Source organism: Tractidigestivibacter scatoligenes (assembly GCF_001494635.1).
Lineage (GTDB): Bacteria > Actinomycetota > Coriobacteriia > Coriobacteriales > Atopobiaceae > Tractidigestivibacter > Tractidigestivibacter scatoligenes.
Window position 1 is genome coordinate 288,007 of record NZ_LOJF01000010.1, and the last position, 57,671, is coordinate 345,677.

Sequence of the window (57,671 nt, forward strand, 5' to 3'; positions counted from 1 at the left end):
TGGCCAACGAGCTGCATATGGAGTTTGCTACGGCAAGCCTGCATAACAGCTTCTACTTCGTTGAAGCCAAGAACATCATCCATGACCGTCCGATGGTTGCGCAGAACATCGAAGACCTGATCAATGAGCTCCTGAAGAGCAACGAGCCTAAGAAGTGGTTCCGTGCCTACTTCAACCATGGCCTCATCAATTACATCTATGGACAGCCTCGTTTGCTTCCTTGTGATATGGCTTTCGATACCTTCTTCATCGACCCCTATGGGGATGTGATGCCCTGTAATGGCACAAAGGACAAGGAGGTCATGGGCAACCTCAACAAGCAGAGCTGGGATGAGCTCTGGAACTCCGAGCAGGCAGAAAAGGTACGCAACGTTGTACGCAATTGCGATAGGAACTGCTGGATGATAGGCAGCGTTTCTCCTGCCATGCACAAGTACATCTGGAAGCCAGCAGCATGGGTGCTTGCCCATAAGCTGCGTCCTGGCAAGAAGTACGACATGCATGAGCTCAAGATCGTACGTGACTATGAGGATGGAAAGGTCACCAAGGAAGAGCTAGACAAGCTTTCTACCTGCGATATGTTTGCCGTTGTAAACGATGGCCTCTCTGAAGCAAGCAAGGCCGAAGCGCATGTGTTTGAGACAAGCGAAGTTCTTGCGCACGCTGAGGAAGCTGTAAGACAAGCAAAGGCTCAGCAGTCATTGTCAGAAGGCCAGGGAGGTAAAGAAGATTGGTGATTGGTCATGGCTTTCGCCATAGGCATTTGGACAACCGCCCGTTTTATTAAGGTAGGTCAAGCAACATTGGACTGAACGGGCTCTTGCTAAGGTGTGGCACTACGAGGCATTGATGCTAGAGAGAAACGTGGCATAGCTTGGTCGGCCATATCCCCAGCCAATGCAGAACGTTGACTTCTGCTTCAACGACTGCTGGATTCTCACTTGAGAACCCGAATCCATTGACATGCTATCGCAACTGTCGGGGCCCGCTCTTCTGCACAATACCTATCATTTATCTGCGGCTTCATCCACTTTATTTCTGTCTCAGATCTTAGATGGGATACGTCATATGCCTACGTTTAGCGTCATTGTGCCTATATACAACGTTGAGAAATACCTTGATCGGTGTATCCAAAGCATCCTGGGACAGAGCTATCGCGACTACGAGCTTATCCTTGTGGATGATGGTTCCCCCGATGGCTGTCCAGAGATGTGCGACGCCTATGCATCTCAAGACCCACGCGTCAAAGTTGTGCATAAGACAAATGGCGGACTTTGCAGCGCTCGCAATGCGGGCCTTGCCATAGCAAGAGGAGAATACATAGTCCCTGTTGACTCCGATGATTGGCTTGTCGATGGTGCGCTCGAAGCCATCTGGGATAAAGCAATTTCTCCTTATGCGCCAGATGCTGTGATATTCAATGCTAAAAAAGTCTTTGTAGATCATGAAGAGAAAATTCCCTGCTATGCCGAACCTGGTTTCTACAATCGGGAGCGAATGCTCAGCGAGGTTCTCCCCTATATGATTTGGGACAAACGACAGCCTTTTTGCAGGGGAATATTCAATCCAGCTGCTTGGAATAAGATTTATAAGCGTTCCATCCTATTGAGTCACTACTGCACAGATGAGCGTATTCGGATGGGCGAGGACAATGCTTATATCTTTGAGTGCCTTTATTACTCGAACTCCCTCTGCATTCTTGATGACGTGCTCTACAACTACTATCAAGAGAATGCTAAATCAATTACGAGTAGCTATGATGCAGGACGTTTTCGTAATAACCGTCTCCTTGTTGACTACCTCGTTGCGCGCCTTGGAGGTAAGGAAGCCTGGCTGGATGATGAACTCAATGCATTCAAGGCGTACTGGCTCTTCATGGCAATCTTTCATGAAGCAAGGGCAGGTTCTGGCTTCCGCTCTGGCTGCAAGCATATCAAGCGAGAAATCGAGGCAAATCGCTCTGCTGATGATATCGACTGCTCGCGTTTGCCCAAAGCGGCGGCTCTCTATCTCGGACTAATAAGGTCGGGCTTTTTTTCTCTGGCCCTTGGAGCAGCAAAGCTTGCTGTAAAGATCAAAGGTTAGGATGAGCTACTTGGCCCCCGCGATTAGCATAATAGTCCCTGTCTACGAGGCGAAAAGTACCCTTGAGCGATGCGTGAATTCTCTCATTGATGAAGAATTCACAGGGCAATACGAGATCATCTTGGTGGATGATGGATCGCGAGACGGCTCAGGAGTTCTCTGCGATGCCTTAAGACAGAGGTACCCCTCTCTTGTACATGTAGTTCACCAAGAAAATGTAGGGGTCAGTGCTGCCCGCAATGCAGGAATTGACATTGCGGCTGGAACTTACCTTTCCTTTGTGGATTCCGATGACTATGTGACCAGTGATTTTGTTCGCATATGCGCTTCGATGACACGAAGTGATAGCGACATTATCTTTTTCGACTATGTTCGCGAACGGCCTGGTATTCGCCATATCGTGAAGCCGCCTGTCATACCGAACGATCTAGAATCCGCTAGGCTCTTAGCACTTACCTGCGAAAGCAATTCTCCTTGTACGAAACTCTACAAGAGGGCATTGTGCAAAGGGGTGAGGTTTCCTCTAGGCCAAAGCCTGGGGGAGGACTTGATATTCAATTTGCGTTTTCTTGCGGTCGCAAGTAGCGCTGCCTATATTCCCGATGCGATGTATGTTTATGTGGAGAACGATGGCAGCAGAACGGAAAGCGAAGCTTGCCTTCAGGACGTTCGAGAATACGAGCTTATGCTGCAGGGCTTGCTGGATTTCTGCTCTACATGTCGGCTGGGCAATCAAGGTAGAGACCTGGCACTCTCTTCCATGAGGCGAGTCATCGCAAACTACGCAGCCCGCCTTAGGAGGCAAGGTTTTGATAAGCTCAAGATCGCACGTGCGCTTGGCAGCATCGAGAGGATTCAGGATGTAATAGATGCGCCTACTGTTGGCTGGAAAGATGTTTTCAGAAGGGCTGTTCTATCACATAGACTCTATTCGCTTGCCAGCTTTGCATTGAAAGGCAAATGATGAAGGAAATCAGCCTCGCCAAGAGTGAAAAACTTACGCTTGCAGTCTTTTCAGTCCTGTTCGTCATAATGTACGCCAGCAGGGTTCTCGTGATTTCTCAGGTCATTGAATCATCCAATATAACGATTTTCATCCAGCTTGTTTATTTGGGATTCGTTAGTCTCTTATGGCTGATGGAGCTCAAATACGGGCATTATCAGCCTACGGCTTTCAGCCTGTTTGTCGTACTCATGGTCCTACATCTATTCTTATTTTGTTTTGTATTAGTAAATCCAGTCATGCCTTCCAATTTGAGCCTGGCCCAAACAAATGGACTATTTCTTCTAATTATTATATTTACTGCTTGGTTTGTGAGAAGCCGCAGCATTCCTCTGCGCCTTGCCTCGATGTGTTTCTATGTTTTAGGTGCTGTTCTTCTTTTGCAGATGTTGCTCCATCCAGCAGATATAAATCTCAGCGGCGTTGGTACTGTCTTCGATGCTGAAGGAAGGACTAGAAGCGTTTTTGGCTTTGGACATGCGAATACGCTTGGCGGAATGTGTGTTGCTCTTTTTATGATGTACCTCTATCGGTTGACTACCGCCGAAATACACAGAGGGGTTTTCGTAAGATGCTTAGACTACGTGCTTCTAACAGTTGCCGTGATCATGCTCTTGTGCAGCGCTTCGAGGAGTTCAATCATTGGACTTGTTCTATTGCTAGGTTCTTGGATGATAGGCAGTTTTTCGCTCAACGCGAACGGGGGAAAAGCTTCGCGTCGTATTGCGGTGCTGTTTATCGCTTTAATGCTGCTCTACAACGTACTTAGTTCGATTGATTCAACTAACCTGCAAACCGCAATCAACCAGTCGAACCGTATTTGGCTCTTCGAGTATGCTGTACCCTCGCTGTTCAATAGCGGAAGAGTTCTGATAGGACTTGGATATGTTTCCAATACCGCCTATGGAGAAGGACTTACTCCTTATCACACTCTGTGGCTTGATAACGGATATATTTATTATCTTGTTGCTACAGGAGTTATTGGCATCCTAATCATTATGGCGGCCCTCTTCGTTCTTTTCAGAAGCGCCCTCCAATATACAGATGGACGTGAGCATGTGTTTGTGCTTGCTGCTATGGTGACGTATCTGTTTATAGGCTTGTTTGAAGATATGATTTTGAACGGGAACCCTATGAATTATTTCTTGATACCAGTGCTGCTGTCTATGGTTCCGAGGCCGTTGACTGCCAGATAACGATTGAGGCTTGCCAACAGGAGAAGATGCGCTGATGTCTGAAGTACTATTATCTATAGTAATACCTGTATATAACACGCAAATGTATCTCGACAGGTGCATAAAGAGCATTCTCTTGCAGGACGGAAGCTCTTACGAGATAGTGCTGGTGGATGACGGGTCGGTTGATGGTTCATCAGAGCTCTGCGACGCTTACGGAAAAGAGTACAAAAATGTGAAGGTTGCCCACCAGGCTAACGCTGGAGTGTCTTCTGCTCGAAATCGTGGCCTGGCGCTTGCATCTGGCAAATATATCTGGTTCTGTGACAGTGACGATCGTTTGCTTCCGCATGCGCTTGAGATTGTTCTTAAAACTATAGCTGTATCCATGCCAGATATGATTGTTTTTCCCGTGGTGGAGGAAGACTCTGACGAAAGAGCGTTGGGTATTATCCCTGCTCCCACAAAAGCGGACTATGCTAAGAATGGACCTCTTGTTTCAGGCGACCTGCTGTATCTTTATGCACATGTGCTGAGCAGAAAAATTATTCGAGACGAGAGATTTGATAGTAGCCTCAGCCTGCTCGAGGATCGAGACTTCCTTTATCGCGTATGCTGCAACGTTAAGGGAAAAATAGCAATAATTGATAAGCCGCTGTATGCATATTTTATTTCCAGGGCGGATTCTGCAGTAAATTCGCAGGGTGTGTCTAAATATGTAGACGCTAATGAAGTACAGCTGCATATTCTCAAGGCGGAGCTTAGGCAATCGCGATGCTGTCCCGCATACGAGTTTTTTGTAACACATACGCTTGGAGTTCTAGCGCTTCTCTGCAAGCAGGGCAGATTCGGTGAATCCTTCGAACTGCTCAGGAATAGATTGCTTGCTTTCGATTACTTACATGATCATCTCCGAGGTAATTTGCGCAGGCGATATTTATTATGCAAGCATTTCCCATTCCTATACAGAGTCTCGTATATCATCAAGGGAAAGCTCTCAAAGACGAGAAGACTTGGATCGACAGTTATTGGTGATGCGAACCCAATACAAGAGGGTTCAAATACATGAATGATAAGGCGGTATGAAAGTGAGAGTAGGTATCATAACTTTCCATGCCTCGTATAATTTTGGATCGGCACTACAGGCTTATGCTCTGCAAACAGCTATTGAACGTTTGGGTCATCAATCTAAGATAATTGACTATCGTTCTTGGGATTTTGAACAGTACCGTTTGTTTCGTCCCGAGCACCCGCGCATCATGTATAAGACAATGAAGAAGTTGGTGCCGTATCTAGAGCGGAAGAATAGTTTTGAATCCTTCTGGCGGGAGCATTTCACTATGACCTCAAGAAGGTATTCGTTCAAAGATGAAGCTGCTTTAAATGAGTTGTCAAGTCAATTTGACTGCTTTGTTTGCGGGAGCGACCAAATTTGGAATCTCGACGCAACACGGGGCATTGTAAAGCCCTTCTTTCTGTCATTTGCGGGAGATGGGAGGAGGGTTGCATACGCTCCCAGTCTTGCTCACACATCTTTTCGGCCTGAGTATTTTGATAAGGAGGAGCTTTCCCGGCTTCTTGCGCCGTTTTATGCGATTTCGGTTAGAGAACAGGAGACAGTTAACCTGTTCCAGCCGCTTGTGAATAAGCGTATTGAAATATGCGCAGATCCTACGCTGCTTCTTGATGCAACCTCATATGAGCCGCTGCTCCAAGGGGCTCGGCAGAAGATGGAAGAACCATACTTATTCGTATATATGTTGAGAAGCTGCCCTGAACTCGTTGAGAGTGCCTCGCGCGTGGCTGAGTTATTGGGCGTGAAGGTGTTTTACGTTTCCGAAGAAGCGCTGGATATCGCAAATTCGGAGAATCTTTTCGGGGTAGGACCAGAAGAATTCCTCTGGCTCATCAAGAATGCAACTGGAGTGCTCACGAACTCTTTTCACGCAACGCTCTTCTCGGTTATATTCCATACGCCTTTTAGGACTTTTGCAAGTGACTTGAGCTCATCTCGCGTACGAGGCTTTCTTAAAGACTTAGACATTGATCAATGCCTTTCAACGAAAACCGACATTCGCCCTCTGACTATTGTTGATTGGAGCGAGTCTGATAAGAGCGTGATTGGCATGCGGGAAAGGTCTTGGAACTTTCTAAAGGAGGCGCTTGCTTAGTGGGGGAAAGCAAGAGACTGGTAAAAAACACTGGCATTATCGCAATCGGCGGTCTGGCGACAAAGCTCGTATCCTTCCTGCTTCTGCCGTTGTATACTACCGTTCTCTCCACTGCAGAGTATGGCATGGTGGATTACCTACAAACAATTGCGCTCTTCTGCGTGCCTATCATGTCGATACTTATGGACGAGGCACTTTTCCGATTTCTAATTGATTGCGATACGGTAGAACAGAGAGCAAGAGTCGTGACATCTTCCTGTGCCGTATTGCTGGCGGGGTGTGTGATTTTCGCACTTGGAGCAGGGATAGTATGGCTTCTCGTCCATCCTGCAAATATGGGCTGGATAGTGGTGCTGGTCCTGTCTGCCAGTTTCCTGCAGATGGCCTCTGCCTTTCTTAGGGGTTTTGGCGATACGGTTGGCTATGCCCTTATGAATTTTGCGGCTAGTGCTATCACCATTGTCCTGAACGTGGTCTTTATCGCGGTGTTCAGGTGGGGAGTTACGGGCATGCTGTCGGCTACATCCATCGCGCAGTTCGGATCGGCTCTTGTGTTCTTGATATGGAAGCGCCTGTGGCGCTATGTTGATCTCTCTGCACTGGATAAGAACGAAGTGCGGGAGCTCGTTCGATACTCGGTGCCGCTCATTCCTAATAAGGTCTCATGGACCATCATGAATATGCTCGATCGTCTGATTATCATGAATACCATTGGCGCAGACGCCGCTGGCGTCTATGCGGTAGCCTACAAATTCCCTAATGTAATGGATCAGGTGTATGGCTTCTTCTATCAGTCTTGGAAAGAGAGCTCAGCTCGTATTCTGGGCTCGAACGAGGATAACAATTCTTTTTACAATGCTGTCTACAGATCCTTGCGTCGCTTCATGATGGGCGTTGTCTTGGGCATGACTGCCTTGATGCCTTTCGTCTACGGTGTTTTGGTGAAAGGCGATTACAGGGACGGTCTGCTCTATGTGCCGATACTTCTCCTTGCAACCTTCTATAGCAATATGAGCGGATTCTACGGCGGCATATTCACCGCATATAAGGATACGGGAATCATGGGGACGACTACCATGCTATCGGCGGCAATTTGTGTGGCTCTGTGTTTCGCATTAATCCCGCCCCTGGGGCTCTATGGAGCTTCAATTGCCACAGTTGCCTCGACTTTCGTTGTGAATGAATATCGCAGGCTTAAAGTTGCCAAATATGCCACCCTCATCGAAGACGCGCGAGAGCAGGTGCTTACAACACTCTGTTGTATGGCTGTTTTTACCCTTTACTATATAAATGTATATACAGGCAATCTCGCAGCCCTACTGGGCTGCCTGGCCATAGCTTGCTCTTTCTTCACCGTTGCAAATCGCGCTGTTGTCGTTAAATTCATGGCGGTAGTCAGGGAGAAAATGGATTGGCATAAAAATGGTCGATAACGAGAAGGGCGGAAGTGTCCCCACGCTGTTCTCGGGGAAGAATGATTGCTGCGGCTGTCAGTCTTGCGCAGCTATCTGCCCTATGGATGCCATAGAGATGGTTTCAGACGAGAACGGCTTCATGTTTCCAGTGATTCATCAGGAGAGCTGTGTCGGTTGCAGAGCCTGTACGAGGGCATGCGGTCTCCATCAGCATGTTGGTCAGCAGACTGAAGGACCTTGGTATGCCGCTTCCGGCAATGGTGATGTATCTCAGTCGGCTTCTGCAGGAGTCTTCGTCTCTTTGGCACGCGAGATAATTGCTCAAGGAGGAACTGTTTTTGGGGCTGCATATCATCTGACGGATGATGGCCTACATGTTAGCCATATCGAGGCGACTGATGAGAATCGCCTTGCAGCCCTCCAAAATTCTAAATACGTGCAGAGCGCGGCTGGGCCCTGCTTCCCAAGGGTGAGACAGGAGCTTATTGAAGGAAAGACTGTTCTGTTCTGTGGGACGCCCTGCCAAGTTGCTGGGCTTAGGGCTTTTCTGGGGAAGGGAGGGCCATGGCCCAATCTCTACACGGCTGATCTTGTGTGCCATGGAGTGCCTAGTGAGCAGATGTTCCGCGACTGGGTGGAGAGCGAAGAGTCTCGGCTGAGACAAAAAATAGTAGATGTTCGCTTCCGATGCAAAAATAACGGTTGGGGACATTCCCTGCTGCTTCTGCAGCTACAGGGTGGCTCAGAAGAACTGATTCCAGCTGACCGTTCCGCATACTACGCTATGTTCTTAGGCTTGGAGACATTGCGGGATAGCTGCTATGTTTGTCCCTATGCGAGCGGATTTCGCGCTGGAGATCTCACACTCGGTGACTTCTGGGGCATTCAGAAGACTCGGCCTGAAGTGATGAATGATGAGGCTCACTTCAATATGAAGCGTGGAATTTCTTGTCTGCTCGTGAATAACGCTCATGGGCGCGAGGTCTTGGAAAAATTCGGCGCTAGGCTTAATCTGAGGGAAGTCAGTTTCAATGACATCGCATCAGGTAATGATCAGCTACGCCATCCAAGTACATTGCCATCGGATAGAAAAAGCTGCCTAAAAGCTTATCGTGATGGCGGTTGGAGCAAAGTCGAAAAGTGGTGGCGATGGCACCATGTTATACCAGATAATGTAAAAGAAAAAATTAAGAAATTGATACATCGAGTTCTTCTTGTTCCTGTGGTCAAGCACAGTAAGAATTCATTGAAAAGAAACGGTACATACTAAGGCTGCGGGTCAATGCACCCATGGATTTAATGGGGCAAATTTCGTAGTGCTGTCAAGGTACACTGATTAATCAGCGCGTGTATACATGGAGCTTCAAGTTACACAAGACACAAGCGTAGTATCCTAAGCAACTCATTTTCAAATCAGGCACTTCTGCATAGCTGTTTTTTCGTATTAAACCATTCACACACTATTTGCTAAATTCGATTTAGCAAAACTTCCATTAAGCTTATAGTTACATAAATTGCGGAAGGGGGCCATAATGCAATCTCTGTGCCGGTAATGTAGCAGGTATCATTTCTGTGGGAACCAAATTTCTGTGCCGCAGTTAGAGCGTCGAGGGCAGGCAGATAAATGCTGTCAAAGTGATTTTGTGGATTAAGGAGCCATCAGGTTATGAAGCACAGATGCTTAATGCGGTGTGGTATGGCCGTATTGCTTGCGGCATGTCTCACTGCAGCCCCGGGATTGTGTCCGACACCTGTACTAGCTGAGGACGCCAATACTGCTAGCGCCTCGCAAACGCAGGATATTTCAAAAGGTTCAGCTATTGACGGAACGGATTACTCGGTTACTTCGGTAAAGACATATGCCATTGCGCCAGATATAACCGAGCGGACGATCGTTACCAATAATGCTGCAGGCACCTCGCAGACTGTTGCCAATGTGATGGAGATCAACACCGCGAATGGCAATGCGAAGCTTGCCGCAAGCTACGGCAATGTCGATCCGGCTAAAGATGGCTGGAAGATGTCGACCCTTACGGATCAGACGCATCTGTACGAGAAGACTTACAACGAGAATGTTGTAGGCGGCATCAATGCATCGCTCTTCAACATCACGACGGGTGAGCCCATGGGCTATCTCCGCATGGGGGGTACGACATACAAGGATGATGCAAAGATTCCGTTCGTTGCCGTATTCAGCGATGGCTCTGTTGGAATTTATCCAGCAGGAACGACACTCGACCAGGCAGCCGCTGAGCAGAGCAAGAAAGTCGGCTCTACGGTCACAGTCACGGATGCGGCGGGTGGCTGGTGCATCCTCGTGGATGGCAAGACTGTTGCAACGCAGGGTTCCAATGGTGGATATTACTCTCGCAGCGCTATTGGTCTGAAGGCAGATGGCACGGTCGTTATGCTTCAGGCTGACGGCACCATGCCTCCGCGTTCCCTCGGGTACACTCTTGAGGAAATGGGCCGCATGATGCAGAGCCTGGGGTGCACCTATGCCCTGGAGCTCGATGAAGGCGGATCATCCGAGTTCGTGTCCCAGCGCGAAGGCGAGTCTGACATTGCAATGCGCAATACGCCCGCAGGCGGTGGCGAGCGAGTAATCTCTACCTCCCTTCTCGCGGTTTCAACGGCAGCGCCGTCTGGCGAATTTGACCATGCGGGCATTACCCCCAACGACAATATTTTCACACCCAATACGACAGTTGCTCTTACTGCAACAGGCATGGACTACTCTGGTGCAGCAGCCAAGAGCATACCCTCAGGTGTGTCATGGTCTCTGACGGATGACAGTAAGAGTCTTGGCGAACTAAAGGCCGGGGATGTTTCTGGAGACACCGCTTCTGCAACGTTCGTCTCTAACGGAACCTGTGGAACGGCGACCGTACAGCTTATGTATCAGGGCAAGGTTGTCGGGAAGACGAGCATCCGTATTCAGAATCCAGATACCCTCTCGTTCACTTCGGACGAAGTCAACCTTAACTATGAGGAGAAGAGCGACCTGGGTCTTACCGCACTCTATCAGCAAGAGCCGGTCATCCTCAAAGATGGAGATATCACTTGGGCCATCGATGACACGAAGGCGGGCTCTTTTGAGGGTAACACCTTTGTGACCACGAGTGATGTTACAGTGTCGACGAGCCCCAAAGTCACCGCCAAGTATGGAAGCCTCACGGCTACCACGACCGTGAATGTAGGCAAGCAGCCGACCATCGTTCTCGACGGTGGCGACGATGACGGCCATGATTACAGCACGATTGGCACAACGGTACACAGCTTTGATGGAATGAGTGCCAGTGCAGTGGCTACCTATAGCTATCCTAGCCGTGGCGGTATAGTTACCGGCTCGGTCGTGTCGGATACCGATTCGGACTTTGCAGACATCATTCGCTTCGGGCATAAGGCAGTGAAGCTCGACTTCGATTGGACCGGGATTACAGGTACAGATGGTGCCTGTCTTGGATTAGGTAGTAATATTGATGTTCCAGGAACCCCGACGGCGCTCGGTGCTTGGGTGTATATACCTGAAGGTGCCCCGGTTCCTTGGCTGCGTGCACAGATTGCAACGTCCAAAGATGGCTCGACTTATACGAATGCTTATATCAACTTTACTGATCAAAACTCGAACGGTAAAGATGCTAAAGCGGGATGGAATTATTTCGAAGCTGACATGACGCAGTATGCTGGCCAGAAGATTCGCGTCAACAGTGGCATGCTGTTCCGCGCTATGGTCACCCAGAGCGGCATCGGCTGGTATACGACCGATGGCACCAAGCTCTCCAAAGATCAGCTTAAGGGCTACATCTTGGTTGACAACATCTCCTTTGTCTATGGTGCCAATAATCAGGACGTGACGGCACCTACGGTGAAGTCTCTCCAGATTATCAATGATGACGGTACGAAGTCTGATTTGGCGGATGGGGCCGAGCTCAAGACGAATGCCCCTGCGTTCTATGCCACTTACGACGACAATGAGGATACGGACAAATTCGCAACTGGCGTTGAGTCTGCATACTTCTATCTTGATGGCACCTACTATGGAGCTGGCGACAAGGACAATCTGGGTTCGACGCTGAAGGGCGTCCAGATTCCCAATGGCGAGCACTCTCTTACGTTCTATCTCAAGGATGGATTTGGCAATATCACTCGAGAAACCCGTCATTTCACTGTCAATGGTTCCAATGCCGTTACGATAGACGGCAAGGAGACACAGCTCACTGGCGTTAGCTTTGCCACCGACGGCGAGCCGATTGTCGGCAAGGACTGGAAGCTGCATCTCACGACCAATAATATTTCCGACATTGTGGAGATGACAGCTACCGTGCAGCTGAGCCGTGGCTACAAGCCGACGGTCCAATTCTCCAGCGGAGTTACCGGAACTTATGAATACGCCGACGATACGGGTAAGCTCACTGTCAGCGTCACAAAGGTGGAGAATGCATCGGGCAGCGAGATTGCTACGATTACCGTTCCTGTCTCCGAGACCTCTGCTGAGGGCTCGGAAATCAGCGTCCAGGTAGTTTCGGGTACCTACAAGGTCAACTCCGTGACGTCTGATAGCAATTCCTACTGGATGGGCTTCAGCACGCCGTCTGAGACCCACAAGATTACTGCTGCCTACACGCTTTCTACTGAAGCCATGGTTGTCGGCCTTCCGACTACGATCACGGTGAAGAATTCCGATGGCAATGCTGCTGCCGATGTCGATGTGTATGCCGACGACTCAACTGACCTGGGCAAGACGGACTCCGATGGCCGCTTGACTACTTCGGTGCTCACAAAGGCCGAAGGCACGCATACGCTGTATGCAAAGGATTCTAAGGGCAACAGGTCTTACGCGTATTCCTGCACTGCATACAAGTCGACGGAAGACGACACCGGTAAGGAAGGCTTGCCTCAGTACGTTCACTTCAATGTATCCAAGGATTCGACCACGCAGAAGAACATTGCATGGTATAGCAGCCCGTCCGCTTCTGCCGCTACGGCGCAGGTGAAGGTCGCTGCATCTAAGGACATGTCTGACGCAACGGTTGTGGATGGAACTTCACAGCTTGGCTCCTATACGCAGAGCGGTGTTGTGAGCCGAATCAACTATGCAAACCTTACTGGCCTTGAAGCAGGCAAGACCTATTACTTCCAGGTTGGCGATGGCCAGAAATGGTCTGATGTCAGTTCGTTCACCACTGCTGTGCACAAGAACAGCGAGAAGATTTTCCTGACTGCAGATATTCAGGAAGACGACGCGCTTACCGGCTTCGGTCGCATCGCGTCTCACATCAAAGACGGCGGATATGATCTTGGAATCCAGCTGGGCGACGCTGTTGATAACGTTCGCTACTACAACCAGTGGACCGATGCACTCAAGCTATTTACGCTTGATGGCATTGCCGACAAGGACATGCTGCATGTCGTAGGAAACCATGAGGCGGATGACGACGGCAATGGCGCAGCTCTTGCAAAGGAGACCTTCAACCTTGCCGGCAATTGGTACTCTGTCGAATATGGCGATGTCTATATCGCCGTGCTCAACTATACGAGCAGCCAGGACCAGCTTGAACAGTTCAAGGATTGGCTGGTGCAGGACGCATCTGCATCCAACTGCAACTGGAAGATCCTGGTTACGCATATTCCGGTCTATTACACCAACCCGACTGGCGGCGGCGAGGAGTATCTTGCCGAGCTGCCTGATGCTGTCGAAAAGGCAGGCATCGACTTCTACTTTGCTGGCAACGACCACAGCTATGCGCGTACGGAGCCTCTGGCACAGGGCAAGGTGGATAAGGAAAATGGCGTTGTCTACTACATCTGCGGTTCTACGGGCGGTAAGTCCTACAGCGTCGTGAACAATCCTGATTTCCACTTCGATATTGCGACGCTTGACTTCAACAGTATCTATGTCTCCTTCGAGACCAATGGAGACAAGGCTACGGTTACGGCATACAACGTCGATACCAACGGCAACCAGAGTGTTCTGGATACCTATACCAAGTCAAAGACTTGTGCCAACGATGAGCACAACTATGTCTATGACAAGGACTCTAAGAAGCTGGTATGCACCAAGTGCGGCTACGAAACTGATCCTGTCGATGAAAAGTACAACGGTTTTGTCCAAGAGAAGCAGTCTGGCAAGACGATGTGCTTTGTGTCGGGTGAGTTGGTAAAGGGTTCTGTACGGTTTGGCAACAAGTTCTATTTCGCCGACGACGATGGCTATGCCTATGACGGTGACTATACGATTGACGGTACTGTCTGTACGTTCAAGGGCGGTTATTTCGAGTCCAGTCCTGATGGCGATGTCCTGGCAGCAGGACGTGCGGGAGATAAGGTTGATTTCATTCTTCGCAATGACGGCGTGATGAAACTTGTCGGCACTGGCGATATGTATACTTACTATCGTGAACCGGTAGTACCGTGGTCTACTTTTGAAAGCTCCATCAAGGAGCTCGACGTCGCGGCCGGCGTGACGAGCCTGTCCGACTGGGCGGTCTACCACTGCTCCAACCTCCAGAAGGTCGTCTTCGCCGAGGGCAGCAAGCTCACCTCCGTGGGCATGAACGCCTTCGACGGCTGCACCAGCCTCGCCTCGGTGGAGCTCCCCTCCGGCGTCACCAGCATCAGCTGGAATGCCTTCGCGCACTGCGGCTCGCTCACGGACCTCTATCTCCCAGACGGCGTCGCCTGGATCGGCGGCGGCTCCGGCTACGACTTCACCAAGGAGTCCACAGTGACCCTCTCCGTCGCCCGCGGCACGTATGCCGAGCAGTGGGCGAAGGACCACAACGTCAGGTACACCTCGCGAGAGCCCAAGGACATCGCATCCGGCACCTGCGGCGACGGCCTGACGTGGAAGCTCTCCGCCGACGGCGTCCTCTCGATTGACGGAGACGGCGCGATGGCGAACTATGCCGGCGCGGGCGACGTGCCCTGGTGGCAGTACCGGAGCTCCATCAAGGAGCTCGACGTCGCGGCCGGCGTGACGAGCCTGTCCGACTGGGCGGTCTACCACTGCTCCAACCTCCAGAAGGTCGTCTTCGCCGAGGGCAGCAAGCTCACCTCCGTGGGCATGAACGCCTTCGACGGCTGCACCAGCCTCGCCTCGGTGGAGCTCCCCTCCGGCGTCACCAGCATCAGCTGGAATGCCTTCGCGCACTGCGGCTCGCTCACGGACCTCTATCTCCCAGACGGCGTCGCCTGGATCGGCGGCGGCTCCGGCTACGACTTCACCAAGGAGTCCACAGTGACCCTCTCCGTCGCCCGCGGCACGTATGCCGAGCAGTGGGCGAAGGACCACAACGTCAGGTACACCTCGCGAGAGCCGCAGGCGATTGCGTCACTCGAGACTACGTCGAGCGCTCAAAGCACGGAGGAAAAGCTGAATGCTTCTGAGGACGTAGCGGCAGAGACCAGCAGCACGGATACGGTGGCAACGGATTCTGCTTCATCTGATGCAGGCACTGTTGAGGATGAGGGAAATGCATCTGCGGAGGAAGGTAACGCTGAGCAAGAATCTGCTGACTTGCGGGTAGATGCTAAACAGGGTAGCTGTGGAGAAGCGCTCACCTGGTCTCTCGATGACGATGGAACCTTGACAATCGATGGCGATGGCAAGATGACTGATTATTCCGAAAAGTCATCTGCTCCTTGGGACGAGCTGGCCCAGGACATTGTTTCCATTCACGTCGGCGCGAAGGTCGAGACGATTGGCGCATATGCATTCAGTGGCCTTGAGAAGGTCGAAAGCGTGACTTTCGATGACGAGAGTGAGCTTACCGAAATCAGGGACTTTGCATTCAGTGGATGCAAAGCGCTCAAGACTGTTGAACTTCCCAAGAAGCTCGAGAAGATTGGCCAGGGTGCTTTTGAAAAGTGCGAGAAGCTTGAGCTCGTTAAGCTTCAAGAGTCTGTTACTTCTATCGGAGAAGTACTTGTAGAGCAGGATACCGATCAGGCAGCAAACGAGCAGCAGCCTGTAGATGCCTTTGCAGACAGTCTATTGGTGAAGATTGAAGCTCCAGAAGACAGCTACGCGCTTCAATATGCGGAGGAGCACAAGCTCGTCTAGCGCATCAATCGACATGTAGGTACCTAACACGAATGGCGGCTCCTCTTGGAGCCGCCATCCATGTATGTCGCCTTTCTCAAGCTGCAGGCAGCAAATAGGCTCCACTTTATGCGCGAGCACGCGGCCATGCTTAACGATTATTACGTTAACTCCGGATGGGTTGTTGGGATCTTCTCCCCCTGCTGCGTTGTTGTGCCTGGGAGCACAGATGCGCTTCAAACAGACAGGACGCGGATGGGGTCATTCGAGAACTTTCGAGCCTGCGACGCTACTCACATACGATGAGCTTCTCGGTAGGGCAGATGACCTGCTGGGAATCCTTGCTTGCTACAGATGATTCCGGCGCTGCAGGTGCGCAGGACCGTGCAAATTCCGATGACGATTCTTTCATAGCTCAATGGATTGGTGGGTCCCTCATTGTGGCTGAAATCTGAAAGAGTGATATGCTGCCGATATACAACATTGGTTCATTATTTCCGCTATTTCTTTTCGCTCAAATAAGCCAATCGTAGGGAGGTCGCTAATATCAATGAAAGATGGGGAAAGCAAAAATAAAGCACCTCTCGATATGGCGTTTTCGGAGTATCGCAATCAGCTGTCTGATGCAATCCAGCGGTCACCCGATACGCAAGGCGAGCATCTGGATGGCTATTACAAAATATTGGAATACCTTGCCTCAAAGGGATCAATGCACCATCATTACCGGCATTACGTCTCGCGCAGTCGAGCAGAAAGTATTCTTGAACAGTCTGCCATCTATTTGACGGATGGTTCTAGCTGGAATGATATATTTGATTATCAGCATTTCAATCCAGCCTTTTCATCCTATAGGCATTTCGGCAGTTGTTTTTCTGCTTCTACTGATGAGAGCATTGCCATGTGGATGCTCTACGGTGGTCCCCATAGAGATGGCGTAATGTTTGACTTCACTCGTGAAATCCTGAATAAGGCAATAAACGAGACGCCCCATTATGAGGGCGGATACTTCGACGAAGGGCACTTCCAGAAGATCCGTGATATCCCACGCAACCTACTTGAACTGAGATTGGTTGATATTCTCTACTTTAGAGAACTAAATAATGGAGATGATGCCAATATCTCAGTTCGTAGAATAGGCGATAGCAAACGGGTGGACATTACTCGCCAAGAGCTCGAAAGCATCCCTCAGTTAACCAAACACGTCGCTTGGTCTTATGAAAAAGAAGTAAGATTGGTGGCTAGAATCAAGCGAAGCGATTATATTTATAATTCAAAAATAACTTGTATCAAAATACCACTGCAGCTTTCCCAATCTTTTGTAGAGACTCGCGTATTTGATTCCCCACTTTATTCTGGCCGGAGTAGCTATTCGGACAGTTGCTTACATGGGACAGTCAAATGGAATAATTAACAATAGTTATATTAATATACAATAGACCATAGTGACGGGAACAACAGCTGTCTAAGGAGCATGAGAAATCTATGCTCTTACGAGGTTGGTCTATTCTGTGATGACTGGCAAGGAGAAGCCTACAAGAATAGATGACCAAGCTCTCGCGGAATTCACGCGGAGGGGGATAGACTTGGAACATCCTGAACGTCCCTATAAGGATGACGAGGAAATCCACGAGGCATTTGAGCGAATGGTCCGCAAGGCCACCTCGTTCCAGCGCTGACGATAGTTGATGTTCCTCTTTCTCTCCGCGTGTATTCTTAAGATGCAAGTGCCGGTTTGACCACCGTGTAATGGACGGTAGTCGCGCCGATAATGTAGTGCCTGCGTCGCGGGATGAGGTTAAAAGTTCTCTCTGGTAGGAGTTTTCTCTCGCTGACTTTCTCGGCGAGCCAATCGTTGGTGCCGAGCGCACCCGCTGGGAATATTCTGTTCGACGCAGATTAAGCTCCCCACTACGTTCCGGAGTTTGGGCATTGCTAGTCGCTGGAACTAGCTCTTTGGCCTATTGTGTTATGAGATATGTTAATAATCCCCGCGCTTAGAGCCATCAAACAGCTGGTGAAGCATATGGATATCAATATTTCTGACATGAATACGATGGGTTCTCCAAATACAAGAAATACGGGCAATCGGGGTGAGGAGGAAGTCAGGCACTTCTTCAGTAGGAATGGTATGAGCGTAATTGATTATCCTCAAAGCCAGGATGTTGGTACTGATTTAATTGTGGATGTGCAACTCGAGGATTCTAACACGGGTAACACTCTTGATTTGGGATATCCTGTGCGAGTGCAGGTAAAAACTGGCACCTCATACTTTTCCTCACCAGGGTGTTCCCTCGATAACAACGGCAAAGAGGTAGATGGTTGGTGGTTCAGCTGTGATGGCAGACACCACAATTATTGGACAAGACACTTCGATAGTTTTCTTCTGATTCTGGTTAAGCTTAACGACGAATCGGATTATCACGAGGCACCAGAGATGTACTGGCAGTGGCTTGATGAGGAGGGCCGCTACTGTCCGACTCGGAAGCCTATAACTCCTGATGGTTTACAGAACGAATCATCACAAAACGACATGCACTATAAGATTTTCATTCCTAGCAGCCAAATTGTTGACGAAGGCCTGTGCGATATTCTCAAGGAAGCAGCATACAACCATTGGCTTAGCACGAGAGTGGCGTCTGCTGACATTTACAACTTTAATATTGAGGAAGTGCCTGCTTCTCAGCAAGCGCGTTACGCAATGCTATTGCCAGACCTTACGGCTCCACATGTAAATAAGGGCTATGACCATGCAATATCTTGGCCTGAAGCTCTTGCCCTTTGCGTTCTTCATCATCCGAGCAGATGGAGTAACGATTACTACAGCTTTGCAGACCAGTTCGAAGAAGTTCCTAATATCAAAGAGGCAAAATCTAGCAGTGATGCTGGTTGGCAATTTGCAGGCTGGTATTATGACTATCATTTTCTGAACGGCAATGAAAATCCGGATGGTTTTGAAGAACTATCAGGTCTTCCTGCAGAACTTCAAGCTGCGCGTGCTGTCATTGTATCTGCCAGAGCTTATCACGAAAAACAATTCCACCTTGCTATCCAAGTCATTGATGCCGCAATTGACGGCATCAAGGCTAAAGGCATTGATGACATCGACATGGCATGGCTGTTAATCCAGAAAGGCAATAGCTTATGTGAACTTGCCAAAATAGACGAAGCGACAAGTGCCTATGCTAAGAGCCAGCGACTTACAAGAGCTAGCAAAACAAATGAAACTGATTTAACGGCAAAGCTGCTTCACAGTGTAGCTACAGTCGCTATCTATTACCTTCAAACGCCGCCTAGAAGAGATGTAGGGGGTCTCATTTCCGCAAACGATAACGAACTTGCCAGGTTTTCACTGAGGAGAGAAGCCGCGAACTTCGATAAACTCATTGATGAGAGGTTTGATGCGTGGAGCCCTTCCGGTGACATTACCTTTGGGGCCTCAGGCACCCTATTGATTAATTGCCAGGTTAGTCTGGATGTCAGCCTTCTGTCAGGCAATGTGCCGTCGTACCGACAGTCTCTCTCACAGATGGCAATGATTGAACTGTCAGAACGGGGGGCTGAAGGAGATGCTGCTGTCGGATATCTCTCCGCACTGCTGCGGGCGGGCGACGCCAATCGACTCGGACAGGCACTCGAGAAAATAAAGCGCACTTATGACCCAAAGATAGTAACTGACTTTATAGAGAGACTGTCACCCGCCGATGTCACGCCAGTGACCTCTGCTGCTTATTTTAAGGCCATTGTTATCTGCGGGGAGTTTCTGAGTAAGTCTCGTTCGGATGAATGGTTCGCTTTCCTTATTGCCGCTCTTGAGGATCCAATAATTTTTGCAAAGCGATATACCCCTCCTGGCGTCTACCGTTTCTGGCCAACAGAAGCCATTAAGTGTATGTGTTCAATGCGCTACCAACTCAGCTCTAACGTGATGAATCGGATTGTTAACTCTATCATTTCGAGCAAAGTATCCCTCGAACCCGCCTCCAGCGAAATCCGTGGTCTGCTTCTTGCTCTCAATGATGATCCCGCTCGTACGAGAGAGCGCATAACAACTGCTGGTGAACCGATTCCCCAATGGCTAGAACCGATATTAAGCGAAGCTTTCACTGGTGTGACACAAGAAAAGCGTGAAGCAATTCATCGGGAGATTCTTAGCGGAAATCTGTCACATATAGAACAGATTGGATCTTTTGACAGTATTGAACCCGATGAGATAGTTGCAATCATCAATAAAGGCCTTGCTATCCTGAAAGAAATTTGTGTTCAGGCTAATGACGGGGTGTATACAGGAAGATCAATCGATTACGGCTATCTGACTACGTATCTCGTGACGCACTATCCTGAATACTCAAATTGCGATATTGATCGATGGTGGGACAGAATAATTGAGTTGCTTGAAAAACCACTAATCAATAATCGCGAGAAAGTGTCTGCAGCGAAGGTGATAATTTCAAATATTATGCGTGTGCCAGTGGAACAGGCAAGGAAGATTGATGCGCGTGGATCGATGATATTGAAGTCTGTTGATTGGGGGCTGCTTCCGTCCGATGGCGGAGATGAACGCATCGTGTTGCAAGCGATGCTGATAGCGGCATATGGTCGTGTAAGAGGGTTCGATGAAGCTATACGGATGGCGGCATGCGATTTGGAAGGCATTAATAGATACAATGTCTCTCTTCTGGAATACACGGCAAATCCTGGGCTTAGTTTACTTGCTGCTTGCTCTTCTGATGATTACGAAATCAGGTACAAAGCATTCGAAACTTTAGTGAGTGTTTGCTGCGAAGACGAGCGGAGGTTTAAGGAGTATTCAGACTTCTTTTCAAAAAGGTGTCTTAGCGGATGTAGCGACTATGCGAGGGGTTTAATTAATGCTCTCTACTGCCATCAAAACCATGATTCCGAGGCAAAGAAGCTTCTAGATAAACTCGCGAACAGTCACCCTTCAGCAATTGTGCGCCACCATGCGAATAACCTACTCTCAAGGTAATAGCCGTGCTGTACCTTTAGCATTATCACCAGCCAGTGGGCAGCAATCCAGGTAAGTGATAAGCCGTCTGCAATGTGTAACCCCCTCTCGAATGTGTATTCGAGAGGGGGTTACCTATGGGTTGCGCTAGACGCGTGGAGTTCTGGTTACTTCAAGGCTGCTAATGGTTGCGGATCACTCACCAACACAACCGTTTCAATGCTTTTCCCTGCGTTCTCAATTGCTTTGATGTCAAACGTTTCCAGCAGTTGGCCAGCCTTCACCCGTTGTCCTTGCGTTACCTCTACTGAGAAAGGTGCGCCCTTTAGCTCTACGGTGTCAATACCAATATGAATAATGACCTCGCTGCCCGAATCGGACGTTAGTCCAATGGCGTGCCCAGTCTCTGCAACAGCCGTAACAGTGCCATCAAAAGGTGCGACCACAGTTCCCTCTGAGGGAATGATGAGTATTCCCCTGCCCAACGTTCCCTTTGCAAATGCTAGGTCTGAGCACTCGGAAAGTGGCTTCACTTTCCCGGTGACGGGTTGAATAAAGTCGACGCTATCCCCACTGGTGCTGCTCGTTGCGGATGGCTCCTTCTCGTCTTCAAAGTCGTCCTCGTCAAAGCCAATGAGCCACGTTGCGATGAAGGCAACTGCGAATGTCAGACCCATTCCAATTATTGCAAGGACGAAATTGCTCGAGCCTGCAGGATCAATAAACTGGGGAAGGCTAACTAGCGAGACGGTTACAAGCTCGAATACCTTGACCTGGGCGAGACCGCAGTACAGGCCGCCAACGGCGCATGCAATGAAGGTTGCGATGAGGGGCTTCTTCAGCTTGAGAGTCAGGCCAAACATGCAAGGTTCGGTAATTCCGGCGGTAGCAATAGGAAGCACTGCGCTGCCAGCGAACGACTTGAGGTCGCGGCTCTTTGCCTTGAGAAAGATGGCCAGGGAAACGCCCAGTTGAGAGAAGTTGATAACAGCGAAACCAACCCAGAGGAAGGGGTCGAAGCCCATCGTCTGCATGTTAGAAAGTGCCGTGGGCATAAACACCCAGTGGCTGCCGGTAAGGATGAATAGCGGCATAAGAAAACTAACCATGAATACGCCAAGGACATAGTAGTTTTGATAAAGAGAGAGCATGGCGTCAGCGATGACCTCGCCAATTATCGAGCCGAGGGGGCCTGTGACCAAGAGGGTGAGCGGTGCCATGATAAGGAAGATGGGAAGCTGAGAGAGGAGCAAACCCCAATTGCGCACCCTAGTGCTCAAGATTCCCTTCTCAACCAAGGACTGGACCCAAACCGTTATAAGCATGGGCAGCAAGCTCGCGCTATAGGAAATTGCGTGCACGGGTAGTCCGAATAGGCTGATGGCTCCTCCGTCTGAAACCATTTGGGAAAAGGTGGGATGCATGAGAATGCCAGCAAGTATCATTGCTATGACGGTGTTGCAGCCAAAGTGCACAGATGCACTGTATGCCACGAGAAACGGCAAAAAGTAGAAGAACGAATCACCCATCATATTTAGCAATATGTATGTCTGACTGTCGGTAGCAAGCCATCCGCAGAGTACTGCGATGGAGAGAAATGCTTTGAACAGTCCGGTGACTACGAGGCCGGAGAGAATCGGCGTAATTGTCGCAGAGATTGCATTCAAAATTTGGCCGCCCCAATACTTGAAGCCATGTCTCTCCTCGTGTGGCGTTGGGCTTGGGTATACCGTTTTCCCATCAAGCTGAGCAGTGACGGCCTTGTATATGCTGTCGATTGACTGGCCAACGATGACTTGATAAGTGCCTCCGGATCGCGCGATTCCAGCTACCTCGGGCAGTTTTTTCAGGCCGTCGTCATCCGCGAGAGAAGGGTCAACTAGTTTGAAACGCAAGCGCGTGAAGCAATGAGAGACTTCGCTGATGTTTCCAGGTCCGCCAACGCCTTCAATGATGCTCTGAGCTGCTTTTTCGTAACTGCTCATGGGTTAACCTTTCGTGAGGGCGCGGCAATACGTCGCAGCCATGTTTGTCCTAGGCTTCCAGTCGGCCCGCGGTGCTCGTACTGGTTGGACTTGATTATGGTTCATATGTGAGATTATTCGTGATTCATTTGATGAAGCACTTTTTTGGCTTGATTTATCACGGCGACTAGCATAAACACAAGCCGTCTTATTACCAGTTGTAGTCCCATCCGATGTGCTGCGAGCTTCAGGACTCTTCGGTAGTGCTGGCTGAAGTGTTTGGACTCTTTATCTCCTCGTATGCAAGCCGTTCGGGTTCGTGTGCATGTTAGGCGTAATTTTCCTGGACGGCCTCACGGGGCGTCATTTGGGTTGAGCCAAGATGGGAGAACCAAAGAGGTGAAGGTAGGAGGATGAAAGCAGGTCGAAGAAGTATGAAATCCCATACTTTCCGTAGATGCCCAACGCGTCCCGTCCCTCCTGGTCTTCGGAGAGACACAATACGTGGTCGTAGGCATCCCAATTCAAAAGTTCCAGGTTGGCTGTAATGAGTATCTTGCTCGCATTTGCTTGGCGTATAAGGTAATCAAAGCTGCGTGCAAATACGCCAGACGCCGAGACCACCACCAGCAAAGACGCACTCTGGATTGGTTTTCTGGTTAGCATGCTCTCATAGTCGCTGGTAACAACTTCGGTTAGCTTTCCGGCGAAGAACAACTCCTGCTGGAAGCGATTGAGGACACCGCTAGTATTACCGGCGCATGCCAAGGTGACATGCGCATGCTCATGAAGCTCCCGGGCCAATTCTTCAATTACATCGTCATTCACAGTTTGCTTCATCTGCATAAACATGCGCTGGATTCCCGAATCGAGCGCATTCCTATACGAGCTGAGGTCCTGCTCCAAATCACGGGCATTTAAGTCGCTTGGGAACAGCGCACTGGATATCCCGTCTTTGAGATCGGAGAAGCTGGTGAATCCCATGCGATTGCAGAATCGTCGTACTGCAGAGCGAGTTACGAAAGCGTTGTCCATTATCTCGGTGATTGAGATATGCTGGATATTTGCCAAACGCGGCATCAAGTAGAGAGCAATCGCATAGTCGCTATTATGTTGCCCGGAGTTGAGGACAAGGCAAAACGTATTTAACAAGCCGAAGCCGTTGACGTTCACCAGTCCTCCAGGTATTTGCTCTGCAAACAATGACAATCCCAGAGTAGGACATCCCCTGAACAGGTCAAGCGTCTGCGCGGCGAGCGGCGTCTCGTGAAATGAAATCCCGGTACCATGCCCAGCTTTTCTTTGGAATGCGGATGAGGTCGTGGTCAAAATCAACCCTGACTAGACCGTAGCGCTTCTTATACCCATTAACCCAGCTATAGAGATCCATAGCGCTCCAAATGTAGTAGCCACGTACATTCGACCCCTCGTTACGGGCTTCGGAAAGGCTCTTCAGGAAAGCGCCTATTATTTCGATGCGATCATCGTCCTCAACGTAGCCACTATCGTCTGGCGTTTCCAGGGAACCGTGCCCGTTTTCCGTGAGCACGATAGGATTCCCATAACGTTCCTTGATATCCATCAATGAGTCATGCATGATTCGGGGAAGTATCTCTCGACCCCACTGGTTATGAGGGACGGATGGGTCAACAAGCGTCTCATATAAGGGCGCAACGGCTTGCCCCTCCATCGTTGCTCCCCCTCCCACCGAGTCGACTTTCGCGCTCGTGGGAGAGTTGTTCCAGTCGGTCACATAGCGACGTGCATATACATTTAGGTTCAGGTAGTCGCCTTTCCCAGCTGCAAACGCTTCTGCCTCGTCGGGTACACGATAGAGAAACGTTCCCAGCTTCTCGAGCATCTCGTCGAGCTCCGGCGGAAGCCTGCCTTCCAGTGCCGGGCACAGTATCATGCGATTGTTGAAGAAGTCTGCTGCCGTATAGACCTCGGCGGGGTTATTCGTCCCAGTTGCCACTTCGATGAGACTGTCATTGTGTACCACACCAATGGCTCCGGGCAGATTCATCTCGTGGTAAATGGCCACTGCCTTAGCGCTCGCGAGCATCTCGTTATACTGCCATTGCAGGTAGCTATGGACATCAGCCTTGCGGCAGGGTGGGTACACCCCGGCGATATTGGCGTTGTAGCTGTAAAACTGTGGCTCGTCGAGAGTCGACCAGAGCCTTACGCGGTCACCGAATCTCTCGAAACATATGCGAGCGTAGTCCCCGAAGGCATCCGCAATGCTGGTGTTGCCCCATCCACCCTTCAGAGCGATTGGGTAGGGGAGGTCGTAGTGGAGGAGAACGACGTTTGGTTCGATATTGCGTTCGAGACAACCATCGATGACCCGATCATAGAACGACAGCCCCTCCTCGTTGGCTCGTCCCGTGCCGCCTGGCAAGATTCGGCTCCAGCTGAGTGAGAGACGAAGAGCATTCTGCCCTCCCTCGGCTATGAGATCGAGATCCTCCTCGAACCGATGATAAAAATCGCTTGCAACGCGAGCGTCCACACCGTTAACGTTCATCCAATCGATTGCGTTGAAATAGTCCCATTCGCTGAGCCCCTTTCCACCCTCATTCCACGCTCCCTCGCATTGATATGCAGCAATGGCTGATCCCCAGAGGAACGGCATCTCGTCAAAAGGTGATGGGACGGCGTGCATGGCAGTCTCGTTTCTGCTGAAGCGGTTATTTCTGATGAGTATATGAGTGCCTTCGCTGTGTCGGCGATTCGTTTGGTGAACCGTTTTGATGGGCGTGTTAACTGTGGCAACTGGGGTCTCGGCTTTTGAGTGGGCAGCCGTTTGCGCTCTTATGATGCGTGGCAAGCACGGGGGGAGAGAGTTGGCGTTTACGAGATGTCCTGGATCACAGGACACAACCGCCAGACAAGCCCAAGGTGCCCAAGTGTTGATGGCACTTCTCGCCCGGATCACAGTCCCTAGCAAGGCGCGTAAGACTCTAACGGGATTCTCATCTAGTCTCCCCTGTGGTATTGCGATGAGCATGAATTGCAATTTGTGCGTGATGCAGGAACTCAATGCGGTGATGGTGTCGAAGACCAAGGAGAGGCGTCAATGACCGGCGGCAGAATTACAAGACCAGAAGAAGAAACCTGCCTGGGGGAGCATTGCCAACGCCATCGGTGACGACGCCGTCGGTGGAAATGATGATTCGGCTGCCCTCATTTAATTGCGGTCCGTTGAAAAGGACGCGCCCCAATTAATCACTTGGGGCATGGTCGCCAATCGCGCCAGCCTCCAATGCGCTGACCAAGGCAAAATGGTCTATCAGGGAGGGTATCACCCCATGGCGGGTCACGCTGTACCCTGCGGCGTAGCTTGCCACGCGGATTGCGCGGTCAAGGTCATCCGCATGGAGAAGGGACGCCACGAGCGCGCTGGCAAACGCATCGCACGCACCAGCGTCGTCTATGGTGGGGAAAGCGAATGCCGGATAGCTCCGCTCCCCCTCGCGCGTGCAGAGGAAGCACCCGCTGCTCCCGCGAGTGACGATGACCGCCTTCGGACCCTGCTCCAGAAGCGCCCTCGCCTTCGCGGCAATCGTCCCATCGCCGGGGCATATGCGCTCAAGCTCGTGCTCGTTGGGGACCAGGTAGTCCACAAGCGCCAGCAGGCTAGTTGGGAGCTCGTCGCAAGAGGACGGCTTGAGGACCGTCTGCGCGCCCATCTCATGGGCGACCCGGCAGGCCTCGGCCGCTGTATCCAAGGGTATCTCGGTCTGCACAAGGCAGAATCGGGTGCCCTCGAACAGCGAGGACCTGTCACGGATGTCCTTTGGGGCAAGCAGCGCGTTGGCACCTGCGACAAGCGAGATCATCGTATTGCCGCTCGAGTCGGCAAAGATCAGTGCTTTGCCGGTTTCCGCATCCTCAACACGATGCACCCCGGAGCTCTCGATGCCCCAACCGTCAAACTCCCGGAAGAGGACGTCGGCTTCGTAGTCCGAGCCGACGTTTCCCACCACCGCGGTGCGATATCCCAGCTTGGCCACGCCAACTGCCGTGTTCGCCGCCTTTCCGCCGGCGTATTGCTGCGTGGCGAGCGTGCTGACGGTTGCCCCCACGTGGGGGAGGGACGGGACGAGCATGTAGGTGTCAGAGTTGAGGCTGCCCACCACGACGACCTTGTCGGCCCTGCGGATTGGGGGAGAGGCAACGGTGGTCGTGTTCTCCAATTCGTATCGCGGTGAGAACGCCACCTGGCCTTTGCCGCCCTCGATTTGGGAGACGAGCCTTTTGCACAGAAATACCCCAAAGTCCGAGTTCCGGACGAGATACGTCGAGATCTGGACGCCCCACATGACGTCGTTGGCGTCCTGGTCCTCGTTGTGGAGAGAGACGAGGGAGACATCGATGGGGATGTGGTAGTGGAGCTTGCCCATGAGCTGGGAGAAGCGAATCGCATCGCGAAAATGCGACGAGACCACGCCCGTCACCCTGCCGTCTGCAATCGCCCTGGCAACCCTCTGGTCAACGTCCTCAAAGACAAGGTCTCCCATGTAGGGGAGGCTGTTGTCCTCGAGGCAGGCCTTGTATCCAGCAAGGAACTCCTTCGCGCGGCGAGTCTTGGAGAGGAGGCAGCCGATGCCCGTGTGGCCGCGCGACACGAGCTCGCCGGTCATCTGGTATGCGATCTCGTAGTATGGCTGGACCAGGGTACCGTCTCCGCCATTGACGCCAATGAGCAGATGCGGAATCCCCGATTTGCTGAGCTTGGCCTTGAGCTGCTGGCTGGTCTCGGCGACGGGCTCCCAGATGATGCCTGCGCAGCCGCTGGAGAGTATGGTCTTGAGGTTGTGCGCCTCCGTCTGGGAGTTGGAGTAGCTGTCAAGCACCAGCGGGGTGTAGCCCTCGCGCTGAGCCGTACGGATGATCCCGTCGAGCATGGAGTCGTACGATACCGGCTCCCGCAGTATCACGGCAAGGGTCCTCTTGGCGCTCTGCTTGGAGATGATCGACGAGTAGGGGACGTAGTGGTATTTCTCCACTATCGCATTGACCTTCTCGCGGGTCTCGCTGCTGATGCTCGCATCCTTGTGATTGACGACCTTCGAGACCGTTGCGGGCGACACTCCAGCCAGCCGGGCAATATCCTTGATATCCACTGTTCGGCCCCCCTCTCGGGACGTGCATATACATACGCCTGTCACAGACGTGACGGCTATCCGACGAATAGATACCGCTGGCGGGATGGTGCGGGAGCTTCTTGCCGCCGCAATATTAACATCGCCTCAACGTAAGGGAAATCATTTTACGAAAGTATTTTCCTAATCCACTATGGGAGGAGTCGACCATGAGGGCATGGGAATACGAGCGACACACGCGTGACATCCAGATTCCGCGCCGGCTGCCCAGCGATGACGAGGCCCTCTGGGAGAACCAGGCGGAGAACGTGGACAAGCCACTTAACGATGCGGTCAAGATCTACTGGGGTTCCGAGACGCCAGGCTCTCTCGCCCGCGAGGTGCTTGCGGTGGCAGCCATTCAGGCGACGGAGAACCAGGGAAGAGTCGTGCCGGATGCCGACAAGCTCCTCATGGATGGCTTCACGGCGATGTCGAGTGATGACATTGTGGAGGTCCACCGGGCAACTCATGCGCTCTTTGAGGCCTGTCACAACGCCCAAATCGACGAGAGCTCCGATTACTGGAACTACAAGCTCTACGAGAGCTACGAGGAGTATGCCTCCGCGGTCGACTTCCCGGACGCCGTGCCGGTCGACATGGGCGACGACCTCTTCGACCGCGTCCATGCCGGATGGATGGCCCAAGTCATCGGAGGGGCGTACGGCACGTGCCTCGAGGGCTACACCACCGATGGCATCATGAAGGCCTATGGGCTGGTGGACAAGTACGTCCGCAAGCCCAACACGTACAACGACGACGTGACCTACGAGCTGGCGCTTCTGGTTGCGTACGAGAACAACGGCGCCAACACCACCAGCCATGACATCGCGTACGAATGGATGAGCCGCATCGGCTTTGGCTGGTCTGCCGAGGACATGGCCCTGAGGAACCTGCGCTGCGGCATCATGCCGCCAGAGAGCGGGAGGTTCAACAACCCCTTCTGCGAGTGGATCGGCGCCCAGATGAGGGGTGTCATCTGCGGCCAGATTTGGCCGGGCAACCCGAGAAAGGCTGCCGAGGCAGCGTTCCACGATGCCGAGATCTCGCACTGGCACAACGGCATTCTTGGCGAGGTCTTCAACGCGGTGCTATGCTCCATGGCGTTTTACGAGTCCGATATGCGCGTCCTCGTGCGCAAGGCCGCAGAGCTCATTCCGGCTGACAGCCAGTACAGAAGCGTGCTGGACTTTGCCCTCGGGCAGTGCGAGAAGCATGACAACTGGCTCGACGCCTGGCGCCCCTGCGAGAAGCGACTCGAGCGCTACAACTGGGTCCACGCCTATCCCAACGCGGCAATCGAGGTCATCGCCCTCTGGTTTGGCGGAGACGACTTCACCCACATGCTCGAGATCTGCGGGGGCTGCGGGCAGGACGTGGACTGCGTGGCGGCACAGGTGATGACCGTATGGGCTACCGCGCGCGGCTATGAGGCAATCCCCGAGCGCTGGATCGAGCCGCTGGGCGATCGCCTCGACACCTACATGCGCGGCATGAAGGTCTTGAGTGTACGCCAGGTCTCACAGCGAACTTGCGATGTGGCAAGACGGCTTTGTTGCTCTTCCCGATAACTCTTTTGGCAATGACCCGGCTTGCGAGCTGGGTGGACATCGCAATGAAAAGGGAGAGAGGATGGCAAGGATGAGCGGAAACATGAACAGGCGTCAGTTTCTCGCAACGAGTGGGATTGCGCTTGCAGGCCTTGGATTAAGCGCCTGCGGAGGAAGTTCGACCAGTGGCAACAGCTCTTCTGATTCCGGCTCCTCTAGCGACAAGAAGCGCATCGTCTACGTCATTAACGGCACTCTCGGCGACAAGTCGTTCTTCGACTCCGGTCACGAAGGCATGGAGAAGATCGCGGACCAGTACGGTGATCAGTACGAGACCGACACCCGAGAGATGGGCTATGACACTTCCGTCTGGGAGTCCACCGCGCTCGACATCGCGTCAGAGGGCTGGGACATCATGATCATGGGTACCTTCGACATGGTCGAGTATGCGGACGAGATTGCCACCCAGTATCCCGATACCAAGATTTGGTTCTTCGACGAATCCTGGGATTTCAATACCTATCCCCATGACAACATCTATGGCATGCTCTTCGCCCAGAACCAGGGCTCTTATCTTGTTGGCATGGCGGCCGCATACGCCACAAAGACCAAGAAGGTTGCCTTCATGGGCGGCATGCAGAATAAAGTTCTGCAAGACTTCTTTGTTGGATATAAGCAGGGCGTTGCAGCGGTCGATCCCTCCGTCGAGGTCGTCGACGACTGGACTCAGAGTTTTAGCGACTCCACGATTGGCCACGACCATGCGCGTGCCCTCTATCAGCAGGGCTACGACATCGTCTTTTCCTGCTGCAGCAGCTGCGGCTTGGGTGCCTTTGATGCTGCGGTCGAGATGGGCGATGGGTACTATGTCATCGGCGTTGACGGAAACCAAGGCGAGTACTGGGCGTCCCAGGGCGACACCGCCAAGGCGGCGCATACGTTGACGTCCATGCAAAAGAACGTAAACAACACGTTCCTCGACGCGGCCGGCGAGGAGCTCAAGGGAACGCTGCCGTATGGCACCGTCGTGACATACGGACTGGACAAGGGCGGCGTCAGCTACTCGGTCACGGATACAACCAAGGAAGTCCTCACCGAGGAGCAGCTCGCCGCCATCGACCAGGCGCAGCAGGACATCATTGACGGGAAGATTCAAGTCGACACAACCTTCTAGCCTTGAATTGCCACCCCATCCCCGCCGTCTCTCCCAGGCGGGACGGGGTGGCGCCTTTCGGATACCGATGCCAAATGGAGGAGGTAGACCACATTGTCCGATGATGACTTCCTCAAGTTGGAACACATTACCAAGGTGTACGACAACGGAATAATGGCTAACGACGACGTGAACTTCTCGACCCGAAAGGGCGAGATTCACGCCATATGCGGCGAGAATGGTGCCGGAAAGTCCACGCTCATGAAGCAACTTTACGGCGTCGAACAGCCCAACGAGGGGCGCATCATCATTAAAGGGCAAGAGGTGAAGCTCACCTCTCCGCAGGTAGCTATTGCCAACGGCATCGGCATGGTCTTCCAGCACTTCATGCTCGTCCCCTCCCTGAGCGTCGCCGAGAACATCACGCTTGGGATAGAGCCCACAACCGGCCTTAAGTTCGACACGAAGAAGGCCGCGGAGATAACCAAGAGCGTCAGCGACAAATACGGCTTCGACATCGATCCCGCTGCAAGGATTCGCGACCTCACCGTTGGTGTGAAGCAGAAGGTCGAGATCCTGAAGGCGCTCGTCAGGGGTGCCGAGATACTCATCCTCGACGAGCCCACGGCCGTTCTCACGCCACAGGAGACCTCCGAGCTCTTCGTCCAGCTAAGGGCGCTTCGCGAGGCGGGCCACACGATCATCTTCATCTCGCACAAACTTGGCGAGGTCAAATCGCTCTGCGACCGAGTTACCGTCATTCGCCGAGGCCACACGGTTGGGACCTACAACGTGAAGGACGTGAGCGAGTCGGACATTTCCCGACTCATGGTTGGCGTGAACGTGGAGTCCAAGGTGCCCAAGGGGAAGGCAAACCCTGGTCCGGCCTATCTCGTCGCGAAGGACCTCGAACTCTTCGACCTTAACGGCAAGAGGGTCGTGAACGACATCTCCTTCACCGTCCGCTCGGGCGAGATCGTGGGAATAGCGGGCGTGGAGGGGAACGGGCAGGAACCTCTGGTAAATGCCATCACCGGCTTTTCGGGTGGCGGGTCGGGCACGCTCTCTATGGGCGGCTTTGACATTCGCAGCATGAGCATTCACGAGCTGCGCGAGAAGGGCTTGGCCTACATTCCCGAGGACCGCATGAGCACAGGGGCTTCCGGCACCCTCTCTATTTGCGAGAACATGATTGCGGACAAGGTCGACTGGAAGCGATACAACAAAGGCCTTCTCCTCAACCAGCCCGTCATAAAGGAAGACACGGACAAGTGGATTAAGGACTACGACGTCCTTTGCGATGGCGGCAACCAGAAGGTTGGGATGCTCTCCGGAGGCAACATCCAGAAGGTGCTTGTCGCACGCGAGCTAACCGGACTTGCCAAACTCATCGTGTGCGATCAGCCCACGCGCGGGATCGACGTGGGGGCCACGGACTCCATTCGCCGCAGGCTCGTCAACATGCGGGACTCCGGCAGCGCAATCCTTCTCATCAGCGCGGACCTGGGCGAGATCCTGAACCTCTCCGATCGCCTGATTGTTCTCTTTGAAGGCGAGATAGTCGCGTACTTCCCAGACGTGAGCAAGGTCACCGAGGAGGAGCTCGGTTACTACATGCTTGGGGTTAAGAGGATGTCGGCAGGGCAGATAGAAGGTGCTTACAGTGTCCAATAAATCAAGCAAAGGCATTGCCGAGCGACTTCGCAGCATAAGCGTTCAGACCCGTCACGAGATCCTGCGCATGGCAGTGGCGATTGCCATCGGGCTGGGCATAGCCGTCGTGCTCATCGTCCTCACGGCGAAGGATCCCGAAAGCGCACTCACGTACTTCGTAGGCGCACCCTTCATGAGCCTCTCCTACTTCTCGCATATGATTGAGGTGATAATCCCGCTTCTCATGAGTGGAGCGGCGGTATGCATCATGTTCTCCGCCAACCAGTTCAACCTGGGGCTCGAGGGAACTATCTACCTGGGCGGGCTTGTCGCAGCGCTTTCGGGCATCTACCTCGTGCCCAACCTGCCTGTGCTCGGCCCTATCTTCTCGATCCTTCTGGGCGGGCTTGTCGGCTTCTTCATCATTGCGATTCCCGCGCTCTTGCAGTACAAGTTTAAGGCGAACATCGTCGTCTCCACGCTGATGATGAACTACATCTGCCTTTACGTGGGACTGTACTTCCTGTTCGACGTGTTCAAGGACCCGGCTTCGAGCCAGCACACGTACCCGATAGGGAGCGATGCGGGACTCGCCGTCCTTATCCCCGGCACGAAGATCCATGCGGGGCTCTTCTTGGCGGTCGCGGTTGTCATCTTTGCGTACGTCCTTCTGTATAAGACCAAGCTAGGGCTCTCCATAAGGACTGTTGGACAGAATCCAAAATTTGCCAAGTATGTTGGCCTCAGCGTTTCTGGGCTCGCGCTCGTCTCGCAATTCATCGGCGGCGTCATCGGGGGAATGACCGGTGCCGTGCAGATGCTCGGCCTCTACCAGCGCTTTGAGTGGACGTCGCTCACCGGCTACGGCTGGGATGGTGTCACCATGGCAATCTTTGCCCATAACAACCCAAAGTACCTGCCCTTTGCTGCGATCTTCCTCGCGTACTTCAGGACGGGCGCATGGGTCATGTCGTTCAAGGCGGGGGTGCAGATCGACCTGGTCTCTGTTTTCGAGGGCGTGATGGTGCTCTTCATCATGGCCGAGAAGTTCCTGTCGGGTACGTATCGCAAGATGATCTTCGCGGATGCCGACCGCAAGCGCAAAGAGCGCAACGCCGCAAAGGGAGGCGAGGCCGCATGAGTGACTTTGCTGCAACCTTGGGGGGCATCTTCTCCAACCCCAACTTCTACTTCACGGTGCTGAGCACGACCGTTCCCATCCTGCTTGCCACCTTGGGCTGCGCGATTGCCGAGAACGCAGGAAGCACGAATATGGCCGAGGAGGGAATCATGATCCTCGCCGCCTTCTTCGGGGTGATTGGGGCAGCCTACACCGGAAGCGTATGGATTGGCCTGCTGGTCGCCGTCGTGGTGGGTGCCGTCATGGGGCTCATGATTGCCTACTTTGCGCTCTATCTCAAAGTGGACATCATCCTAGTCGGCATCGCCGTAAACCTCATTGGCTCTGGCCTCTCCGCGTTCCTCATGTACGTGATCACTGGCGATCGCTCGGCGACCACGTCCCTGCATAGCGGAACGCTTCCCACAATCTCCATCCCGGGGCTTTCCGACATTCCCTTCATCGGGACGATCATCTCCAACCAGAGCGTCCTCGCGTGGATTGCCTACCTGGCCATTCCCGTGATGTCGTTCCTGCTCTACAAGACCAAGCTCGGCCTGCGCATTCGCAGCGTTGGCGAGAACCCCGATGCAGCGTCCTCCGTTGGTGTAAGCGTCAACAGGACCAAGATGGCTGCCCTTGTGATTTCTGGCATTCTCGGTGGCCTTGCCGGCGCATACCTCTCAATGTCGTATCTTCCGTACTTCTCCAAGGGCATGTCCGGCGGCCGAGGCTACATCGCGCTGGCGGCGACGGCGATGGCAAACAACACCCCGGTTGGCTCGTTTGGAACGTCGCTCCTCTTTGGGTTCTTCTATGCGCTGTCCACGTACTCCAGCACGCTCGGCATCCCGGACCAGCTGGTCACGACCCTGCCGTACGTGGCGACGCTCGTGGGGCTCGTGATCTTTGCCATCAACGTGCAGCGCAAGGAAAGGAAGATGCTCCACGAGTCTGGCGGGGGCCATAGCTCGAAAGCGCAGCAGGTGGCCGATGCTTCAGAGGCGTAGTGCGATATAGCGCAAGAACGACAATAGCTCGATACCTATATGAAAAGGACTCGGTCATGTCAAAGAAGAAGGTCATTCTGGATTGCGATCCTGGGCACGATGACGCATTTGCAATCATGCTCTCGGTGCAGAATCTCGATGTTCTCGGGATTACATGTGTAGGTGGCAATACTCCATTGCCGAACGTTACGCGGAACGCTCTTACAGTTCTTGAAGCTATTAGGCACGCTGACGAAGTTCCCGTCTTTTCCGGGTGCAGCCATCCAATGGTTGCCGATCTTGTAACAGCCCCCATGTTTCATGGTAAGAGTGGTCTGGATGGACACCACCGACCTGAGCCAGTGCATCAAGCGCAGAAAAAGCATGCAGTCGATTTCATCGCAGAGACCGTAATGACGACTGATGACGTTACGATTTTGGCGACTGGACCGCTTACGAACGTTGCAGAGGCCCTTAACCGTGAGCCACGGATGGTCGAGAGAGTCAGAGAGATTTGCATCATGGGTGGGTCAGTTACATTTGGAAACTGGACCCCTGCTGCGGAATTCAACATCTTCGTGGATCCGGAGGCTGCTGCGCGCGTGTTTAACAGCGGGATTCACGTCAAGATGTGCGGACTCAATCTGACTCGCCAGTCTGGCTTTACCGATGAAACCGTGAGACGGTTCCGCGGGATGGGGACTGAGGTAGGCGAGTTTGCTGCAGATTTGACTGAGTTCTTCATGCAGGCTGGAAGAAAAATCGACGATCCAACGGTTGCGTGTATGCATGATGCTTGCGCTGCCGCGTGGGTGATAGACCCCTCGCTTATTACGAGCGCCCCCATGCACATAGACGTAGAGCTCTCTGGTAGGTTTACTAGAGGGATGACGGTTTGCGACTACCGGCATCTATGTGGCCCGAATCCCATCTACGACGTAGCCAGAGAGCCACAGATCGGTTTCAAGGGTGCAGAGCCAAATGCCGAGGCGGCACTTGAACTTGACTACGATAGGTACATGCAGCTAATTTACAGCACGCTGCGTAGCTATGGCTAATCCACGTTGCTCTGAACAAACTAACCCATCTCACAAAGCGGGGCTCTGAAACATGAGAATCCTCAACTTTGGTTCACTGAACATCGACTATGTGTATGACGTCGATCACTTTGTGCGAGCGGGGGAGACCCTGGCCTCTCGTGCGCTTCATCGGTATCCCGGTGGCAAGGGCCTCAATCAGTCAATAGCCCTTGCGAGGGCGGGAGTCTCTGTCACCCATGCGGGGAAGGTGGGGCCAGACGGAGAATTCCTCGTCGGTCTGCTCGCCAAAAATGGGGTCGATACGAGTCTTATTGCCATAAGCGATGACGAGCGTACTGGCAACGCGATTATCCAGCGCGATCCCGCCGGCAACAACTGCATTCTTTTATATGGTGGTACCAACAAGACAATCGATGACGAATTGAGCGAGAGCGTTTTTTCCCGTGCTGGAAAGTGTGATTGGCTTCTTCTGCAAAACGAGATAAGCAATCTTGAGCATATCGTTGCTCTCGGTAAGCAGTACGGGATGCAGATTGCCCTTAATCCATCGCCGGCAGGCGGAATCCAAGATTCCCTCAATCTAGATTTGATTGATTTCCTAATTCTCAATGAAACCGAAGCATCTGTCTTTACCGGACTGCCTGTGAACGCTAGCCAAAAGGATTTGGCGTGGGGACTCATCGAAAAGTTTCCAAAGACGAAAATCATACTAACATTGGGTACGCAAGGTTCTGTGTATTTGGAGGCCGGCACTGAGCCAGTGTTTCAGAAAGCATATTCAGTGGATGCCGTTGATACTACGGCTGCTGGAGACACATATACTGGCTTTTTGCTGGCTGGTATTATTGCTGGGGATGGGATTCGGACATCGATGATGCGTGCCGCTGCCGCTTCGGCAATTGCGGTTACGCGTCCTGGAGCAGCGGTTTCGATTCCAAAGAAGAGTGAGGTAGAGGAATTTTTTCAGTCTGTGAATTGAGGACTGCCTCACATTATTGCCGCGTGTAGGCCAGGAGGTAATTGCTAACATGGCCCCCAAGCTCGCGCATAAGCGCAGCTTATCTGTGTCGCGCCCTCGTCGCACAATCGGTGCCACGGGAAGGCTTCACGGAAGGGGGCGGTGCGGCATGGCGAGCCTGAGCGCGAGGATGGTCGAGGCCGCGGACGGCGGGGACGGGGACCTCCTGTCCTGGGTCGCGAGGTACGGGGACGAGGGGTCGTGCGAGGAGGCGCTCATGCGCCTGCGCTTCCCTGGCGGCTGGGCGTGCCCGAGGTGCGGCAACCGCAGGTGCAGCCCTGTGGCGGGCAGACCGAGGAAGCGTCAGTGCACGCGCTGCAGGCTGCAGTTCTCCGTGACCTCCGGGACCCCGATGCAGGGGTTGCGGCTGCCGCTGCCGACGTAGTTCCTGGCGTTCCGGCTCGTCGCCGGCTCGAAGAGGGGCGTCTAGGCGGCCGAGCTCGCGCGCGCCCTGGGGACGAGCGAGACCACCGCGCGCTACGTGGTGCTCAGGCTCCGCGGCGCGATGTCGGCCGGATTGGGGCGCCTTTGGCCGGGTCTCGGGCGAGGTCGAGGTCGGCGACTCCTTCGTGGGCGCCGCCACCGCGGGGACGGTGGGCAGGGGACCACCAGGCAGGCGCCGGTCTGCGTCGTGTCGCGCGGCTGACGGTCGGGCCCGGGCATGTGCGCGGTGAGGGCCGTCCCCGACGCCGTGGGAGGGGCCTACTCGCGCCTCGCCGAGGAGCACGTGAGCTGGTTCCACAACACGAGCACGGCCGTACCGGTTCGGATGAACCTGGCTACCGGGCCACTATACGGCTGTTATTGAGAGCAAAGGCTGGTACGTTACCCTCGCGGGCTAGTTCCATTGATACGTGTTGCATCCTTGCCGTTGACCTCATTGACATGCCCTGCTCGTAGAGTCGCATCACCAGGCTTCGCCGTATCTTTCATGTAATGCTCTGCTACGTTCCTCTTGGGTGCTTGACGATTCCGATGCTACGGGCAGGAGACGTGATACGGGCGCTACAAATAGTGCGAAACAGGCGGCTGCGAAGGTGATGTGCAAGCTGTGAAGCGAGTGCTACTTAGGGTGCGTAATGCTCAAGGTGCCAACTTGACTGTGGCTTGTTGTCCCGTCTGGCATAGCGGCGTCGTGTTGGCAGGAATATATGGGACTACGGTTTTATCGAGATGTTCCAAGTACAAACTGGTTTGAATGTTGATAAATCTCTGGTCAGAGAATTACTACTGATAGCATGGTATATAGGGGATTGTACGAAAACAGCTTACAACGGGAACTCTGTCTTTAAGATGGGGGCGCTAGCACGAAAGGCATTTGAATAGCATCCGCAGCCTTGCGAGCAATGCCAATCGCTAGCCCGCGGGAGTTTCGAGGCTGGCATTATTCCCAAGTTGCCAAAGTGCAAAGGCCCCTATGGTATATCCGTCATTGATGTCACCGGTGCCAATGAGATGGGCAAGCTCTGTGGCATCAATCTCGATAACTTCTGCGATACCCTCTTGGCGTGTCTCGCAGAAGGATTCGATGCATACCGAATACACCTCTGTTACACGTGACGTAAGACCTGAATCAGGAGCAATCTTCCCAATAAAATGCGGCTCTTTGGAGGGAACGGCGTGGAGCTCTTCAGATAGCTCACGGAGTACGTTCTTGCGCCCGTCTGCTCCGGGTTCGGCAAAACCACGCGGAAAGCTGAGCTGATAGCTTCTCAACGCATGACGATACTGTTTGAGCAATACGAACTTTCCCTTATGAATAGTTGCTATGACAACACCATTGCCTGCCGTGGGGAGCATGCGCTCATATGGGAAGAATGCCCGCGACGTCCCATCCCCGGAATCAGGAGAAACGATTGGATCTGACAAGAGAGTGTTGAACGGGCTCTCATAGATGAGGCCAAACTCCTCGAGGGTGATTTCTTCTTGGCGGATTATTTTTTCTATGACCTTGGGATTTCCTACATTGGCGATAGGATAGATATCCGATTCAGAGAAATCGGAGCTCTTTGAACGCGCCATTGCGAGATAGCGGCTGAGGGCGCTTGGCACGATATAGCGTATGGGAGCAGTCCTGGCCGGAGACTCCCTAAAACTCGATCGCGGATTCGAGGGTCTGGTGCGCATTTGCCATCCAAGCGTCTGGATGGCATCTCTGAGAAGCCCAAATATCTTCCCTAGCGCCTCCGAAAGTGAAGGGAACCCGCTGTAGACCTTCTGAATCAATACGGAAACCCCCTCCGACAGAAGCAGGAAAAGGATGGTCTCGATGGCCCTAAATACTGGGGTCGCAACGTTGAGCTGAAGGTCCAGCGCATCCTGAAGCCAACCGGACGCAAACTCGAGTAGAACGGTGATCAGCAGGCACGCAACGGATACTGCGATGCTCCTTCCGATGAAGGAGAGGATCTTTCTCTTCTGTGTAAGCTCCTGGCGCTCGATGTCCTCTGCATAGCATGGGACATACTGCAACGTCGGCGTGTCGGTGGCTCTGCTGTCCTCATAGCTGCAAAGCCTAACGGCTTTGGAGAAATCAGGAATCAGATCCACTTTCCCGAATCGCTCATAACGATTGGTCTCACAAGACGGGAATCTATTCTCGACGTCTCTGCCAGCGTCCCAGTAGTCATCTAACTGTCTGAAGAAATCGACTTTGAAGCTGTCTCCTCGTGCGGTGCCGCCGGGGCGCAGCTCCTCGACGTCGTAGCGCTTCGATGTGTTGCAGATGCTAATCTCACAGGCGTAATTGAAGCAGAGATCAACGATTGCCTCTGCGTACTTGCATTCCAGACAATTGGCTTGCTCCTTTTTCGCTTCCTCGCGCAGCTGCTGCAGGTAGACGGAGCGGTTGTTCTGTGTGGGCTGGCTCTCGTGTATCTCTCTGAGCAGGGACGTTGCCCCTTTCCACAGAGAGTCGCTCTGACGTCTAAATGACAGTACCTTGGCAAGTATGTCCGAAAGTCGAAGCCCCACTAGCTCTTCCTGTGCGCGGGGAGGGACAAAGCTGCCGTGTAGCGTGCTAAGTCTGAGCACTGTCTCGATAAGGCTGGAGAGACTGTCAAGAATGGCATGCATCTCTGGGAGGGTGAGCGGGCTGGGAGATGCTTTCTGTCCCTCTACTTCGACGAAGAGGTCACGGATGTCGGTCTCGGTCCTTGTCGCCCCGGGTTTTCCGGCATGACGGTACTCGTCGATTTCAGAAAGGTCGGAATAGGTGAGGCCCCTTCGAATAAGGGCAAGCAGCCTCCGCTGAGAGGACTTAACTGGAAGAGCCGAGTAGATGAAGTGCTTATCTGGAGCGATGGATTCGAGTAGATACTGGGATATGGTTCGAATGTTCCCATACTGGGCAAGACGGATGTGACCTTGCTCGAAAAGCGTAACGAAGCTTTCGAAATAGTCGGGATGTCCGTCGTTGGAGTGGGATGTGGAATCATGAGCTAAGAGGCTGAAGAACGCGCGAGAATCTACGAGCTGGTTGTAAGTCAGAACAACCGTATTTCCGAGGTGCACTATCTCCTCATAAAGCCTCTTTTGGCCCGCGATGATTTCCTCGTCAGTTTTACGTACAGAGTCAAGTTCGAAGAGATATACCATCTTTGATTGAGGGAGCGCGGTGTGCGATGACGGCATAGTATCGTTCCTTCGCAATAATTGTGCAGCCAAATAACGACAGCTTGCGGGGCAATCGGATTGTCCGCAGGGGGGCTTCCAAACAAGTCACCGCGGGTTTCCCAGCTGGTAATTACACTTTACTACAGCCCAACAGCAAAGAGATTTCCTTGAAGGTGGTTGGGGCGACCAGACCGAGCTGGCTGATGATGCCGGCTGATTCGTAAGGTTTGGCCAGTGACAGAGCTTCGGATTGTGGCGGAAGGTGACATCGTGCTCGATTGGAGAAGCGGGGGACTGGTGTATGGCTGAGGAATTCGAGCCACACAACATCATCGTGACCGGTGGTTGCGGGTTCATTGGGTCGAACTTCGTGCGCTGGGTGGTCGCACACCACCCTGAGTGCCATGTGACGGTGCTCGATAAGCTTACCTACGCTGGCAATCCGGCGAACATTGCGGGGCTACCTGAGTCGCAAGTCGAACTGGTTGTGGGTGACGTCTGCGACGAGGGCCTACTGAACATGGTGGTGCCTGGCCATGACGCCATAGTGCACTACGCAGCGGAATCTCACAATGATAATTCCATCGCTGATCCCGAGCCATTCGTGCGAACCAACGTTGTGGGCACCTATCGTTTACTCGAGGCTTGTCGCAAATACGACGTGCGACTTCACCATGTCTCAACCGATGAGGTCTACGGCGACTTAGCGCTTGACGAGGCGAGACGTTTTGAGCCGGACGATCCGTATAGACCCTCAAGCCCGTATTCCTCGACCAAGGCGTCCTCGGACATGTTCGTCCGCTCGTGGGTGAGGACCTATGGTGTACGCGCTACGATCTCCAATTGCTCGAACAATTACGGGCCCTACCAGCACGTTGAAAAGTTCATTCCGAGGCAGATAACTAATGTGCTATGCGGTATTCGTCCGAAGTTGTATGGGGACGGCAGGAACGTACGCGACTGGATTCACGTCGAGGACCATTCCCGCGCGGTGTGGGATATTTTGACAAGGGGTCGAGTGGGCGAGACCTACCTCATAGGCGCTGGCGACGAACGTTCGAACATAGAGATCCTTCGCGAGATACTTCGCCAGATGGGTTGGCCGGAGGATGACTTCGAGTTGGTACGCGACCGCCCGGGGCACGACCGCCGCTACGCAATCGACCCTACAAAACTTGAGCGCGAGTTGGACTGGATGCCAGCTCACACAGACTTCGCCGAAGGCCTGAGCCAGACCATCACATGGTACCGAGAGAATGAGGACTGGTGGCGTCCAGCCAAGGAAGTCACAGAGATGAAGCATGCGGAACGGGGCGGTAGCGGTCTCTGCGGTTGAATAATGGGTTAACTGATTGGTGTTGGACGGCTTGCGCTACCTCGAAGCCTCAAAGGGGACGCAAAAGCCAGGAAGTGAGTAGGGACGGGTGCCGCAAGGGGGGACGCCGGGATGTGAGCGGTTCTTGGGCCTCACGTCGCTAATAGCCAACAGGGAAGGCGTGGGCGTGGTTCCTCGCCGGTGAACTCTAACCTAGTCTCACGACCCTTCGCGCAAGAAAATAACACTCACATGTCGACATCTGTGGGCCGTTTAGGGATTGCTTGCTGCGCTTAGGGATAGGCCAACTTCAACGAGAGGCGATAATGAGGGATGACAGCTCTGATGGTTCACTCGTATGGTTTGGGGGAATCTAACTTACTTGAGCCTCGGTGCGTGGACGTGCCCACTGCCATCACAATAAAGAGCCAGCGGGCAACGTTTATCATTCATCTCCAATGCCCGTCGCCATCTTGACGCCGGTGTTATGCTATCGCCAATCTCGAATCCCCGAGCAGGGGTAAAGTCCCTCTCAAAGGAGCCACCATGGACGTCCTTTCACGCGTTGATGCCGCTTGGCAGGATTACCGCACAGACCCGGCCGCGCTTGAGCAGGCGCTTCTTTCCCTGCGCGACGAGGTCGCGCTCTCCTGCGGCACGGCCTCCCCGGAGTTCGTGACGCTCTGCAACGAGCTTGGCTCCTTCTATCGCTCCCGTGGAAACTACCAGAGCGGCGAGGCGTCGTTTATGGCCGCGCTTGCAGGCATCGAGGCGTTGGCCGGCCGCAGCGATGCCTATGCCACCTGCCTGGACAACCTCGCGGAGCTCTACCGTCTTGACGGCCGACTGGACGAGTGCGCCGCCGCCCTTGCCGAGGCGTCCACACTCTTCTCCAGCCGCCACTCGCTCGAATATGCCGCCTGCCTCAACTACCAGGGACACCTCTGCATGGCGCAGCACGATCCCGCCGGCGCCCTTGCGCGCTATCAAGCCGCCTTGGGCATCGTGCGCGAGAACGGCTCGCCAGCCTTCGAGCTCTCCACGGCCTATGCCAACGTGGCGAGCGCCCTCATGGACGAGGGCGAGCTTGCTGAGGCGGCTCGCTGCCTTGATGCTGCCTGCGATCTCTACCGCGATGGGTCGCTTCGCCGTGGCCCCCACTTTGCCTCGCTGCTCAATTCTCTGGCCACGCTGCGCGACCACATGGGAGACGTTGCCGCTGCGCGCTCGTCCTATGGCGAGGTGCTCGACATTCTGGAGTCGGGCCTTCCCGTGAACCCGGACGACGCTCGCACCGCCTTGGACAACGCGGCCTCGTTCTTCTCGCGCATCTCAGATGGCCAGGGTTCCGCACGCGCCGAGGCCCTGCGCAGGTCCCTCAGGCAGTAACGGGAGCCATGAGGTCTGCCGCGCGAAGCGCGTCATCGCCTATGCGGGAGTTCACCTCGACGGCCTGGGCGAGAAGGAAGCTCTCGTCGCTCTGGGAGAGGCCCTCTGCGTGCAGCGCCTCCACCAGTATGTGGCTTGCGCGCTCAACCTGGCCTTCGGCCTGCTCGACGTTGCCCGCGCGCCACGCGACAAGTGCCGCATCGAGCGCTTCTCGCACGGCAAGCCCCACGGGGCCCAAGGCGCCAAGCCCTCGCGGCGCCCACTTGTAGAACGGTGCGTAGCGGCGCGAGAGCGCGTAGACCGCATGCGTTGTGGCCTCCGAGAAGCGCGCAAGGCACGAGAGCGCGGCGAGGTCCTCCCCGCGGCGCGCCTGACGTCCAAAGTTGTACTGCCCTGCCTGGGCAGCTATGAGGCAGTCGTGAGCTATGAGCTTAAGGCGCAGGTCATTGGGGTAGTAGGCCAGCAGACGTTTCCGCACGCGCGTGAAGCGGCCACTTGTGTCGAGAAAGACCTCGCCGTTGGTTGCCATGGCAAGTGAGCGCTCGGGGATGCGCCGCCACTCGTCGATGCTCGTCGGCAGGCCCGGCGAACCCAGGAGCCACGCGTAGAAGCCGTCCACGGGGAATACGCCTACGCGCCTCTCGCCCATGCGCTCCGAGCTGGCGTCGCGCGGTGGAAAGCCGGCAAAGCCGCGCGTGGCAATCGCACGGTAGCGCTCCTCGAGCGCCGTGCCCGACGCGCGCCAGTCCTCCGGGTCGAGCCACACGCAGTAGCCCGGTCCCCAGTCGTGGTCACGCGAGATCTCGTCGTCAAAGCCCAGGCACTCGGAACCCGCGCCCGCAAGGCCTGCTGCCATGTGATTGCGCAGGTCCTCATAGCCACCGGAGAGAAGCTCGTCTATCGTTGCTTCGAAGAACGCCCGCGACAGGGAGAGCCCCGTCGCGGGCGCATCTGTGTCTTCTCGCATTGCGGCAGCCCTAATCGCAGCAGCCGCAGCAGCCAAAGGAGACCTCGAACTCGGGGTCAAGGCCCTGGCCAGACATGGTGCCCTTCGCGATGGCCTCGTCGGCTGCGGCCAGGCTGGGGTAGCCGTAGGCGCGCACCTCTTCGTTGGCCACGCGCTCTTGCAGGTTTACGCCCTTCTCCACAAGCGAGCGGTAGTGGTCGAGAAGTGCGCGCAGCGTGCGCTCGGAGTACGTGGAGAGCTCGCCTCTGGAGTAGGTCTCGATCGAGGTGACCTCGGGCGTGTCCTCGCTGCTGCGAATGGGGCGGCCCCTGCCCGTGAAGTGCGGATACGCCGCTGCCAGCTGGTCTGCCCAGTCAAGCTCGATCTTTACGATCTGATCGACGAGCGCGCGCTTCTCGGCTGGGATCTCTGGCACGGAGTCGCGGAGCGCCTCGAACTCCTCCGGGTGGGTCGATGCCATCATGTAGGCGTACTTCTCGGCAACGGGGTTCCTGCCTGCCTGGATGGTATCTGCGAGGTCGTCTGCATAGGAGTCAAGCGCCTCGTCAGGCCAGGCGTCAAACTGCGCGCGACGCATTGCCGAGAAGGTATTGGGCATGTCCTGGCAGTCCGCCCTGCCTCCAACGTTTTGCACCGCTTGGAACAGCTCCCATTCGGCAAGCACGATGTTGCCAATGATCTCGTCCCGCTCTGCCTTCTCGTACGCCATGTTTGCTCCCCTCGTCCCGCGCGAGTTTCCTGACACCTCACCAATAGCAGCTGGGACAGGCGGTTGGGAATCTTAATCGGGGAGAGGCCCCGTTCGCGGGGCGAAGGGAATGAGACAAAGGGACTGTCCCTTTGTCTCATTCAAGGGAAGCCCCCTCGCCAAGCTCGCTGCGGTCTCCTGTGACGGAAATCGCGCCTCGGGCGAGAAAATGACGCCGGAAGGCACGTTATCGAGGCAATCGCGTACAAAATGGCCCCTCGGGCGGCGGGATGACGCCGGAGCGAGGGTTTGAGACGGGGCTGGAGGTGCGGCCACCCCTGCGGCTCAAGTTGAGCGCTGACTGCCGCGAGCTGCTGGAAGGATGAGGCAAAGGAACCTCTCGTCTCGTTCGCTGGGCTAGGGAGCTAAGGCTCCCGCTAGCGGGTCTGGCGATGGAGTCTCCGCGGCGTCTGCTCTGAATTTCGTTGTTGGCGTAGACATTGACTACAGTTATTTATATAAATCGGATATTTAATAAATTAAGATGCCATTGAAAGACTCTAAATTATACTAATTGGCATATTGTATAGATTGGTGGTGAATTATGGCCTATAAATCGCTGAAAAAGCTCTTCTATATGGACTCCTCAAGGGACAGGTTTGCTAACAATAGGCGCCTTGCCGCCGAGAGGCTCAATGCCGAGTCCACGTTTCGCACGGGAATGATGACCAAGGAGGGCGAGCTCTTCCTTGCCGTTCCGCACGAGCTTTCTGTTCTCAGCGAGCAGACCCTTCGCAAGGAACGGGTGCTGCAAGGCCTCCAGGTCTCTATTCCCAGGATTGCCCGCGGGGCCCTTGTGCGCAGCCTAGTTGTCGACGAGGTCGTTTGCACCAACAGCCTCGAGGGAATCCACAGCACGCGGAGGCAGATCAGCGAGCTTCTGGAGTCGGCCCCGTCAACCAACAGCGAAAGCGACAAGCGATTTCGCGAGCTTGCCACGCTCTACCTGGGCCTTTCGCGCGGACAAGCGGATTGTCCAAAGTCGCTTCAGGACATTCGGGTCATCTACGACCAGGTCATGGCAGGAGAAGACCTGGGTCAGAACGCGCCGGACGGCAAGCTCTTTAGACGGCATGCCGTCGAGGTGATAGGGGAGGGTGGGAAAACCCTTCATGAGGGAGCGCAGACGGAAGGCGAGATTAACGGCGAGCTCGGCAGCATGCTTGCTCTCGTCTCGTCACCGAATGTTCCTGAGCTCTACTCGGCGCTTATTTCGCACTACATCTTCGAGTACATCCACCCCTTCTACGACGGCAACGGGCGTACCGGCCGCTATCTGTTGGCGCTCTATCTGAGCAGGCCCCTCTCAACGATCACCGCCCTCTCGCTCTCCCGAGAAATTGCGGAGAACCGGGCGCCGTATTACAAGGCCTTCCAAGAGGCTGAACACCCCATGAACCACGGGGAGCTTACGCCGTTCGTTCTGCAGATGCTCCAGTACGTCTCTGCCGCGCAGGACCGGGTGATTGATAACCTTGTCGACAAGAGCCTTCTCTTGGAGAAGAGTGAGACGGCACTAGCGGCCGCTGAGAAGACCCTGGGCCTTTCCAAGGGCGAGCACAACCTGCTGTACTTACTCGTCCAGCACGACCTGTTTGCAGCGTTCCCGGATGTTCGGTTGGACGACGCCGAGGGGTTCATGGGCATGGGGCGACAGTCCGTGCGTAAGTACCTTGGCCTCCTGGTTGAGAGGGGACTTGCCAGCCAGGTTGGCGGACGCCCCCTGCGATTCGAGTTGAGCGCTGCCGGTCGCGATCTGCTGGAAGGGGAGTGAGACAAAGGGACTGTCCCTTTGTCTCATTCCAGCTCGCGGGTGCCGGTCCAGAGCTGCCAGTACTCGCCGCGCTGTGCAAGCAGCTCCTCGTGCGTGCCGCGCTCCACAATGCGCCCGTGCTCAAGCACCATGATCGCGTTGGCGTTGCGCACGGTGGAGAGCCGGTGCGCAATCACAAAGACCGTGCGGCCGCGCATGAGGGCATCCATCCCGCGCGCGATGAGCGCCTCGGTGCGCGTGTCCACGCTTGAGGTGGCCTCGTCCAGGATGAGCACCGGCGGGTCGCTCACGGCCGCGCGGGCAATGGCGATGAGCTGACGCTGCCCCTGGCTGAGGTTCGCGCCGTCTGCCGTGACCAGTGTGTCGTAGCCGTGCGGCAGGCGCGAGATGAACGAGTCCGCGTTGGCCACGCGCGCGGCGTGGCGCACCTCCTCGTCGGTGGCGTCGAGCTTGCCAAAGCGGATGTTGTCGGCAATGCTCCCGCGGAAGAGGTGCGTGTCTTGCAGCACGATGCCCAGAGACGAGCGAAGCGACGCCTTCTTGATGTCGCGCACGTCGATGCCGTCGTAGGTTATCTTGCCCGAGCGCACGTCGTAAAAGCGATTGATGAGATTCGTGATGGTGGTCTTGCCCGCGCCCGTGGAGCCTACAAAGGCAATCTTCTGCCCCGGCTTGGCAAAGAGCGAGAGGTTCTCAAGCACCGTCTGGCCCTCGTCGTAGCCAAAGGTGACGTCCTCAAAGCGCACGTCGCCAGCGAGAGGAACCGTGGTGCCGTCCTCGCGGCGCCACTGCCAGCCCGCGGCGCCGGCCGCCATGCGGCGGGTGGAGCTGGCGGCGACGTTCGCTGCTGCGGGAGCGCCGTCGTCCTCCGCCACCTCGCCCTCCGCGCCCACGCGCTCCAGCGTGACCGTGCCCTCGTCCTTCTCGGCAGGCTCCTCCATCACCGAGAAGACCCGCTCCGCACCGGCAAGCGCCGTGAGCATGAAGTTGCCCAGCTGCGTGAGCTGGTTGATGGGCATGGCCGCCTGACGGACAAACACCAGGTAGCTGGCAAGGCTGCCCACGCCCATGTGGCCACCTATGGCAAGCGCTGCGCCCACCACGGCAACCACGGCGTAGTTGGTGTACGAGATGGCCACCGTCGCCGGCACCATCGTCGAGGCGTAGGCCTGGGCGCCGGTGCCGCTTGCCCGCAGGTCCTCGTTGAGCGCCCGGAAGCCCTCGAGGTTCTCGCCCTCGTGGTTGAAGACCTTCACGACTTTCTGGCCTGCGATCATCTCCTCCACGTAGCCGTCAAGCGCGCCCAGGGTGCGCTGCTGCTGCGAGAAGAGCCGCTTGGAGCGCCTGCCCGAGAAGCGCACGTAGGCCACGATAATCGCGTCGCAGGCCAGCGTGATGAGCGTGAGCCGCCAGTCGAGAACCACCAGAAGCACGATGGTCCCCACGGTCTGGATGGCCGCCTGCACCATGTTGGCAAAGCCGTTGTTGAGCGCCTCGGAGATGGTGTCAACGTCGTTGGTGAAGTAGCTCATCACGTCGCCGTTGCGCGTGCGGTCGAACCACGAGAGCGGCAGCGTCTCGATGTGGCCGAGAAGGTCGCGGCGGATGTCGAAGACAACGCGCTGAGCTGCGCGGACCATGGTCTGCGTGTAGCCCACGCTTGCGGCCACGCCCGCCGCGTAGATGGCGGCAGTGAGGGCGACAAGGTGCACGAAGCGCGTCCAGTCGCCGGCGCCCACGGCGTCGACCACGGGCTTGATCATGTACGTTCCGGCGAGGTTTGCCCCGCCGGTCACGCAGACCAGCACGGCTACTGCCAAGAGCTGCCAGCGGGCGTGTCCTAGGTACGAGAGAAACCTTCTCAGCGTGTGGCGCAGGTCCTTGGGACCTGCGGGGGCTCCTCCTCTACCGGGCATCGGTGGCCTCCTTTCGGGTGGTTGCGGGCGCGGCGGGGTCGGCGGGCGCGGCCGTCCGAGCTGCAGCGGTGCCCGCGCTCGTCTCGGCGGTGCCACCCACCTGCGACTCGTAGAGCTCGCGATAGATGTCGTCCGTCTGCAGCAGCTCCTCGTGCGTGCCCGTGGCGTGCACGCGCCCGTCCTCGAGCACCACGATCTGGTCGGCGTCCATGACCGAGGCCACGCGCTGCGCAATCACGACCTTGGTGACGTCCGTGAGCCGGGCGAGGTTCTCGCGTATGCGGGCGTCAGTCGCCATATCGCACGCTGAGGTCGAGTCGTCGAAGACCAGCACGCGCGGGTGCTTGAGCAGCGTGCGGGCAATGCAGAGGCGTTGCTTCTGTCCGCCGGAGACGTTGCCACCGCCGTGGCCCAGGTCTGTGTCAAGCCCGCCAATGCGGTCCAGGAACTCGTCCGCGCAGGCCAGCTGGCATGCGCGGAGCAGCTCCTCGTCCGTCGCGGCGGCGTTGCCCCAGCGCAGGTTGTCGCGGACGGTGCCCGTGAACAGGACGTTCTTCTGGAGCACAATGCCCACGCCATCACGCAGCGCCGCAAGGTCGTACTGGCGCACGTCGTGGCCGCCCACCTCTACGCTGCCGGAGTTCACGTCGTAGAGGCGCGCCATAAGCTGCACGAGCGAGGTCTTGCCGGAGCCCGTGGCACCCAGCACGCCCACGGTGGAGCCGGCGGCAAAGTGCAGGCTCACGTGGGAGAGCACGTCTTTCTCGGCTGTGGGGGAGTACTTGAAGCACGCGTCACGGAAGGCTACGTCGCCGGTCTCCACGCGAGCAATGCCGTGCGCGGGGCTCTCTATTGCGGGCTTCTCGCGCAGCACCTCGCTCACGCGGTGGATGCTCGTGACGGCGCGCGCCAGGAGGAGAAAGACGTTCGAGATCATCATCAGTGAGTTCATGATGAGCAGGACGTAGCTCATGAATCCCGTGAGCGTGCCCACACCCATCTCGCCCGCCATGATCATTTGCCCGCCAAACCACAGGAGCGCCACGCTGGCCACGTTCATTGAGAGCGTGAAGACGGGCGTGTTGATCACGGCGGTCCTGAAGGTGCGTGTGGCGGCGTTGGCAAGGCGCGCGTTCACTTGCTCGAAGCGCTCGGCCACGTAGCCCTCGCGCACGTAAGCCTTGATGGCGCGGATGGCCACGAGGTCCTCCTGCAGCGTGTCGTTGAGCTGGTCCATCGCGTTCTGCATGGCCCCAAAGAGCGGCGCCACGTGATGCACGATAAGGGCCAGGGCGCACGCCAGCGCGGGCAGGATCACAAAGAAGACCACGGCCAGCTTGGCGCTCATGGTACAGGCGATGATGAGCCCGCACACGAGCATGACCGGGCCTCTCAGCATGGGCCTAAAGCCCATCACGAGGGCGTTCTGTATCACGGTGACGTCGGTTGTCATGCGCGTGACCAGGGAGGACGTGTCAAAGTCGTCGAGGTTGGAGAAAGCGAAGTCCTGCACGTGGGCGTACTCGGCCTCGCGCAGGCCGGCGCCAAAGCCCATGGCGACCTGTGCCGAGAAGCGCGCGTAGCCCATGCCCAGCGCGCCGGCGATGGCGGCCAGCGCCACCATGCGCGCGCCGAGCGCCAGGACAAGGCCCATGTCGCCGGTGGCCACGCCCACGTCGACGATGCTTGCCATCACGAAGGGGATGCAGAGCTCGAGCGTGGCCTCGGTGAAGGCGCAGAGCGCGGCGAGCACGAACTGCCTGCGATAGGGCCTGAGGTAGCGGGAGACGAGGGCGAGGTCACTCATCGCGCGCCTCCTTGGGGACCGTCGGCGCCGCAGGGTGCGCCGGTGCCGTTGGGGCTGCCGTCGTTGCGGGGGAGTTGGCGGCGGCGAGGTTGGCGTGCACGCGCGCGAGGAGGCCGGCAAGCGTCGCGCGCTCCTCGGCGGAAAGACCGGCGAGCATGACGTCCTGCTCGCCATCGCAGACGCTGTCCCATGCGGCAAGTGCGCCGTGGCCGGTCGCGGTGAGCTCCACGGTCTTGGTGCGGCGATCCTGTCCGCGCGTGGTACGCACGAGGCCCGCCTGGCGGAGCAAGTCGAGCATGCGCGAGATGGCGGCGTCGTCCACCTCGAAATACGTGGCCATCTCGTGCTGGGTGCTTGTGCCGTGGACGGCCAGGTAGGCGAGGAGCTTGGGCTGGCCGGGGCCAAGGCCAAGGTGCGCCATACGCGGCCGCAGGTAGTTGATCTGCGCGTGGTAGGCGCGGTAGAGCAGCATGTGCATGTCGTCGAGGGAGCGTCCCTCCTGCTCCATGGTTGTCACCTCCGATGAGACAAAGGGACAGTCCCTTTGTCTCATCGATAAGGGAAAGCCTGTCTCTTGACGTATCAAGTAATTGCCTTCAGCGTATCGCGTGGCGACGCAGCTGTGGTCGTCGCTGCGAGCCGTCACAAAGTTGACGCATCAAGGGTTCACGAGCGAAGCGTGCCCTCTGCGCCGGATGTGCCGCGCGTGGTAGGGTATGTGCGCTTTTCTCGCCCTAGCGCCGGCAGGCGCCGTCTGCAAGGAGAACCCATGCGCACCCCCAAGCTTATTGCCAGCGACATCGACGGCACCATGCTCATCAACTGGGCGCCGCGTTTCTCGCCGCAGATGCTGGGGCTTGTCGAGCGCATTGTGGACGCGGGGATTGTCTTTGTCCCGGCTACCGGTCGGCAGTACACCAACCTGCGCCGGCTCTTCTCGCCCGTGGCCGACCGCATTCCGTATGTGTGCGAGAACGGCGCGCTTGCCATTCTTGATGACGAGTTGGTTTATCGTGCCACGATGGACGATGGCCTTGCGCGCGAGATCATCGAGGACATGCTGGCGGATCCCGGCTGCGAGCCCGTGGTCTCGGGAATGCGGACGGTCTACGTGCGCACTGGTGCGCCCGAGCTGGTGGACCATCTTGTCAATGTGACCGGCTACAACGTGACCGAGCTGGATGACCTCACGCACATCCCGGAGCCCTTCATGAAGGTCTCGGCGTACTGCACCGACGGCGTTCCGCGCGAGCAGCACTGGCACGACCGCTTTGGCGAGCGATGCGCGGTCAAGGTGTCTGGCCTGCAGTGGCTTGACCTGGTGCCCAATGGCGTCGACAAGGGCGTTGCGCTGGCGGCGCTGGCCGAGCGGCTGGGGATTGCGGCCGAGGACTGCGTGGCGTTTGGCGATGCCGAGAACGACGTGGAGATGCTCGAATGGGCGGGCTGCCCCGTCACGATGGAGACGTCGCTGCCTTCGGTGCTGCCGCTTGGTCGGTACCGCACCGACACCGTCGAGCACGCGTTCGAGCGGATCTTGGACGGCCCGGGGTTCGACTGGTAGCGCGGCCGCGTGGGGCCGAGGGGGTTGGTCCGCCAAAGTCGCGAACCTCCCGAAGCTGCGGACCTCCCGAAGCCGCGAACCTCCCGAAGCCGCGAACCTCCCGAAGCTGCGGACCTCCCAAACCTGCGACTTAATAGCAGTTAGCTATGTGCGCCGCTGAGAAAAACCGCAGGTAGAGCTGTTGTGCCTTCTCGCCGGGCTGCTATTAAACCGCAGCTTTCCTGGGATGGCCGGCTCTCCTCGATAGAGTGACGCCCGAACAGCGGCTTTGTACGTAGCTGCTGCGATAACGTACCCTCCGGCGCCAAGATGACGCCCGAACGGGGGTTTCCGACGGGATTCCGTACGAGAAGGACCTTCCGGCGCCGTTTTGGCGCCCGAGCAGCGATTACCTACGCACTAGCTGCAAAAACGCGCCTTCGGGCGCCTAGTGCCCCCGGCGAGAACGCCGTCCGCCGCGGCCCGCCCCCGTCGCCCGCGCCCGCGGCCGCTCGGGCCTCACCAGGCATTTGGGCCCGTAGCCGATAAGGTCCTCTCGGTGCGCGCGATGCAGCGCCTCCACCACCAGGTCGTAGTTCTTGGGGTCTCGGTACTGGATCAGCGCGCGCTGCATGGCCTTCTCGTGCGGGTTGGTGGGGCAGTAGACGTGCTTCATGGTGCGCGGGTCAAGCCCGGTGTAGTAGATGCAGGTACTCACCGTCGACGGGGTGGGGTAGAAGTCGCTCACCTGCTCGGGGTTGTATCCCAAATCGCGGCAGAACTCGGCCAGCTTGACGGCATCTTCCATCGTGGACCCCGGGTGCGAGCTCATGAGGTAGGGCACCACGTACTGCTCCTTGCCGCACGCGCGCGAGGCCTTCTCGAACTCGTGGACAAAGCGCTCGTAGACGTCGTTCGAGGGCTTGCCCATTACGCGCAGCACGTCGTCGCACACGTGCTCGGGAGCCAGGCGCAGCTGGCCGGATGTGTGGTACTCGGCCAGCTCGCGGATGAAGGTGTGGTCCTTGTCGTAGAGCGCGTAGTCAAAGCGGATGCCGCTGCGGATGAAGACCTTCTTGACGCCGGGGATCGCGCGGAGCTTGCGCAGCAGCCCCACATAGCGCTCGTGGGTTACGCGCAGGTTGGGGCAGGGCTCCGGTGCCAGGCAGCGCCGGTCGACGCATGCCCCGGCCTTGGCTTGCTTGGGGCAGGCGGGCTGCATGAAGTCGGCGGTTGGTCCGCCGACGTCGTTGATGTAGCCCTTGAAGTCGGGGTCGTGCGTCATGGCGGTGGCCTCGGCAACCAGGGACTCGTCGCTTCTCGCCTGGATGATGCGCCCCTGGTGGAAGTTGAGCGCGCAGAACGAGCACTCGCCCAGGCAGCCGCGGTTGCTGGCGAGAGAGAACTTCACCTCAGCGATGGCCGGGATGCCGCCAGCGGCGTCATACATGGGGTGCGCGGCGCGGGCGTAGGGAAGCTCGTAGACCGCGTCGAGCTCCGGCGTGGTGAGTGGCTTTGCGGGCGGGTTCTGTATCACGTAGACGCCATGCTCGTACTCCTCGACCAGCGGGTGCGAGAGGTACGGGTTGAGGTTTCTGCACTGGATGCCAAAGCTGCGCGCGTACTCGGTCTTGTCGGCGCGCATTGCCTCCCAGGTGGGGAGAACCACGGGGTCAACGCACTGCTCGGTTGTTCTCGCACGGTAGACCGTGCCGGCAATCCAGCTGATGTCGTGGACGTCCACGCCGCCGTCGAGCGCGTCGGCAATCTCGACGATGGAGCGCTCGCCCATGCCGTAGGAGATGATGTCGGCGCCGGAGTCCAGAAGGATTGAACGCTTGAGCGAATCCGACCAGTAGTCGTAGTGGGCGAGACGGCGCAGCGACGCCTCGATGCCGCCAAGCACGATGGGCACGTGCTTGTACGTGCGTCGGATGAGGTTGCCGTAGACCACGTCCGCGTGGTCGGGGCGCAGGCCCATCTGGCCGCCGGGGGAGTAGAAGTCCTTGGGGCGGCGGTGCTTCGCCACAGTGTAGTGGTTGACCATCGAGTCCATGTTGCCGCTGCATACGAGAAACGCCAGGCGCGGCTCGCCCAGGACGGTGACGCTTGCCGGATCGCGCCAGTTTGGCTGCGCGATGACGCCCACCTTGTAGCCGTGCGACTCCAGCACGCGCGTGATGATGGCGCAGGCAAAGGAGGGGTGGTCAACGTAGGCGTCGCCGCTCACAAAGACGAAGTCGCACTGGTCCCAGCCGCGCGCCTCCATGTCCTCGCGCGAGACAGGGAGGAAGGCTGAGCGGTCCGGCCCCTTGTGCGCCGAGACGGGCTTGCCGCCGTGGTTGTGGTGGGCGCCGCGGGCGCCAGTGCCGCCGTGCGCGCCGCCGCCGTGGGTGCCGGTGCCGCCGCAGACATCGCGCGAGCCGCGGCCATGCGTCCCGTGGTGCGCGCCGTGCTCGTTATCTCCACGCCGCCGTGCCTCATGCGTCTTCTCGCCCATGCGTCCCCTTTTCTCCGCTTGATCGCAACAAGTGTAGTAGAAAGGCCAGCTCACGCGTCCGCACGCGCCGGCCGTACACCGTTCCACCGTTACGTCATGAAATCGATAGCGGAATGTCAGTAACGTGTAACCTGCCAGCGAGAGCGACATATTTGGTTGCATCAGGTATGATGCTTGCGCAAACAATCGAAAGGTAACGCCTACATGGTCAGCTTCTCCCAGTTTGTCGCAGCCGTCCAGACCAATCCGTTCCTTGCCTTGGTCATGGTCCTGGTCATCGGGACCATCTTCGTAAACGGCGCGACGGACGCCGCGAACGCCATCGCCGAGCCGGTGGGAACGCGCGCCATTGGCGTCAACCAGGCCATCGTCATGAGCGTGATTTGCAACTTTGTGGGTCTTATCGGCATGACGCTCATTTCCACGGCCGTGGCCAACACCATGAGCGGCATGGTCGACTTTGGCGGAGATACACACGCCGCCCTTATCGCCCTGGCGGCTGCGACCGTAGGTATTGTGACCTGGGCTTCCATCGCCTGGGTCTTTGGCATCCCCACCTCCGAGAGCCACGCCCTCATCGCCGGCCTCACCGGAGCCGCGCTCGCCGTGCACGGCGGACTTGAAGGCGTGAACATGGGCGAATGGGTCAAGGTCATCTACGGCCTGGTGCTCTCTTCGGTTCTGGGATATGGCGCTGGCTGGATAATCGCCAAGGTCATCCCAGTGATCTTTAGGCAGGCTGACCGACGCCGCATGAATAACATCTTCAAGAAGTGGCAGGTCGTGGGTGCCGCAGGCATGGCCACTATGCACGGCGCGCAGGATGGCCAGAAGTTCATGTCCACCGCCATGATGGCCGTGCTCCTCTCGCAGGGAATGTCCGTCGACGGCGCGCAGTTCCCGCTGTGGATCGAGGTCATCTGCGCTGCGGCCATGGCCATTGGCACCGCCATCGGCGGCAAGCGCATCATCAAGAAGGTGGGCATGGAGATGGTCTCGCTCGAGCAGTACCAGGGCTTTGCCGCCTCGGTGAGCGCCACGGCGTCGCTGCTCATTGCCACGCTCACGGGCCTTCCCGTCTCGACTACCCACACGTCGACCGCCGCCATGATGGGCGCCGGCGCGGCAAAGAACGTTCGCTCCGTCAACTGGGGTGTTGCCAAGGAAATGGTCCTTGCCTGGGTCTTCACGTTCCCCGGCTGCGGCCTCATTGGATACCTGCTCACCAAGCTTTTCCTCGTCGTTTTCTAAGGAGAACCCATGCCCCGTGCCAAGAAAGAGGACATCTTCTATACCCTGCTCAAGGACTTTGCCGCGCGCATCGAGGACGCGGCCGTGGAGTACGTGAAGGTCATCACGGACTTTCCCGAGACCACGTCCGAGATTCCGCAGATGAAGGTCTACGAGAACAAGTGCGACGAGAAGGTCAAGTACATCATGGAGGAGCTCTACTCGTCCTTCGTGACGCCCATCGAGCGCTCGGACATCAACGACCTCGCGCTTGCCATGGACGACATCGTGGACTATATGAACGCCATTGCCTCGGGGCTGGACCTCTTTAACGTGAACGAGATGCGCAAGGAGGGCCCACAGATGGCAAACCTTACGCTGACTGCCGTCAAGGACATCCACGTGATGATCGACCACCTGCCTGACTACAAGAAGGACACGCTGGTCATGGAGAAGGCCATCGCTGTTGGCCACATCGAGGACGAGGGCGACCTGGTCTACCAGAACGCGCTGCGTCGCCTTTTCCTGGAGGAGCCAAACGGTCGCTATACCGTTACGTGGACGCGCCTCTTCGACCAGATGGAAAACCTGCTGGATGCGTGTGATAACACTGCTGGTGTTGTGCGCTCCGTGGTGCTCAAGGGCGCGTAGGAGAGCCTCTCATCGGCGTGTCCGGTGGCGTGAGCGCCGAAGGGCAAGTTTTCACAACAAGTGTGTACGAGACGCGCCTTCCGGCGACGGAAGGCGCGTCTCGTACAGAGTCCGTTGGAGACGCTGGCTTCGGTGCCTCCCTATTTTTGGACAAGCGTCTTTCTGTGACCCCCGGGCTGCATAAAAACGCTCTATCGGACGGGATTTTCTCATCCGTCGCATAAAAATGCGCTATCGGACGGTCTGTTAAGAGCCTCAACATCAATCATTGAATTATACTTACGCAAAGATGAATAATTCACATAACATATACAAAGCTATGTAACAGTAGTTTCATTACTGATGTAACCTCTCAAGAGGCACCGTCCGATAGAGCGTTTTTGTGCAGAACTGTCGGAATCTCCGTCCGATAGAGCATTTTTATGCGTGGGGCGACGCGCCGCCCATATGCCGGAGTCGTTGTATCTAGTGCCAATGGATTTCTGAGTACCAATCAGGCGACTTGTGCACTCGTGCAGCCGTATCTGCGAAGTCCTCTCTCCGGAATCAAGCCGGTGTCCGTATCCGAGCTCTTGTAGAAGAAGCGGACAAAGGAGCCCTTCGTGCGAATCCAGGAGACAAGGACGTTTCCTGGGGGCTGTGCCTACCGTTATGTGCTTTCTAGAACTGTCTTGTCAGATGGCAAGACAGAGTGCATACTGTCGCACCAGTGTCCGCGCCAACCAAGGAGGAGCATCGTGGAGGAAGACCATACAGGGCGCAGCGAAGCGCTCGCCGAGAAGGTCGAGCGTCTTAAACGCGAGAAAGGCGCCGTGGTTCTTGCGCACTACTACGTTCCTGCGGAAACTCAGCGCCTCGCGGATTACGTTGGCGATTCGTTCTACCTCGCTCGTCTAGCCAAGACTCTCGATGCGCCGGTTTTTGTGCTGTGCGGCGTCTCGTTCATGGCTGAGAGCGTAAAGCTTCTCAACCCCGCGCGCCGCGTTCTTATGCCAGAGCCCGCTGCGGACTGCCCCATGGCCCACATGGTGCGCCGAGAAGACGTCGATCGCGTGCGCGCAGAGGTTCCCGACCTTGCCGTCGTGGCTTACGTGAACACAACGGCCGAGGTCAAGCGCTGGGCAGACGTCTGCGTTACCTCATCGAATGCCATCAAGGTGGTGCGCGAGCTGCCTGAGAAGAACATCCTCTTCATCCCCGACATGAACCTCGGCCGCTACGTGGCGGAGCAGGTGCCCGAGAAGCACGTGATCTTGAACCGTGGCTACTGCCCCACGCACAACAAGATTGGCGTCGCCGAGGTCGAGGCGCTGGAGCTGGCGCATCCGGACGCCTTAATTCTTGCGCACCCCGAGTGCACGCGCGAGGTGCTCGACGAGGCTGACTTCATCGGTTCCACCAAGCAGATCATCGAGCGCATCGCCACGGGAGAGGAGCGCGAGTTCATCGTGCTCACCGTGGTGGGCGTCGCGGACCAGATCGCACAGCGCACCGAGGGCCAGGGCAAGCGCATCTACTTCCCCGAGCCCGCGCCTGTGTGCCCCAATATGGCCATGGTCACCCCTGAGAAGCTGCTTTCCTGCCTGGAGGACATGACGGGGGAGGTCGCGCTGCCGGAAGAGCCGCAGCGCGCTGTCGAGCCGCTCGAGCGCATGCTCGAGCTGGCGGGGAGGTGAGCGGCATGGCACCAACGGCCACAGTGGAAAGGCCTGCCCAGGCA

The 57,671-nt window shown here is 55.8% G+C and carries 38 protein-coding genes (2 of these 38 only partly in view); 27 read left to right on the forward strand and 11 right to left on the reverse strand.

What is annotated here, in order from left to right:
• From AUL39_RS08290 to AUL39_RS10975, 11 genes are all read left to right on the forward strand, one after another.
• Window positions 1-737 carry the 3' portion of a radical SAM protein gene (locus AUL39_RS08290; protein WP_059055195.1) on the forward strand. 484 nt of this gene lie to the left of the window's left edge, so only the last 737 of its 1,221 coding nucleotides appear in the window; its start codon lies beyond the left edge, outside the window; it ends in the stop codon at window positions 735-737.
• Window positions 738-1,068: 331 nt separating this feature from the next.
• On the forward strand, window positions 1,069-2,085 hold the full coding sequence (locus tag AUL39_RS10955; protein ID WP_153001600.1) for a glycosyltransferase family 2 protein: 1,017 nt from the start codon (window positions 1,069-1,071) through the stop codon (window positions 2,083-2,085).
• A gap of 1 nt (window position 2,086) precedes the next feature.
• A complete protein-coding gene (locus AUL39_RS08305; RefSeq protein ID WP_059055202.1) occupies window positions 2,087-3,049 on the forward strand; it encodes a glycosyltransferase family 2 protein in 963 nt (320 codons plus the stop codon).
• A complete protein-coding gene (locus AUL39_RS08310) occupies window positions 3,049-4,284 on the forward strand; it encodes an O-antigen ligase family protein (protein ID WP_153001601.1) in 1,236 nt (411 codons plus the stop codon). The genes AUL39_RS08305 and AUL39_RS08310 overlap by 1 nt, the downstream gene beginning before the upstream one ends.
• Window positions 4,285-4,318: 34 nt before the next feature.
• Window positions 4,319-5,332: a glycosyltransferase family 2 protein gene (locus AUL39_RS10960; protein WP_082667332.1), complete on the forward strand. Its 1,014-nt coding sequence runs from the start codon at window positions 4,319-4,321 to the stop codon at window positions 5,330-5,332.
• A 13-nt stretch (window positions 5,333-5,345) separates the two neighbouring features.
• Entirely contained in the window at window positions 5,346-6,434 is a 1,089-nt protein-coding gene (locus AUL39_RS08320; protein WP_059055209.1) for a polysaccharide pyruvyl transferase family protein, read from the forward strand.
• Window positions 6,434-7,867 carry a lipopolysaccharide biosynthesis protein gene (locus AUL39_RS08325; RefSeq protein WP_059055211.1) on the forward strand — a complete coding sequence of 478 codons (1,434 nt, stop codon included), beginning with the start codon at window positions 6,434-6,436 and terminating at the stop codon, window positions 7,865-7,867. Before AUL39_RS08320 ends, AUL39_RS08325 begins: the two co-directional genes overlap by 1 nt.
• Window positions 7,857-9,119: a Coenzyme F420 hydrogenase/dehydrogenase, beta subunit C-terminal domain gene (locus AUL39_RS10965; protein WP_082667334.1), complete on the forward strand. Its 1,263-nt coding sequence runs from the start codon at window positions 7,857-7,859 to the stop codon at window positions 9,117-9,119. Before AUL39_RS08325 ends, AUL39_RS10965 begins: the two co-directional genes overlap by 11 nt.
• A gap of 426 nt (window positions 9,120-9,545) precedes the next feature.
• Entirely contained in the window at window positions 9,546-15,914 is a 6,369-nt protein-coding gene (locus tag AUL39_RS08335) for a leucine-rich repeat protein (protein WP_160327058.1), read from the forward strand.
• A 529-nt stretch (window positions 15,915-16,443) separates the two neighbouring features.
• The gene (locus tag AUL39_RS10970) at window positions 16,444-17,304 is read left to right on the forward strand and encodes a DUF2971 domain-containing protein (protein WP_082667336.1); all 861 of its coding nucleotides are present in this window, start codon (window positions 16,444-16,446) and stop codon (window positions 17,302-17,304) included.
• Window positions 17,305-17,916: 612 nt separating this feature from the next.
• A complete protein-coding gene (locus tag AUL39_RS10975) occupies window positions 17,917-20,880 on the forward strand; it encodes a DUF4365 domain-containing protein (RefSeq protein WP_235810808.1) in 2,964 nt (987 codons plus the stop codon).
• Between the two features lie 146 nt (window positions 20,881-21,026).
• Here AUL39_RS10975 and AUL39_RS08355 read toward each other — a convergent pair whose 3' ends face one another.
• The 4 genes from AUL39_RS08355 to AUL39_RS08370 all read right to left on the reverse strand — a co-directional run bounded on the left by AUL39_RS08355 (window position 21,027) and on the right by AUL39_RS08370 (window position 27,955).
• Complete coding sequence (locus AUL39_RS08355; RefSeq protein WP_070807596.1) at window positions 21,027-22,844, reverse strand: glucose PTS transporter subunit IIA; 1,818 nt, start codon at window positions 22,842-22,844, stop codon at window positions 21,027-21,029.
• Window positions 22,845-23,186: 342 nt separating this feature from the next.
• Window positions 23,187-23,996 carry a MurR/RpiR family transcriptional regulator gene (locus AUL39_RS08360; RefSeq protein ID WP_059055223.1) on the reverse strand — a complete coding sequence of 270 codons (810 nt, stop codon included), beginning with the start codon at window positions 23,994-23,996 and terminating at the stop codon, window positions 23,187-23,189.
• Window positions 23,997-24,060: 64 nt separating this feature from the next.
• A complete protein-coding gene (locus AUL39_RS08365) occupies window positions 24,061-25,656 on the reverse strand; it encodes a glycoside hydrolase family 1 protein (protein WP_235810809.1) in 1,596 nt (531 codons plus the stop codon).
• Between the two features lie 394 nt (window positions 25,657-26,050).
• Window positions 26,051-27,955, reverse strand: coding sequence for a PfkB family carbohydrate kinase (locus tag AUL39_RS08370; RefSeq protein ID WP_059055227.1), 1,905 nt, complete (start codon window positions 27,953-27,955; stop codon window positions 26,051-26,053).
• 188 nt (window positions 27,956-28,143) lie between these two features.
• On the opposite strand from AUL39_RS08370, the gene AUL39_RS08375 reads away from it, so the two are divergent.
• The 8 genes from AUL39_RS08375 to AUL39_RS08410 all read left to right on the forward strand — a co-directional run bounded on the left by AUL39_RS08375 (window position 28,144) and on the right by AUL39_RS08410 (window position 36,881).
• Window positions 28,144-29,544, forward strand: a complete 1,401-nt coding sequence (locus tag AUL39_RS08375; RefSeq protein WP_059055229.1) for an ADP-ribosylglycohydrolase family protein — start codon at window positions 28,144-28,146, stop codon at window positions 29,542-29,544.
• Between the two features lie 61 nt (window positions 29,545-29,605).
• The gene (locus AUL39_RS08380) at window positions 29,606-30,697 is read left to right on the forward strand and encodes a substrate-binding domain-containing protein (RefSeq protein WP_059055231.1); all 1,092 of its coding nucleotides are present in this window, start codon (window positions 29,606-29,608) and stop codon (window positions 30,695-30,697) included.
• A 93-nt stretch (window positions 30,698-30,790) separates the two neighbouring features.
• Window positions 30,791-32,350, forward strand: coding sequence for an ABC transporter ATP-binding protein (locus tag AUL39_RS08385; protein WP_201783940.1), 1,560 nt, complete (start codon window positions 30,791-30,793; stop codon window positions 32,348-32,350).
• Window positions 32,340-33,470: an ABC transporter permease gene (locus tag AUL39_RS08390; protein ID WP_059055234.1), complete on the forward strand. Its 1,131-nt coding sequence runs from the start codon at window positions 32,340-32,342 to the stop codon at window positions 33,468-33,470. Before AUL39_RS08385 ends, AUL39_RS08390 begins: the two co-directional genes overlap by 11 nt.
• A complete protein-coding gene (locus AUL39_RS08395) occupies window positions 33,467-34,459 on the forward strand; it encodes an ABC transporter permease (protein WP_059055235.1) in 993 nt (330 codons plus the stop codon). The genes AUL39_RS08390 and AUL39_RS08395 overlap by 4 nt, the downstream gene beginning before the upstream one ends.
• A 56-nt stretch (window positions 34,460-34,515) precedes the next feature.
• Window positions 34,516-35,496 carry a nucleoside hydrolase gene (locus tag AUL39_RS08400; protein WP_059055237.1) on the forward strand — a complete coding sequence of 327 codons (981 nt, stop codon included), beginning with the start codon at window positions 34,516-34,518 and terminating at the stop codon, window positions 35,494-35,496.
• Window positions 35,497-35,548: 52 nt separating this feature from the next.
• On the forward strand, window positions 35,549-36,457 hold the full coding sequence (locus AUL39_RS08405; RefSeq protein ID WP_059055240.1) for a ribokinase: 909 nt from the start codon (window positions 35,549-35,551) through the stop codon (window positions 36,455-36,457).
• A gap of 148 nt (window positions 36,458-36,605) precedes the next feature.
• Window positions 36,606-36,881 carry a transposase gene (locus AUL39_RS08410; protein ID WP_059055242.1) on the forward strand — a complete coding sequence of 92 codons (276 nt, stop codon included), beginning with the start codon at window positions 36,606-36,608 and terminating at the stop codon, window positions 36,879-36,881.
• Window positions 36,882-37,852: 971 nt separating this feature from the next.
• Here the strand turns inward: AUL39_RS08410 and AUL39_RS08415 are convergent.
• A complete protein-coding gene (locus AUL39_RS08415) occupies window positions 37,853-40,093 on the reverse strand; it encodes an NUDIX hydrolase (RefSeq protein WP_160327060.1) in 2,241 nt (746 codons plus the stop codon).
• A gap of 319 nt (window positions 40,094-40,412) precedes the next feature.
• Between AUL39_RS08415 and rfbB the strand changes: the two genes are divergently transcribed.
• On the forward strand, window positions 40,413-41,447 hold the full coding sequence (gene rfbB / locus AUL39_RS08420) for a dTDP-glucose 4,6-dehydratase (RefSeq protein ID WP_059055246.1): 1,035 nt from the start codon (window positions 40,413-40,415) through the stop codon (window positions 41,445-41,447).
• Window positions 41,448-41,972: 525 nt separating this feature from the next.
• On the forward strand, window positions 41,973-42,815 hold the full coding sequence (locus AUL39_RS08425; protein WP_059055248.1) for a tetratricopeptide repeat protein: 843 nt from the start codon (window positions 41,973-41,975) through the stop codon (window positions 42,813-42,815).
• Here the strand turns inward: AUL39_RS08425 and AUL39_RS08430 are convergent.
• Complete coding sequence (locus AUL39_RS08430) at window positions 42,805-43,782, reverse strand: DUF4037 domain-containing protein (protein WP_059055250.1); 978 nt, start codon at window positions 43,780-43,782, stop codon at window positions 42,805-42,807. The two genes, AUL39_RS08425 and AUL39_RS08430, sit on opposite strands and share 11 nt — an antisense overlap.
• A gap of 10 nt (window positions 43,783-43,792) precedes the next feature.
• Window positions 43,793-44,491 carry a DUF4125 family protein gene (locus AUL39_RS08435; RefSeq protein WP_059055252.1) on the reverse strand — a complete coding sequence of 233 codons (699 nt, stop codon included), beginning with the start codon at window positions 44,489-44,491 and terminating at the stop codon, window positions 43,793-43,795.
• A 616-nt stretch (window positions 44,492-45,107) separates the two neighbouring features.
• Here AUL39_RS08435 and AUL39_RS08440 point away from each other — a divergent pair.
• On the forward strand, window positions 45,108-46,304 hold the full coding sequence (locus tag AUL39_RS08440) for a Fic family protein (RefSeq protein WP_160327061.1): 1,197 nt from the start codon (window positions 45,108-45,110) through the stop codon (window positions 46,302-46,304).
• Between the two features lie 23 nt (window positions 46,305-46,327).
• Here the strand turns inward: AUL39_RS08440 and AUL39_RS08445 are convergent, their stop codons facing one another.
• The 3 genes from AUL39_RS08445 to AUL39_RS08455 are packed head-to-tail and all read right to left on the reverse strand — an operon-like array spanning window position 46,328 to window position 50,535.
• Window positions 46,328-48,220, reverse strand: coding sequence for an ABC transporter ATP-binding protein (locus AUL39_RS08445; protein WP_059055255.1), 1,893 nt, complete (start codon window positions 48,218-48,220; stop codon window positions 46,328-46,330).
• Window positions 48,210-50,027, reverse strand: coding sequence for an ABC transporter ATP-binding protein (locus AUL39_RS08450; RefSeq protein ID WP_070807597.1), 1,818 nt, complete (start codon window positions 50,025-50,027; stop codon window positions 48,210-48,212). The genes AUL39_RS08445 and AUL39_RS08450 overlap by 11 nt, the downstream gene beginning before the upstream one ends.
• Window positions 50,020-50,535 carry a MarR family winged helix-turn-helix transcriptional regulator gene (locus AUL39_RS08455; protein WP_070807598.1) on the reverse strand — a complete coding sequence of 172 codons (516 nt, stop codon included), beginning with the start codon at window positions 50,533-50,535 and terminating at the stop codon, window positions 50,020-50,022. Before AUL39_RS08455 ends, AUL39_RS08450 begins: the two co-directional genes overlap by 8 nt.
• 261 nt (window positions 50,536-50,796) lie before the next feature.
• Between AUL39_RS08455 and AUL39_RS08460 the strand changes: the two genes are divergently transcribed.
• The gene (locus AUL39_RS08460) at window positions 50,797-51,591 is read left to right on the forward strand and encodes an HAD family hydrolase (protein WP_059055258.1); all 795 of its coding nucleotides are present in this window, start codon (window positions 50,797-50,799) and stop codon (window positions 51,589-51,591) included.
• 427 nt (window positions 51,592-52,018) lie between these two features.
• On the opposite strand, the gene AUL39_RS08465 is transcribed toward AUL39_RS08460, so the two are convergent.
• Window positions 52,019-54,070, reverse strand: a complete 2,052-nt coding sequence (locus AUL39_RS08465; RefSeq protein ID WP_059055260.1) for a YgiQ family radical SAM protein — start codon at window positions 54,068-54,070, stop codon at window positions 52,019-52,021.
• A 204-nt stretch (window positions 54,071-54,274) separates the two neighbouring features.
• Here AUL39_RS08465 and AUL39_RS08470 point away from each other — a divergent pair, with 204 nt between their 5' ends.
• The 4 genes from AUL39_RS08470 to AUL39_RS08485 form a co-directional block, all read left to right on the forward strand.
• Window positions 54,275-55,321 carry an inorganic phosphate transporter gene (locus tag AUL39_RS08470; RefSeq protein WP_059055262.1) on the forward strand — a complete coding sequence of 349 codons (1,047 nt, stop codon included), beginning with the start codon at window positions 54,275-54,277 and terminating at the stop codon, window positions 55,319-55,321.
• A gap of 9 nt (window positions 55,322-55,330) precedes the next feature.
• Window positions 55,331-55,951: a DUF47 domain-containing protein gene (locus tag AUL39_RS08475; RefSeq protein ID WP_059055266.1), complete on the forward strand. Its 621-nt coding sequence runs from the start codon at window positions 55,331-55,333 to the stop codon at window positions 55,949-55,951.
• Between the two features lie 737 nt (window positions 55,952-56,688).
• The gene (gene nadA, locus AUL39_RS08480) at window positions 56,689-57,627 is read left to right on the forward strand and encodes a quinolinate synthase NadA (RefSeq protein ID WP_174519249.1); all 939 of its coding nucleotides are present in this window, start codon (window positions 56,689-56,691) and stop codon (window positions 57,625-57,627) included.
• Window positions 57,628-57,632: 5 nt separating this feature from the next.
• Window positions 57,633-57,671: the beginning of an L-aspartate oxidase gene (locus AUL39_RS08485; RefSeq protein WP_082667341.1), read on the forward strand. The gene runs 1,203 nt beyond the window's last position; 39 of the gene's 1,242 nt are visible here — the first part of the coding sequence; its start codon is at window positions 57,633-57,635; its stop codon lies beyond the right edge, outside the window.

Bases quoted from the DNA above. Each gene is read 5' to 3' on its own strand.
- AUL39_RS08455 (WP_070807598.1), bottom strand. From the start codon at position 50,535: ATGGAGCAGGAGGGACGCTCCCTCGACGACATGCACATGCTGCTCTAC.
- AUL39_RS08475 (WP_059055266.1), top strand. From the start codon at position 55,331: ATGCCCCGTGCCAAGAAAGAGGACATCTTCTATACCCTGCTCAAGGAC.
- AUL39_RS08395 (WP_059055235.1), top strand. From the start codon at position 33,467: ATGAGTGACTTTGCTGCAACCTTGGGGGGCATCTTCTCCAACCCCAAC.
- rfbB (WP_059055246.1), top strand. From the start codon at position 40,413: ATGGCTGAGGAATTCGAGCCACACAACATCATCGTGACCGGTGGTTGC.
- AUL39_RS08470 (WP_059055262.1), top strand. From the start codon at position 54,275: ATGGTCAGCTTCTCCCAGTTTGTCGCAGCCGTCCAGACCAATCCGTTC.
- AUL39_RS08375 (WP_059055229.1), top strand. From the start codon at position 28,144: ATGAGGGCATGGGAATACGAGCGACACACGCGTGACATCCAGATTCCG.
- AUL39_RS08415 (WP_160327060.1), bottom strand. From the start codon at position 40,093: ATGGTATATCTCTTCGAACTTGACTCTGTACGTAAAACTGACGAGGAA.
- AUL39_RS08450 (WP_070807597.1), bottom strand. From the start codon at position 50,027: ATGAGTGACCTCGCCCTCGTCTCCCGCTACCTCAGGCCCTATCGCAGG.
- AUL39_RS08355 (WP_070807596.1), bottom strand. From the start codon at position 22,844: ATGAGCAGTTACGAAAAAGCAGCTCAGAGCATCATTGAAGGCGTTGGC.
- AUL39_RS08430 (WP_059055250.1), bottom strand. From the start codon at position 43,782: ATGCGAGAAGACACAGATGCGCCCGCGACGGGGCTCTCCCTGTCGCGG.
- AUL39_RS08380 (WP_059055231.1), top strand. From the start codon at position 29,606: ATGGCAAGGATGAGCGGAAACATGAACAGGCGTCAGTTTCTCGCAACG.
- AUL39_RS10975 (WP_235810808.1), top strand. From the start codon at position 17,917: ATGGATATCAATATTTCTGACATGAATACGATGGGTTCTCCAAATACA.
- AUL39_RS10955 (WP_153001600.1), top strand. From the start codon at position 1,069: ATGCCTACGTTTAGCGTCATTGTGCCTATATACAACGTTGAGAAATAC.
- AUL39_RS08440 (WP_160327061.1), top strand. From the start codon at position 45,108: ATGGACTCCTCAAGGGACAGGTTTGCTAACAATAGGCGCCTTGCCGCC.
- AUL39_RS10960 (WP_082667332.1), top strand. From the start codon at position 4,319: ATGTCTGAAGTACTATTATCTATAGTAATACCTGTATATAACACGCAA.
- AUL39_RS08400 (WP_059055237.1), top strand. From the start codon at position 34,516: ATGTCAAAGAAGAAGGTCATTCTGGATTGCGATCCTGGGCACGATGAC.
- AUL39_RS08320 (WP_059055209.1), top strand. From the start codon at position 5,346: ATGAAAGTGAGAGTAGGTATCATAACTTTCCATGCCTCGTATAATTTT.
- AUL39_RS10965 (WP_082667334.1), top strand. From the start codon at position 7,857: ATGGTCGATAACGAGAAGGGCGGAAGTGTCCCCACGCTGTTCTCGGGG.
- AUL39_RS08310 (WP_153001601.1), top strand. From the start codon at position 3,049: ATGAAGGAAATCAGCCTCGCCAAGAGTGAAAAACTTACGCTTGCAGTC.
- AUL39_RS08410 (WP_059055242.1), top strand. From the start codon at position 36,606: ATGGCGAGCCTGAGCGCGAGGATGGTCGAGGCCGCGGACGGCGGGGAC.
- AUL39_RS08335 (WP_160327058.1), top strand. From the start codon at position 9,546: ATGGCCGTATTGCTTGCGGCATGTCTCACTGCAGCCCCGGGATTGTGT.
- AUL39_RS08435 (WP_059055252.1), bottom strand. From the start codon at position 44,491: ATGGCGTACGAGAAGGCAGAGCGGGACGAGATCATTGGCAACATCGTG.
- AUL39_RS08465 (WP_059055260.1), bottom strand. From the start codon at position 54,070: ATGGGCGAGAAGACGCATGAGGCACGGCGGCGTGGAGATAACGAGCAC.
- AUL39_RS08405 (WP_059055240.1), top strand. From the start codon at position 35,549: ATGAGAATCCTCAACTTTGGTTCACTGAACATCGACTATGTGTATGAC.
- AUL39_RS08305 (WP_059055202.1), top strand. From the start codon at position 2,087: ATGAGCTACTTGGCCCCCGCGATTAGCATAATAGTCCCTGTCTACGAG.
- AUL39_RS08425 (WP_059055248.1), top strand. From the start codon at position 41,973: ATGGACGTCCTTTCACGCGTTGATGCCGCTTGGCAGGATTACCGCACA.
- AUL39_RS08445 (WP_059055255.1), bottom strand. From the start codon at position 48,220: ATGCCCGGTAGAGGAGGAGCCCCCGCAGGTCCCAAGGACCTGCGCCAC.
- AUL39_RS10970 (WP_082667336.1), top strand. From the start codon at position 16,444: ATGAAAGATGGGGAAAGCAAAAATAAAGCACCTCTCGATATGGCGTTT.
- AUL39_RS08460 (WP_059055258.1), top strand. From the start codon at position 50,797: ATGCGCACCCCCAAGCTTATTGCCAGCGACATCGACGGCACCATGCTC.